The following is a 57,671-nucleotide window of genomic DNA, read 5'->3' as shown; positions in this document are numbered from 1 at the left end:
AGAGCGGCCTGATCGGCGAAGACCCGCGCGGCGTGCCGAACAACCTGATGCCCTATGTCGCGCAAGTGGCCGTGGGCCGCCGCGCCGAGTTGCAGGTGCATGGCAGCGACTACGACACGGTCGACGGCACCGGCGTGCGCGACTACATCCACGTGATGGACCTCGCCGAGGGCCACGTGGCGGCGCTGCGTCACCTGTTCGATGGCGCCGGCTCGCTCACCGCCAACCTCGGCACCGGCCGCGGCCACTCGGTGCTCGAGGTGCTGCGCGCCTACGAGCGCGCCAGCGGTCGCCGCATCGCCCATCACGTCGGCCCGCGCCGCCCCGGCGACGTGGCCGCCTGCTACGCCGATGCCGAACTCGCGCGCCAGCGGCTCGGCTGGCAGGCCCGGCGTGACCTCGACGCGATGTGCGCGGACAGCTGGCGCTGGCAGTCGATGAACCCTCAAGGATTTGAAACCACGCAGCAGGCAGAGGCCGTTCGATGAAGTCAGATGGAATGAAGATCGATGTACTGCCGGTCGTGATGGCCGGCGGCTCCGGCACCCGCCTGTGGCCGTTGTCGCGCCTGGGCTACCCGAAGCAGTTTCTGGCGTTGTCCGGCACGACCAGCCTGTTCCAGCAGGCCGTGCAACGCATGCAGGCGCTGCCCGACGCCACGCTGCAGACGCGCGCGCCGTGCATCGTCGGCAACGAGCAGCACCGCTTCCTGCTGCTCGATCAACTGCGTGAGATCAAGTGCGAGCCGTCGGTGGTTCTGCTCGAGCCCTCGGCCCGCAACACCGCGCCCGCCGTCACGCTGGCGGCGCTGCAGGCCGGCGCCGATGGCGGCGACCCGGTGCTCGTGATCACCCCGGCCGACCAGACCGTGACCGACGCCGATGCCTTCGTTGCCGCGCTGCGCCGTGCGGTGCAGCGCGCTGCGGACGGCGGCATCGTCATCCTCGGCATCACGCCGACCCGACCCGAGACCGGATACGGCTACATCCAGGCCGGCGCCACGCCGGCCGACGCGGACGCTGCGGCCGCCGTCGCCCGCTTCGTCGAGAAGCCAGATGCCGCCACTGCCGCGCGCTACCTGGCCGAGGGCGGCTACTTCTGGAACGGCGGCATCTTCGTGCTGCGTGCCTCGACCTGGCTGCAGGCATTGCAGGCCTTTCGCCCCGACATCCTCGATGCCACGCGCGCGGCCTGGTCCGCGAGCAAGGTCGACCAGCAGTTCCTGCGTCCGGACGGCGCTGCCTTTGCGGCGGTGCCCTCCGAATCGGTCGACTACGCGGTGCTCGAGCGCTGCCCCGGCAGCGCAGTGCCGCTGCAGATGGTGCCGCTCGACGCCGGCTGGAACGACCTCGGCGCCTGGGATGCGGTGTGGCAGGTCGCCGCGCGCGACGCGAACGGCAACGCCAGCGTCGGCGATGCGTTGCTGCACGACAGCCGCAACACGCTGGTGCACGCCACCAGCCGGCTGGTCAGCGTGATCGGACTCGACGACGTGATCGTGGTCGAGACGCCCGACGCGGTGCTGGTCACGCGACGCGATCGAAGCCAGGAGGTCAAGCAGATCGTCGGCCGGCTCGAGCGCGACGGCCGTAGCGAGCACAGCTGGCACCGCAAGGTGCACCGGCCTTGGGGCTGGTACGACAGCATCGATGCCGGCGGCCGCTTCCAGGTCAAGCGGATCATGGTCAAGCCGGGCGGCACGCTGAGCCTGCAGATGCATCATCACCGCGCCGAGCACTGGATCGTCGTGCGCGGCACGGCCGAGGTGACCTGCGGCGAGAAGAAGCTGCTGCTGACCGAGAACCAGAGCACCTACATCCCGCTCGGCGAGACGCATCGCCTGGCCAACCCCGGCAAGGTGGCGCTCGAGATCATCGAGGTGCAGTCGGGGTCCTACCTCGGCGAAGACGACATCGTCCGCTTCGAGGACACCTACGGACGCACGAGTGGCGGTTGACGCAGGCGAGCGCCGCAAGATCCTCTTCGTCAGCCACACGCCGGCGGGCGGGCCCTTCGTGGTGGGCTCGCACCACCTGGCACGCGGCTTCGCCCACCTCGGCCATCAGGTCGTCCACCTGAGCCCGCCGGTCACGCCGGCGCACCTGCTCATCCTCGGCCGGCCTTTCGAGCGTGAGCGGGTGATGCGGTGGTGGCGCGGCGGCCGACGCATCGACGGCGTTGACGATCTCGTGCCGGCAGGTGCTTGGCCCTGGGCCGCGGTACGTCGAGGCCCGGACGCCGCGCGTCGATTCGGACTGGGTTACGCCGCGTCGGCACGGCGGCTGCTGGCGGCCCACGCGATGCTGGAGCCGGATCTGGTCCTGATCGACGAGCCGCGCCTGGCGCACGTGCTCGATCTCGTCGCGGCGCGCCACCTCGTCTATCGCCCGACCGACCTCTATGCCGAGATGCGCGGCGACCCCTCGATCGCCGGGATCGAGGCCGACCTGGTCGCCCGCGCCGACACGCTGATCGCGACGGCCGAGCCGGTCGCGGCTCACCTGCGGGCCCTGGGTGGGCACTCGGTACGGGTACTGGAGAACGGCGTCGACCTGGACCACTTTAGGCCCGGTGCCAGCGGAGCCTGTCCGCCACTGCCGCCCGGACTCCGCGCGGTCTACACCGGCGCACTCGACGAGCGCTTCGGCCTGGAATCGCTGCGAATGGCCGCCGAGCGATTGCCCGAGGTTGCTTTCGTGCTGGCCGGCCCGCCCGGCGCCGGCATCAGGGCCGTGGCGGCGACGCTGCCGAACATCCACCTGCTGGGTCAGGTGCCCTACGCCACGCTGCCGGCGCTGCTGGCGCATTGCCACGTGGCCCTGCTGCCGATGTCGGCCCATCCAGCCAATGACGGCCGCAGCCCGATGAAGCTGTACGAGTACGCGGCAAGCGGGTTGTCGGTGGTCGCGACCGCGACGAGCGAGTTGCACCGGCGCGCGCCCGATTTCGTGCGTCTCGCAGTGGGCGACGAGGCCTTCGCGAACCATGTTCGTGCGGCGATCGCCGAGCCCCGCGGCAGCCACGGGGACCCGTTGGCCTCGGCCCGTATCCAGGGCTGGGAAGCCAAATGTCAGCAGGTGCTCACTTGGTCATCAAGAGATAGGGCCGCTTCGGCCTGACCAAGCGCTCCGAGCCGCCGGCGATACAGCCGCTGACGCGATGTATCGACCGAAGGGGGCAGGCGACAGCCTCGCCGGTCATACCCGGTAACAAACCCGACAGTCGCGGTCGGCCTGCCTCACAGCCGTTTACAGAGCCGCCGCCAAGCGCAGTGGCAGGCGTGATGACCGCCACAGGCACGCCCCCTAAACGCCCGGCACACCCCCTGCATGGAGGGGGTCATGCTCGACCGACCACTTGTAACCGAAGCGGACCTCCGAAATCGCCGGCGGTCGGCCGAGCTGTTGCAGCGCCTTGTTACCGTTGCCCCGGCAGGCTTACCAAGCCTCACGGACCTGGCCAAAAACAGCAATAACAATAAGGACTTGCCGCTGGACACCCTGTTCACGGGGTTCCAACCGTTGGGTTCCGGCAACAGCGCCGTCGTGCGGGTAATCCCTGCCTTTGCGCGCAGCCTCCCTCCCGCCTTTTCGCCCACTCCCGTTTCCGAGTCTGCCGCTGTCCATGCGACGGCGGCCCCCGGAATGCCTCTTTGGCCTCTCTGAGTACCCGACCTTTACCATGGCTTTCCGCTCCCAGCTTCACGTCAAGCCCTCCACCCTGCTGCTCTGCCTCCTGGCCGTCTCCGGTGCCCTCACCGCGTGCGGTGGCGGTGGCGAGGTCGATGACACCGTGGTCGCCGAGTCGTCCACCAGCACGCCGGCCGCCTCGACCGAGGACAGCGCCGAAGCGCTGATCAGCACCAGCACCCCCTCGACCGACACCGAAGTCGCCGATGGCAGCGCCTCGAATGCCGACATGGCACCGAACCTGCCGGAAGAAACGATCCTGCCGCCCGAAGCCCAGGACACCGAGACGATGGCGACGGCGCAGGCCAACAGCACCGCCAACTGCAGCATCATCCCGGCGATCCCGGCCGTTCCGTCCGGTGCCAAGCTGGTCACCGCCTTCGGCGCCAAGCCCAACGACACCACCGACGACACCGCCGCGATCCAGAAGGCGCTCGACGGCATGAAGTCCGGCGAGTGGCTGGTCTTCCCCTCGGGCAAGTACCTGATCAACAAGAGCATCAAGCTCAAGGTCGCCAACACCACGATGTACGGTGCCGGCGCGACCATCCACGCGACGAACCCGACCGACCAGGCGATCTGGATCCAGGCCGACGGCGTGCGCGTCTACTCGTTCACCAAGACCGCCGTCACGACCACCCGCCAGACCACGCCGTGGTCGGCCGGCATGACGATCTATGCCAGCAACGCCGATGGCTCGCGCAAGGCGGTCAACAACGTCGTCATCCAGGGCAACAAGATCATCAATGCCGGTACCCCTGGCACGAACCTGGCCAACAGCGCCGGCAGCGCCGGCATCATCATCCTGAAGGGCTATCGTTTCCTGGTCGCCAACAACACGGTGCAGCGCTCGCTGGCCGATGCGATCCACATCACCTCGGGCTCGCGCGATGGCCGCGTGATCGGCAACACGGTGCGCGAGAACGGCGATGACATGGTTGCCGTGGTCTCATACGCCGCCGGCGGCAGCGGTGCGCTCGGCTCGGGCAGCAAGACCTACTCCGACTGGAGCAACAAGCAGTCCAGCGGCATCAACAAGAACATGTACATCGCCAACAACGACCTGGCGGGGCAGTACTGGGGTCGCGGCATCACGATGATCGGCGCCGATGGCGTGACGGTGCGCAACAACAAGGTCCACAACTCGCCGATGGGCGCCGGCATCCTGCTGGCCCGTGAGGCCTCGTACCAGACCTTCGGCACCCGCAACATCCTGATCGATGGCAACACCATCGACCAGACCCAGACGATGAACCCGCCCTACAACCCGGGCAACAAGTTCACGACCAGCAAGATCACGGGCCACGGCGCCATCGAGATCCACAGCGTGATCTTCAAGGACGAAGCGGCGATTGCGCAGCTGTCCACCGATCTGTCCGTGCGCAACGTGGCCATGATCAACAACAAGATCACCGAAGTCGATGCTCCGGGCATGCGCATCGGCCAGGCCTCCGGCTCGAGCGTCAGCGCGGTCGACCCGGCCACCGGCAAGACCGTGACGCGTACCACGCAGGCCGGCCGGATCGAGAACCTGGGTCTCGAGAAGACGGCGATGAGTGGCGTGCACCACAGCGTGCCGATGTCCATCAGCACGACCAACGTGCAGACCACCTCGACCTGGTGCAGCGGCAACACCAACAGCGGCAGCGGCATCACTTCGGGTGCCTGCAAGATGACGGCCAAGCCGGCCGTCACCGGTGCCACCCTGAGCTGCACCTCGACCGGCCAGACCGGCTGATCGACGCCGACTCCTCCTGTCGTGCGACGGGCCACCTGCGGGTGGCCCGTCTTCGTTTCGGGGGCCTGTTGTCGCGACGCTTGCCCGTACACTGAGCCCGGCCTCGAGGCGAGGCGGCACGATCTCCAGGCGCGCTTGACTCCACCCACGTCCTTCCTGATCAACGGTCGCTTCCTGACCCGGCGCGCCACCGGTGTCGATCGCTTCGCGCGCGAACTTGTCCAGGCCCTGGACGAGCTGATCCGCGCCGGGGACCCGCTCACCGCCGGCACAGCATGGACCCTGGTCGTTCCGACGACCGCAAGCGATCTGCCGGCGCTGCACTCGATCGCGATCGAGCGCAGCGGCGAGGCCGGCGGCATCGGCTGGGAGCAACTGCATCTGCCACGCGTGGTCGGCGATCGCGTGCTGGTCAACCTTTGCAATGTGGCTCCGCTGCGCCTGCGCAAGCAGGCTGTCGTGGTGCACGACATCGCGCCGGTGCGGGTCCCGCAGTCCTACTCGCGCGGCTTTCGCGCCTGGTACCGGCTCGCCATTCCCTGGCTGTGCCGGCGTAGCCAGGGGCTGTTCACGGTGTCGTCCTTCTCAGCCAGCGAGATCCTCGAACACTGCCGCCCCCCCCGGCCGCCGGTGGTGGTCACCGAGGGCTGCGAGCACATGACGCGCATCGAGGCCGACCAGCGCATCCACACCCGGCTCGGAACCAGCACCAGGCCCTACGTGCTGGCGGTCGGCAGCCTGGCGCCCCACAAGAACTTCGATCTGCTGGTCGAGGCCATGCGCCGCCTCGACCAGCCGAACTTCGATGTCGTGATTGCCGGCAGCATCGACCCGCGCGTCTTCGGCACCGACGCCAGCACGCTGCCGGCCGTCGTCAAGCGTGCCGGTTTCGTCGACGACGGCGAACTGAAGGCGCTCTACCAGGGCGCGGCCTGCTTCGTCTTTCCTTCGCTCTACGAGGGCTTCGGCCTGCCACCGGTCGAGGCGATGGCCTGCGGCTGCCCGGTGCTGGCCTCCGACATCGCGGTGCTGCGTGAAACCTGCGGTGGCGCCGCGCTGCACTTCGATCCGCACGACCCTGCCGCACTGGCTCGGCTCATCGAGCGCGTGCTAGGCGACGCCACGCTGCAGGCCGAGCTGCGGCGTCGCTCGCTGGAGCGCGCCGCCGAACTGCGCTGGGACGTCGCGGCACGTGCCTTGCTGGAAGGCCTGAGGCAGCGCTTCATGAGCGCGACCATCGACTGAAGCGAAGGGGTACGCGTTGCGAGTTGCGATCGTCCACGAATGGCTGGTCACGCGGGCCGGCTCGGAACGCGTCGTCGAGCAGTTGCTACAGGTCTGGCCGCAGGCCGACTTGTTTGCGCTGATCGACTTCTACAGCGAGGCCGATCGAGCCCACATCGGCGGTCGGCACGCACGCACCACGTTCCTGCAGAACTTCCCGGGCGCACGCACGCGCTACCGCTCTCTGTTGCCATTGATGCCGCTGGCCGTCGAGCAACTCGACCTCAGCAGCTACGACCTCGTGATCTCGAGCTCGCACGCGGTCGCCAAGGGCGTGCTGACCGGTCCTGACCAGGTGCACGTGAGCTACGTGCACTCGCCGATCCGCTACGCCTGGGACCTGCAGCACCAGTACCTTCGTGAATCGGGTCTGCTCGGTGGACCCAAGGCCTGGCTGGCGCGCTGGCTGCTGCACCGGATTCGCATCTGGGACTACCGCACCGCAGCCGGCGTCGACCAGTTCGTAGCCAACTCCGAGTTCATCGCGCGGCGCATCCGCAAGGTCTACGGACGCGACAGCGTGGTGGTCCACCCGCCGGTCGAGATCGATGCCTTCCCGCTGCAGGAGCAGAAGCAGGACTACTACCTTTGCGCTTCACGGATGGTTCCGTACAAGCAGATGCCGTTGATCGTCGAGGCCTTCGCCGGCATGCCCGGGCGCCGGCTTGTCGTGATCGGCGAGGGGCCCGAGTTGCAGCGCGTGCGCGCGCTGGCCGCGCCCAACATCGAGGTGCTGGGCTACCAGCCGCATGCCGAGTTGCGTCGCCACATGCAGGCAGCGAAAGCCTTCGTGTTCGCGGCCGAGGAGGACTTCGGCATCATGCCGGTCGAGGTGCAGGCCTGCGGCACGCCGGTCATCGCCTACGGCCGTGGCGGTGCGCGCGATACGGTCCTGCCGCCCGAAAGCTCATCGCATCCGACCGGGATGTTCTTCGAGGCGCAGACCGTCGACGCGATACGTGCCGCGGTCGATCGCTTCGAAGCCCTGGCGCCGCGCTTCAGCCCTCAGGCCTGCCGGGAGCACGCGCTGCAGTTCGACGAAGCGGTGTTCCGGCGGCGCATCGCCGAGGTGGTCGACGAAGCCTGCCGGCGTCATCCCCGCTTCAGTCGGCAGACAGCCACGGCGCAAGAATGATCCCGTAGAGCGGCGCGTTCCCCGGCGCGAGCCACACGAGCCTGACATCGGAGGATCCGGTGGACTTGAAGTACTCGAGGCGCACCGAGTAGCGCTGTCCGGCCTCGAGGTTGATCTCGGGGCCGGTATCGGTGGTCTGGCTGCGCACCACCCACTTGTCGATCATCAGCTGGCCGTTCACCCACAGCCGCACACCATCGTCGGCCCGGGTCTGGAAGCGGTAGGTGCCGGTGGCCGGCGCCTGCACGCTACCGGTCCAGCGCACCGAGTAGTTGTCGACCGGCACCCCGGTGCCCGGCGATGCCGTGCCCCAGGTGAAGGCGACCTGCTCGGTGCGCGTGAGCACCGGGCTGCCGCTGAGCGTGGTGTTGGCGAAGTACTCGCCCTTGAGCCCGGTGCCGGCCCCCACCGCCTGCGGCGCGGCCGAGTCCTCCGAGCCGATCTCGCCCAGGTACACCGCCAGGTTGCTCAGTTCGGTGCTGGTGAGGCTCACGTTGGCGTGCGCGCTGACGGCCGCCTGCAGCGTCGGCGCCGAGCCGTCGTGCAGGTAGGGCGCGCTGGCCCACAGATCGCGCAGCGTGGGCACGTCGATGGCCGTCAGTGCCCCGCCCAGACGCTGGCCGCTGGTGGCCTTGATGGTGCCGATGCTGGCCGGCGTGAAGTTGCCCGAGCCGGTGAAGGCACTGCCGGCGTGGCACGAGGCGCAGTTCTTGGCCTGGAACACCGCACGCCCGGCCACGCCGGCGCTGGAGTTGGCGCCGGCGGCGCTGCGGTTGGGGTTCTTGCTGAGCGTCGTCAGCGAGCCCAGGTAGGCCGCCAGTGCATCCAGGTCCGAGCTCAGCCCGGCCTTGCGGGTGCCCAGCGGCTGGCTGCGCGTGCCGGCGTTGAAGTCGGCATCGCTCATCAACCCGCTGCCGCCGGCCAGCGCCCGGATCTGGCCTTCGAAGTCCTGGCTTTCGTCGAAGTTGGCCGACCAGTGCCGGAAGCCCTGCCCGGCGCCCTTGCTGCGCAGGCCGATGGTGTTGCGCAGCCCCTCGCCCAGCGAGCTCATGTCCCACACCCGCCCGTCTTGCCCGCCATCCTCGTGGCAGCTGGCGCAGCTGAGGTAGCGGTCGCGCGCCAGCCGGGTGTCGCGTGCGTCGTAGAACAGTTGCTTGCCGCGCAGCACGCTGGGGCTGAGCTTCTCGGTGCCGACCGCACCCCAGGTGCCCACCGCGCTGATCTGCTCGAGCCCCTGGCTGAGCAGCGGGCTCAGGTCGAAGGCGCTGATGCTGCGCCCCATGAAGTTGTGGACGTAGAGCTTCAGGCCGTCGGGCGACAGCGCCAGCGCCTGCGGCGCCAGGCCGACGTCCAGGCGGAACAGTTCGCGCCTGGAATGCGCGTCGAGCACCGCCACTTCGCGGCTGGTCTCCAGCGCCACGAACAGGTAGACGCCCTTGGCGTCGAACACCGCGGCGCTGGCCACGCTGGCGTTGTCGTGGTCGATGCGCGCAGTGAGGTCTTCGTCACCGGTGGCCACCACGATGCGCGAGCTGATCGCGCGCACGCTGTTCTGGAAGTTCAGCGGGTTGCCATCGCGCAGGCTGCCGCGCTTGATGTTGTCCTGCTTGGAGGGCACCCAGATCTGGCTGTCGTCGGGCGAGATGGCGGCCGCTCCGAGGTAGTTGGGAATGCCCGCGCCCTGGTTCTCGGCATCGATGCGGTCGCTGTGGCGCAGCACGATGGTCTTGGTCACGCTCATGCCGGCCGCGCTGACCAGCACGACTTCGCCTCCGGTGGCCGCCGTCGGGCTGACCGTGGCGGTGCTCTCGCCCGGCAGCGGTGGCGTGATGAAGCGCGTGACGTACACGCGCGCACCATCGGCCGAGACCGACACGTGGCGCGCGTTGAGCCCGACCGTGGCGATGCCGGTCTGGCTGTAGCTGCTGGTCGAGTATCTCAGCAGCTTGCCGGTGGCTTCCAGCGCGATGAAGGCTTCGGCTCCGCTCGGTGACATCGCGATGCCGTGCGGCTGCGAGGCCCGCGGCAGCGCCAGGGTCTGCACCACGCTCAGGCTGCTCGGGTCGATGACGCTGACCGTGGCGTCGAGCTTGTTGCTGACCCACAGCTTGCCGTCGGCCGCCGCCGCGATGCTGCGCGGCCCCGCCCCCACCGTGATCTCGGCCAGCCGCACGCCGCTGCCCGCTTCGAAGGCGCTCACCGTGTTGTTGTCGGGGTTGACCGCCCACACCCGCGCAAAGCCCGCCGGCGAGGTGTTGCTCAGCACCGCGCTCGAGGCCCTCGGCTTCTGCGCCGTCAGCGGCAGGTGCACCGTCTGCAGGAAGGTCTTCGTGCGCAGCGCTCCATAACTGTCGCTCACGCTCAGCGTCACGTAGTACACCCCCGCCGACGTGTACGCGTGGCTCGCCACACCGCTCGTCGACCATCCCGTCTCCGCCGTCCCGTCACCAAAATTCCACTTGTACCTGACCCCCACCCCACTCGCGCTCGCACTGAAGGTGGCTGTACCGGAAACCACTGCGTCGGCAGGTGGAGTGATCGTGCCGATCTCGACGGCGGAGGCTGGATTGACCACCCAGACCCGCGCAGCCGTCGCACCGGTACTGCCGTCCGAGGCGCTGAACACCACGTTGAAGGTGCCGGTGGTGGTCGGCTGGCCGCTGATACGACCGGTGAGCGCATCGAGCACCAAGCCCGGTGGCAAGCCGGTGGCGCCATAGCTCAGGGAATCGCCTTCGGGATCATTGCCCTGAAGCTGGAGGTTGATCGTCTGGCCGACCGTCACGATCTGGTCAGGCGGTGCACTGAGCAAAGGCACGAGCGTAGCGAACAACCGGTCCTTGGCGATGACGGCATAGACCGGGGCAAGGCCCGCGGCCTGCCACACGAGCCTGACATCGGAGGATCCGGTGGACTTGAAGTACTCGAGGCGCACCGAGTAGCGCTGTCCGGCCTCGAGGTTGATCTCGGGGCCGGTATCGGTGGTCTGGCTGCGCACCACCCACTTGTCGATCATCAGCTGGCCGTTCACCCACAGCCGCACACCATCGTCGGCCCGGGTCTGGAAGCGGTAGGTGCCGGTGGCCGGCGCCTGCACGCTACCGGTCCAGCGCACCGAGTAGTTGTCGACCGGCACCCCGGTGCCCGGCGATGCCGTGCCCCAGGTGAAGGCGACCTGCTCGGTGCGCGTGAGCACCGGGCTGCCGCTGAGCGTGGTGTTGGCGAAGTACTCGCCCTTGAGCCCGGTGCCGGCCCCCACCGCCTGCGGCGCGGCCGAGTCCTCCGAGCCGATCTCGCCCAGGTACACCGCCAGGTTGCTCAGTTCGGTGCTGGTGAGGCTCACGTTGGCGTGCGCGCTGACGGCCGCCTGCAGCGTCGGCGCCGAGCCGTCGTGCAGGTAGGGCGCGCTGGCCCACAGATCGCGCAGCGTGGGCACGTCGATGGCCGTCAGTGCCCCGCCCAGACGCTGGCCGCTGGTGGCCTTGATGGTGCCGATGCTGGCCGGCGTGAAGTTGCCCGAGCCGGTGAAGGCACTGCCGGCGTGGCACGAGGCGCAGTTCTTGGCCTGGAACACCGCACGCCCGGCCACGCCGGCGCTGGAGTTGGCGCCGGCGGCGCTGCGGTTGGGGTTCTTGCTGAGCGTCGTCAGCGAGCCCAGGTAGGCCGCCAGTGCATCCAGGTCCGAGCTCAGCCCGGCCTTGCGGGTGCCCAGCGGCTGGCTGCGCGTGCCGGCGTTGAAGTCGGCATCGCTCATCAACCCGCTGCCGCCGGCCAGCGCCCGGATCTGGCCTTCGAAGTCCTGGCTTTCGTCGAAGTTGGCCGACCAGTGCCGGAAGCCCTGCCCGGCGCCCTTGCTGCGCAGGCCGATGGTGTTGCGCAGCCCCTCGCCCAGCGAGCTCATGTCCCACACCCGCCCGTCTTGCCCGCCATCCTCGTGGCAGCTGGCGCAGCTGAGGTAGCGGTCGCGCGCCAGCCGGGTGTCGCGTGCGTCGTAGAACAGTTGCTTGCCGCGCAGCACGCTGGGGCTGAGCTTCTCGGTGCCGACCGCACCCCAGGTGCCCACCGCGCTGATCTGCTCGAGCCCCTGGCTGAGCAGCGGGCTCAGGTCGAAGGCGCTGATGCTGCGCCCCATGAAGTTGTGGACGTAGAGCTTCAGGCCGTCGGGCGACAGCGCCAGCGCCTGCGGCGCCAGGCCGACGTCCAGGCGGAACAGTTCGCGCCTGGAATGCGCGTCGAGCACCGCCACTTCGCGGCTGGTCTCCAGCGCCACGAACAGGTAGACGCCCTTGGCGTCGAACACCGCGGCGCTGGCCACGCTGGCGTTGTCGTGGTCGATGCGCGCAGTGAGGTCTTCGTCACCGGTGGCCACCACGATGCGCGAGCTGATCGCGCGCACGCTGTTCTGGAAGTTCAGCGGGTTGCCATCGCGCAGGCTGCCGCGCTTGATGTTGTCCTGCTTGGAGGGCACCCAGATCTGGCTGTCGTCGGGCGAGATGGCGGCCGCTCCGAGGTAGTTGGGAATGCCCGCGCCCTGGTTCTCGGCATCGATGCGGTCGCTGTGGCGCAGCACGATGGTCTTGGTCACGCTCATGCCGGCCGCGCTGACCAGCACGACTTCGCCTCCGGTGGCCGCCGTCGGGCTGACCGTGGCGGTGCTCTCGCCCGGCAGCGGTGGCGTGATGAAGCGCGTGACGTACACGCGCGCACCATCGGCCGAGACCGACACGTGGCGCGCGTTGAGCCCGACCGTGGCGATGCCGGTCTGGCTGTAGCTGCTGGTCGAGTATCTCAGCAGCTTGCCGGTGGCTTCCAGCGCGATGAAGGCTTCGGCTCCGCTCGGTGACATCGCGATGCCGTGCGGCTGCGAGGCCCGCGGCAGCGCCAGGGTCTGCACCACGCTCAGGCTGCTCGGGTCGATGACGCTGACCGTGGCGTCGAGCTTGTTGCTGACCCACAGCTTGCCGTCGGCCGCCGCCGCGATGCTGCGCGGCCCCGCCCCCACCGTGATCTCGGCCAGCCGCACGCCGCTGCCCGCTTCGAAGGCGCTCACCGTGTTGTTGTCGGGGTTGACCGCCCACACCCGCGCAAAGCCCGCCGGCGAGGTGTTGCTCAGCACCGCGCTCGAGGCCCTCGGCTTCTGCGCCGTCAGCGGCAGGTGCACCGTCTGCAGGAAGGTCTTCGTGCGCAGCGCTCCATAACTGTCGCTCACGCTCAGCGTCACGTAGTACACCCCCGCCGACGTGTACGCGTGGCTCGCCACACCGCTCGTCGACCATCCCGTCTCCGCCGTCCCGTCACCAAAATTCCACTTGTACCTGACCCCCACCCCACTCGCGCTCGCACTGAAGGTGGCTGTACCGCCAACCAGCACCGCCGGTGCCGGAGACAGCGGATTGATCTGCGGCGGCACCTGGCTGTTGACGGTCCAGGTTCGGCTGACCGAAGCGGTGTTGACGCCGTCCGACACACTGAGCACGACCGCGTAGGTACCGACCGACGACGGCACACCGCTGATCAGCCCGCTCGCGGCATTGACCTGCACACCGGGTGGGAGCCCGGTCGCGCCATAGCTGAGCGTGTCACCGTTCGGATCGCTACCCTGCAGCTGCAGACTCAGCGCCTGGCCGATCACCAGGTCCTGGTCGGGCGGCGCGACCAGCGTGGGCGCCGTTGCCACGTCGGGACCGGCCGCGACCGGCACGAACACGAACCTGGCCGTCGACGGCACGCCCGCCTGATTGAGAACGAACACCATGTAGTAGCCGGGAGTCGCATCGGTGCCGCGCGACGGCGCCTGTACGCGCAGGCGATTGCCGCTGCGCGTGAACCCGAGCTCCATGAAGCGTGCGCTCTGGTCGAAACTGTGCGTGATCGCTCCCGTCTTGATCATCACGACGCGACCGATCTGCGAGGCATCGGCAATGTCGAGATCGAAGACCTTGCCGGGCGTCACCGTACCCGGTGCGCTCGTGATTGCGGGCCGGGGCGCCAGCCCACCGGCGGCCGTGAAAAGGTAGGGCGGGTAGTAGATCTCGACGTTGGTGTTGACCAGCGCGCCGGGCGCACCACCACCGCCGACCAGCACCGAGGCATCCGGTAGCAACAGCGCGATCGAGTGATACATGCGCGCCCTGTTGCCGACGGCACCCTGGGTCCAGCCGCCTGTCTGCGGATCCCAGATCTCCGCCGTGTTGTTGGCGTCGGCAACCAGCCCGAGGTTGTTGCGCTCGCCACCGGTGGCCAGCACACGGCCGTTGGGCAGCACCGTCGAACTGACCCAATAGCGCGGCGAGGACAGCGGTGCCGTGGACGTGATGACCGGCGACACGCCGCTGATGTCGATGACCGAGGCGCCGCCCGAGGCGCCGCCCATCTGCAGCAGCCGCCCGGGCCTGAACATCACGACGCTGCTGCCGATGCCGGTCGGATGGGCACCATCGGTCAGCGAGCTGCCCGTGCGAGTCAGCGTGCCGGCGCCGACGTCGATGTAATACATCGTGCCGTTGACGTCGAAGCCGAAGATGCGACCGTCGGGCGCGACGAAGTTGCGCGGGTAGTACCAGCTGAGGATGCTGGTGTCGGCCGGGAAAAGGCGGAAGCTGCCGTCGGTGGCGCGCACCTCCGCGCGATCGGCGCCATCGAGCCCACCCTGCACGAAGATCTCGCCGTTGGGCATGACGGTCGAGGTGGCGTACCAGCGGCCGCGGCTCATCGAGGCCGTGCGCGTCAGCGTGTTGGCCGAGCCGTTGAACTGCACGGTGTTCGGGTTGCCGCGGTTCGTGGTCTTGGTGCCGGTCCAGTTGTCACCGCCGGCGATGAAGACATTGACATCCGATTGCGGCAACAGCACCTGCGAGCTGCAGAACAGGTCGCTGCCGGTACCGTTGGGCAAGGTCAGGTGACCGAGGTTCGGATCGACCGACGAGTCCCAGGCGTCGTAGATGAAGTTGCCGGTCTGCTTGCCCGTACCGTCGGTTCCGTAGCTGAGGACGCGACCATCCGGCATGAGCACCGCATGAATCGGGATCAGGGGCCAGGAGTAGACCTGTGACCACATGCCCTTGGTCCCGGCATCGGCAGGGATCGTGCTGCCTGCTCCGAGCGCCAGCGCATGCGCAGGCCCCGAGGCTGCCGAGCTCTGCGCACCGTCGGGCTCCACATCGCCACCACCGCAGGAGCCGAGGAGCACGGCGAGTGCGCATGCCGCTGTCCGACCAGCAATGCCTCCCCACCTCGACTCGAGACCCACAAGCCCGTGCATCAGCGCCCCTCTCGGCCCGCGCCCGGACTCCGGCGACGCGCACCCTTCCCTGAACCGGTATTCACCAAAGACCTGAAGATGGTCGATGGTCATTGCCCCGTCAACGCCGAGCCCGGGGGTTCGAGCAGCTCGATTCGACGAGCCCCTCCGCTGCGCGGCTCCGCCAAGGAGCGAACAACGCACAACGTTCAGGTCAACGCGTGCCGCGGGTTCTTCGCGCCCAGCAACTGGCGCAGCGACTGGATCTGGCGATCGTTCCATGCACGGGCAAAGCTCAAGCCCGCCTCGGCCAGGCCTCGCGCACGCTCGGGCGACGCCAGCAGCATCAGGATTGCCTCGGCCATGGCCGCCGGATCGTCGTCGGGCACGCACAGGAACGCGTGATCGCGCTGCGCTTCGAGCCCCCGACTGCCGCTATGGCTGCTGATGCAGGGCATCGCGCAGGCCAGGCCATCCATCATCTTGACGGTAAGCCCGGTGCCCATGCGGACCGGGTTCAGCGCCAGCGCGGCGCGCGAGAACGCATCGCGCACATGCCCCACCCGTCCCATCGCGACCACGCCGGGCGTTCCGGCGGCCGCGACCTGGCTCACGTCGCCAGCGAGAATCAGGTTGAACTCCGGCAACTGCTGACGCACCAGCGGCAGCACGCGATCGATCAGGTAGCGCCCGGCCTCGAGATTGATGTCATTGGCCGACGCCAGGAAGACCGCGCTCGGCGAGGTGGCCGGTACTACCGGATCGATGTCGAGCAGGTGGCCGACCACCTCGACAGGCCGCGTGCCGCCGATCTGCTGGCTGAACATCACGGCCTCGGTCGGCTGAATTGCCAGCACGTGGTCGGCTCGCATCAGTCCACGCGCCTCCTCCGATGGCAGGGTCGAGAACCAGCGCGGCTGCTGGCCGTTCGCCAGAAACATCAGGTGCCGATTGGCGAAGCGATCGTGCGTGTCGATCACCTTGAGGACGTCGTCGCCGAAGGCTTCGAGTGCACGCGACCAGAACACGTACTCGACGATCACGGCTTCGTAGCCGTGACGCTGCTGAAGCTCACCGAGCTGGCGCAGGATCGCCGCATCGAAGTAGTCGTCGAGCCCCCAGAGATAGGCATCCGGATCGCGCAACAGCTGCAACCCGCGCCGCCGCAGGCGCGCCGGCCAGCGCGGCGATGCATGGGGCGTCCTGCCCATCAGGAGATGAAGGCGCTCACCGAAGGCGGCACGCATCGCCTGCGCGTCTGCATCGGGGGTCAGCAACTGCGCCACATGCAGCTCGTGACCAAGCTGTTCGATGCCGCGCGCCAGCGCCAGCACGCGCGCGCGGTTGCCGGCCGTGGTGGGGTGAGTCGGCGTCGGAGAGACGATCAGCAGTTTCATCGGTCCGCGCCGCCTACGGCGCCAGCGCACGTGCCTGCTTGCTGACCGGCGATGCCACAGCGACTCGGGCGAACTGCACCCGCTGTGCACACGGCCGCGCTCGAGACGGCGGGCAAGCTCCCGGCCCCCGCTAGGAACGCCGCGGCCGGCTGCCGAGCGTCAGCTGGAACAGCTCGATGCACTGCGCGCTGGCCAGCACGGCGCTCAGGCCACACAGCCGCAGACGCACGCCGACGGGAAGCGAACGCCGGGCCAGGATCGTCCGCGACTCCACCAGCACCTGGACCCCAATCCCCAGCACGTACTTCAACCGATGTTTCGGAGTCAGCTGCTGCCCCCACTGGCCACCGGTCGTCCGACGGCGCTTGGACAGCAGCGCGCCAACGCGCCCGCGACAGGGATGGCGCACCACTGCCTGCGGGCAATAGACGAGTCGTCGGCCCGCGGCGCGAACCCGCCGCGCCAGCTCGAAGTCGCCACCAGACTTCAGTGAAGGATCAAATCCGCCAAGTGCCTCGATCAACGCCTTCGGACTGACCCAGTTGGCCGACGCGCAGTGCCCGCGCCGGATGTACTTCTGCTGATCGAAGCCGAGGATGTTCTCGTACTGAACGCACAGCTCGCTGTCACCTTCGAGCCCGAACAGTTCGATCCGGCCGCCGACGATGCCGACGTCCGGCGCGGCGCGGGCGGCGTCGACGGCACGCGCCAGCCAGTCCGGCGCGGGCATGCAGTCGGCATCGGTGAATGCGATGTACTCGCCACGCGCCTCGGTGATGCCGCGGTTGCGCGCGCTGTAGGAGCCGGGCGAGGGCTCGTGCAGCAGCATCACGCCCGGATACTCCGCAACGATGCGGGCGGTGGCATCGGACGAGCCGTTGTCGACGACGATCACCTGGATCAACTCGCGCGGATAGGTCTGCGCCTCGACGGCATCGAGGCAGGCCCGCACCGTTGCCTCGCCGTTCCACACCGGCATGACCAGGCTGACGCGGGGCAGTTCGTTGACCGGCTCGGCAATCGATTGTGCGGGGTGAAGCTCTGCAACGCCGGCCTGCGCGGCGTTGGCATCTGCGGCGCGCTGGTCGAACGCCTCCACGACGGCGGGAGCACTGCCATCGGCCAGCCAACCCAGCGACGATCCGGCCGCGCCGACCTCGAAGCTCACCGCCGGGAGTTCGGGAACGGCCTGATCCTGCGCGGTTGGTGACCTGAGGTCGGTCCGGGCCGCAGCCGCGGGTGCGCGTTCTTCTGTGGCGGTGCCACGGAACAACGCCCAGACCTCGCGCAAGCGCGGGCGCATGAACAGCACCATCGTCGATGCCACGACCGCAAAGAAGAGCAGCATCAGCAGAGGCAAGGTCAACACCGTCGAGCCGACCAGCTCCGCCAACGCCGGTCGGGCGAACTCGACGGCAGCAAAGGCCAGCGCACTGCACAGCAGCGGCGGCCAGACGCGTGCCAGGACGGCCCAGCGTTGAACACCCAGGGTTCGCATCGTGATGACATGCGAAAGTGGCGCGACCACCAGTTGCGCCACGGCGAAGGCGATCGTCATCTCGACCGCGTTCTGCCCCGGGAACAGCCGAAGTGCCGCAAGCACGATGACCAGCCTGACCACGTTCATCAGCAGCGTCAGCCGCGGATGCCCGAGCGCGTTCAGGCAGGTGCTGTTGAAGAGCTGCGGGATCTGCAGCGCAGCCATCAGCATCAGCACGCGCATGATCTGCTCCGCGCCGGCCCAGCTGGCGCCGAACAGCACGCGCACGACCTCCGGCGCGAGCGCCGCACCGGCGACGAACGCCGGCACGGCCAGATAGGCGCTCAGCTCCACCGCCTGCAGGTAGGCGCGTCGCATCCGGCTCAGATCGCCTGCGAGCCTGGACATCGCGCTCATTGCCACGTCCACCACCGACGTGCCAAGCGACTGCAGCGCGACCTGGTAGACCTTGGCTCCAACCGCGTACAGGCCGAGCGCGGCCACGCCGTGCGCACTGACGATCAGGAACTCGATGGCGCGCGCCGAGACGAAATCGAGCAACTGGATCGCCGCCACGCTCGTGCCGTAGCGAGACAGGGGCCAGAACGACTCCAGCCTGATCGTGGTGCCGGGCCGCCACAAGGGCTTGACCCACAGCCACACCGTGCCCACCACCGTGCTGACCAGCATCTGCACGATCAGCGCGGTCGTGCCCCAGCCCGCCACCGCGGCGGCGATACCGATCGGGCCACCGATGCCGGCGGCGACCAGGAAGCGCAGCGTCAGCGGACGGTACTCGAGCCGGCGGCGCCAGAAGGCGACCTGGAACGCTGCGGCCATCGCCAGGACAGGAACCGGAGACGCCATCAGGAGCAGCGGCTCGATGCCCGGCTTGCCCATCCAGCCCGCCAGCAGCGGGCCCGCTGCGACGAGCGCCACGCCGGTCAGCACGCCCAGCGCCATCGACACGAAGAACGGGAGATTGACGTCCGCATCATTGAGTTGCGGCCGCTGGATGATCGCCTCGACGAAGCCGCAGGCGCACAGGATCTGAATCAGCGCCAGCAGCGCGACGATTGCCGCCGCGACGCCGAACTCCTCAGGTCCGAGCAGGCGCGCCATGGCCATGAAGATGAGCAGGGTCAGCGCACGCCCGCCCCAACTCTGGAGCGAGGTCCAGGCCAGGCCGTGCAGGACGCGCCGTCGCAGCTTGGTCTCAGGCACGGCCACGCTCCTCCGCCTCGGCATGGATCGGCGTGCCGCCGAGCAGGCCGCGATAGGCCCGCACGCAGGCCGACCAGCCGAACTGGGCCCGCGCGACAGCAGCGCGTGGATCGGCATCAGCGGGCATCCAGCCTTGGCGGATGGCTACCAGCAGTGCCGCCAGATCCTGCGGTAGCTCGTAGACGTGGACGTTCGAATGCTGCTCAGCCATCAGGCGCATGAACGGGGAACCGCGGGCGACGATCAACGGAACCCGTCCGAAGGCCTCGAAGAAGGCGCCGCTCACCAGCATCGAACCGGGGGCATGTGGCAGCAGAAGCACGTCGGTCTGGTCCAAGAAGGCCGAGAAGGCCTCGTCATCGACGAACCCGCAGTCGAGTCGCACCGAAGGCTCCAGTCCGCGGCGCGCGATGATGGCCCGCAGTTGCAGTTCGTCGTCCGGTGCACATCGTCCCGCGACCAGCAGCGGCATGTCCTGTGGCCAGTGCTCGAGCAGTTCATCGATGCGCTTGTAGGGCCTGATCCGCCCCAGCACGGTCACACGCAGATGCCCAGGCTCCGAACTGCGCCGCACCGGCGGGCGGGCATCCGGCGCGTCCCAGTACAGCGGATGCGGCAGATAGCTCGCCGCGTAGGCGTCGCAGGCGCTCGGATCATGGACGACCCGCACGCGCGCGACTCGCGCCAGCAGCGCGATGACGCCGACCGACAGCCGCTTCCAGACGCCCGTCGCATCGTGCACCGAGTGGTTGTGAATGAAGTAGGCAGTGCGCGCCGGCATGATCAACATTAGCAGGACGTAGCAGGCGACGGTCGGCACGCCGGTGAGCGACAACCCACGGCCGGTGCTGCGAAAGGGGCGCCCCTCCAGCCAGTGGATCGTCACCAGCGTGCGCCGGCTCAACAGCTGCGTCCAGCCGCCGCAGAGCAATTCCCAAAGACTCAGTGCGCGCGGCTCGTAGCCGATCTCGCGCAACAGCATCTTGTGCAGTTCGATGTAGCGATTGCTGGGGGCATTGAAAGGCCAGACCAGCGCCACGGCTGGTGAGTTCATCGGCGCAGGCGGGCCGGTTCGGGCCAGGCCGTGCCGGCGTTGAACGACTTGTTTGCGGCGACGGCGACACGGCGCCGCCTGTAGCGCTCACCGGTGCGTCGCCATACGAGCACGCATGCCACGGCGATCAGCCCGGCCAGCAACTGGGAGAAGGCACGCGGCTGGCCGAGGTACGGATAGCGGAAGATCTCGACTAGGCTCATGTAGAACGCGGGGTACAGCACGATACCAAGCACATCCCCGCGCTCGTAGCGGCGCATGAGGACCGCAGCGACCAGGGCCACGATCGCGAAGTACGACAGCGCGCCGGCCAGTCCGATGTCCGAGACGACCAGGAACAGGCCCGAAGGGTTGTTGAACTCGATGTCCCCGTACTTCGTCAGGAACGGGCCGACCTGGGACTTGAAGCCGGTAAGTTCCTGGAACGCAGCGCCCACGCCGAGCGGAAACCTGTGCAGCCACAGCAAGACACTGTCGAGGGCCAACGTTGGCTTGTCAGTGGTCGACAGGATGCCGGCACCATTGTTCAGCGCCGTGTAGTAGTAGCTCGCGAAGCGCCCGGCCGCGAACTTGACGAAACTGGTCTTGCCAAAGTAGGCCTCCGCCTGCCAGGAGCGCGTGTACTCGGTGATGCCGAAGTACGCAATGAGCAGTGGCAGCGCGGCGTACGGTCCGAAGCGCCGAAACAGGCGCCAGATGCCTTGCAGTCTGGAGGGCGGTGGCGCCAGCACCCACGCGAGCACAACCGGCAGGGCAATCTCGATCAAGGCCAGCCGCTCGGACCACAGGTACACGCGGTACAGGGTCAACAGCGTCAACGCGACGAGCAGGGCGCGCAGCGTGGTGTCAAGCCGGGTGCGGCAGACCAGGGCCGCGTAGGCCACCAGCGAAAAGAACACCGGCGTGAAGTTCAGCAGCGATTCCAGCCCGCCGGCTCCGCCGATCTCGAATCGTTCGGGTCGCAGCTGACCGGTGAGCACCAGGAACACGGTGTACGGATTGAACAGGTAGCCACGCAGCCAGGCACAGTAGGCGAACAAGGCGATGAAGCCGACGACCTTGGCAGCGCGAGCCAGGTCGCTGCCACGTTCGGGTTCCTGGCGGCGCGGCACGATCTGCTGCCCAATCCAGCCCGCCAGCGCCGACGCGACCAGCAAGACCGCCGCCAGCAGCAGGTAGGGTGTGGTGAGAAATTCGAGGCCCCGCACCGTGATCGAACGGTGGCTGATGGTGCCGGCATATGCCACCAGCGCCAGCACCGGCAGCAGGAAACCCAGACAGATCCCGGTCGGCGCTGCCCACCACGGCATCTTCAGAACCAGCGGCACCACCTCCTCGGCCTCCACGGCCGGCGCCACTTTGCTCCGGCGGCGCGCGGCCGAGCTCCTGGACAGTGAACCGCTAACCACGACTTTGCTCCCTATCGCACGAGCAATTGCACCGAGGCAGGCGGCGCCGCGCGGACCAGATCGCCCAGAAACTGCTCCAGCGCCGGCCACGCCTGCCGCGCCTCGGCCGCACTGCTCACGGGCCGCGAGGCACGCACCAGGATGCCATCCGGAACCCGTCCGGCCATGCCCTCGCGCAGCAGGTAGCCGCGGGTCTCCCAGGCACTCTCGGAGTAGAGGTCGCCGATGCGGATCCAGTAGCTCACCGCCTCCATGCCACCCCGGCCCCCGGCAAGCATGCGCTTGCCGTCGACTGGCGCCGCCGCGTGCGCGACGCCGTCAAAGCGCAGCGGCTCCAGCGCAAGGATCTTGAAGCCCTGTGCCACATAGCAGAGATCGGGCCGGTGGACCTTGACCTCCTGGCGCTGCTGGCGGCCGTAGGCCAGCGCCAGTTGCACCACCTCGCCGCGTGTGTTGCGATAGGTCCGCATCACGGTCTCGTCATAGGGCTGATCGGTGCTGGACTCGCCCTCGCGTCGGGTCGCGAGATCGACCTGGACCAGCGACGAGGACACTTCCTTCCAGTCACCGAACTGCCGAGGGATCGTGCTGTCGAGGCTGGGGGCGCTCTCGACGACGCTGAGGCGCGGTGTCAGAGCAACGGCGGCAGCCGCGCCGGCGAGCATGACGGTGGCTATCGCCAGAGCGGAGCTCAATCTGATGTCGGGCAACCTCATGCGTTGACTCCAGCATGACCGGCCTGCGCACCGGGCGCAGAGGAGACGCCAAATCGCAGCACCGAATCGAGCCCGATGATCAGCATCAGCGCCGACAGGAACAGCACCATGCCCGAGAAATCGTGCAGAAAGCCCTGACCCGCGGCATCGCCGAAGTGGTAGGTCACAAGCGCCAGCACGACGACGCGGATCACGTTGGCGGCAAAGGAGATCGGCACGATCAGCAATGCCAGCACCACGTTGCGCACCACCGACGAGTGGCGCATCACGTTCATGTAGAGCAGGCCGAGAGCCTCGAGCGTGAACAGCGAGTTGAGGCCGGCGCAGGCGTCGGCCACCAGCAGTTGGTACTGACCGACATTCAGCACCACGCCCGAGCGCGCAACCGGATAGCCCGCGGTGTGCAGCACCCATTCGGCGCCGATCGAAACCAGCATCTTCATCGGCGCGGTGACAGTGTCGACCACCGAACCCGGCAGCGGCACCATGAACAACATGAAGAAGAACGCGAACCACAGCCGCCTGGCCACCGTCGAGCCGAACAGCAGCAACACGCTACCCAGCATTACCGGCACCAGCGAACCGACTTCGAGCGAGATCAGTGCCTGGGAGCGTCCCACGGCATAGCACAGGGCGCCGAACAGCAGCACGAGCCAGCCCGCCAGCGGACTCGGCCGCAGCAGCAGCGTCGGATCGGTTGCAAGCTGACGCGACTTGTGGATAAGGAACCACATCGACACCACGAGCACGATCGGACCATGGGCATTGGCATCGGTGCTCCACGGACCTTGGAAAAGGTCGCGCAGCGTCGGCACGTAGAGCACGGCCAGCGCGGCGAACAGCACCGCCCACGCAAGCCAGTGCTGACGCGCTGCCTGCGCCAGCGGCGCTGACATCGGCGCGGGGCTCAGTGCAGCCATCGCCGCTCCCGCACCGGCGCCGGCACGGCAGTCAGCGGCGTGGCACGCGGCGACTCATCGGGCTGGCGGATCAACTGCTTCTTCACCGCTTTGGACTCGCGCTCAGCCCTGGAACTCGTTGAGCACCACGCCGGCGAGCTTGACCGGCGTCTGCGACAGCTGGTGGGTCAACTCGTCGAGGGCATCGAGGCGGTTGCTGTGCTTGCGAGTGACCACCAGGGCCGAACCACAGCGGACCGCCAGCACCGCGTAGTCGCTGCCAAAGCACGCGGCGGGTGTGTCGACGATCACATGATCGAACTTGCTGAGCAGCTCGCGCACCAGCAGGCCGAATGCGGGCCGCTCGACCAGTTCGAGCGGATTGGGCGGCGTTGCGCCGACCGGCAGCACGTAGAGGCTCGGCACGCCCGCCACGCTGCGGATCACGTTGTCCGAGTTGCGACCCGACAGCAGGCCCGAAAGTCCGCTCGAATTGTCGACTCCGAAGACCTGATGCTGACGCGGGTTGCGCATGTCGGCATCGACCAGCAAGGTGCGACCACCCAGTTGGCTGAAGGCCACCGCGAGGTTGGCGGCGAAGAAGGTCTTGCCGTCGCCGCTGTCGGGGCTGACGATCGCCAGCGCCCGCCTGACTTCGACCTCGGTGCCGACGGGCGCCATTCGCAGCAGGATCTGGCTGCGCAGCGCGCGCAGGGCCTCGGCCTGTCGACCAAAGGGCTGAACCGCAAGCACCAGTTCAGAACTGAGCGTGCTGCCATGCTCACTCGAAAGGTGGTAATGGAACTGCTGGCTCAGGGCCCACAGCACATCCTCGTTGCGGGCCAGGCCGAGCGCGATGGCAGCCTCGCCGAAGCGCGTTCCGTGTTCGCGCTGGTAGGCAAGGATGTGCTCTATCTGCTCCTGGCTGAGGCCACGCGCCTCGGCGATCAGATCGCCGATCGCACGGTCGTGCAATTGGGAAACCGTGGCATCACCCGTGCCTTCGGCCTCCGCGAGGTTGCCTGTAGCGGCGTTGCGAAATTTGGCCATGGTCGGATGCCGGTTCGTTGAAGAAACTCAAGCGGTGCGCGTCGCGGCTGGCAGGCCAAGTACCCGCTGCTGCATGCTGATCCTCGCGGTATCGGGCTGACGACCGAAGCGCGGGCGCTTGGCCGGCCCCGGCATCACGCACAGCACCGGAAGTTGCAGTTGCTCGGCGATGTCCTCGATGGTGCGCACGCGACGGTCGAAGAACTCGCGCACCAACACGGCCGCCACCGCCAGCAGCGCGCCAAGCACGACTGCAACGCCGAGATTGAGGAACAGCTTGGGGGACGAGGCAAACGGCGGCTCGGTCGCCGAGCTCAGCAGACCGACATTGGTGAGCGTGTTCTGGCTGTCCAGCTTCGTGAGATTGAGACGGCCGAGCACCGCGTCATAGGCCTTCTGCGCGGTCTCCACATCCTTGAGCAGGATCAAGGCGTCATCGCGTTGTGCCTTCAGCTGGAACAGCTTGATGCGCTGCTGATCGAGTGCGGCACGCACCTGGGCCTCGCGACCGATGTTGATGCTGTTGTTGACGCCGACGCTACCCGAGACGCGCCGCGTCTCGATCGCGATGCGCGAGCGCAACTCGGCGATGCTGGCCTTGAGCTCGATGACCTGCGGATGAGCGTCGCCAAGCCGCGCGCTGAGCTGCTGCAGCTGGGCCTGCTGACGCCCCGCCTCGGCGCGCAGGCCGGTGACGATCGGATCGGTCATCACGTCGCGCAACTCGTCGGCCGAATTTCTCACCTGCGCCTGGCGACTGCTCGACTCGGCCGACAGCGCCTGCATGGCCACCAACTGCGAAGACAACTCGGCCAGGCGCGCGTTCTCGATGTCGAGCCGCTCGTCGGTGGCCAGCAGCCCCTTCTCCCTCTGGTAGGCCGACAGGCGCGACTGCGCCTTCTCCAGCTCCTCGCGATAGGTCTTGGCTCGCTCGTCGAAGAAACCGCTGTACTGGCGCGCCGGCTCGACCCGCAGATCGAGCGTGGTATCGGTGTAGGCCTGCACGAAGGCATTGGCCAGCAGCGCGGCGAATTTGGCGTCGACGCCGCTGAAGTTGATCTTGATGACGTTGGACGACTTCGACGGCAGAACCTCGAGGTTGTTCTGCAACAGGTTGGCGAGCCAGGCGTCGAACTCGCCGCGGCCGCCCGTGTCCTGCAGCCACTGCTCGCGGATCTCGGCGTTCTCGGTCAGCTTCAGCATCGCCACCACGCGACGCGCCACGCGATCGCTGGTGATGATGTCGGCCTGGGTCGCCATGTAGGTGGTGCTCATCAAGCCGGGCACGTAGCCACCGGCCACCGGGTCGACCGACTTGACGTCGAGCACGATCGCCGTGCTCGCGGTGTACCGCTTGGGCAGCACCAGGCTCGCAACGGCAGTCGCCAGGACGACGAAGAGGAAGACATACAGGGCAAGCTTCCAGCGTGCCTGCATGACGGCCAAGAACTGAGTGATTGACACGATCGCGCTCCTTGCCCGGATCAGATCAGAAGATGCTCTCGCGGACGTAGAGCACGTCGCCGCTTTGCACCAGGTCGTCCATGGCCGGCTGCAGCACGACAATCTTGCCGTCGGCGCCGCGCCGGTGCACCCGCAGTCCCTTTTCGGTACCGCGCGCGGTCAGGCCGCCGCCGGTGGCCAAGGCTTGCATCACGCTCATGCCGCGTTCGAGCCGGATCACCCCCGGGCGCTGCACCTCGCCATAGATGTACACCATCGGCATCCGGTCGACATACAGCACGTCGCCGTTCTGAAGCACCGGATCTTCCGTTCCCCCCTGGATGAACAGGGTCGTGACGGCGACCTCCTTGCGCAGCGGCTTGCCCTGGCGCTGGCCGGTGAGGACCACGACGTCGCTGCCGCCGACGGCAATGCCACCGGCCTGGGCCAGCACGTCGGTCAGCTTGGTGCCCTCGGCCTCGAGCGGATAGCGCCCGGGCTTGCCGACCATGCCGAGCACCGAGACCTGGTTGCCGCGGACCTGCATCACGAGCACCGACACCTGCGGCTGGCGCACGAAGTTGCCGCTGCGCAGGCCATCGGCCAGCGTCTTCTCGGCCGTCGCGACCGACTGCCCACCCAGCTTGACCTGACCTAGCAGCGGGTAGGAGATGAAGCCGGTCTCCGATATCCGCGTCTCCAGCGACAGGTCGGGATTCTGAAAGACCGTGACCCTCACCACGTCGCCCGGACCGAGCACGTAGTCGCGCTTGACTTCGCTACCGGGCGCCGCCTGCGAGTGCGCGGCTGGGCCGATCATCAGAAATGCCGCCACCCAGAGCAGGCTCAGCAACTTGGACAGATATGCCACGGTGCGCTCCTTCGACTACTTGGTTTTCTTGAGGCCCTTGAGCCCCTCGGTAAGGTCGTGCGGCTGACTGGCCGCCGATGCGGCCGCCGCGGGTGCGGCCGCCGGTGCCGAGGCTGCATCGGCGAACTTGCCGAGGTACTCGACCGTGGCCGCCGCCCGCAACTCCTTCATGTCCCTGCCGACCAGATCACGCTTGCGTTCGTTGAGCAGGAACTGCTCGATCGCCGGCTTGGCGCGCGCTTCGTCGACCGGTTGCGGGCGCGACCCGGCGAGCACCACGACCGTTGCACCGTTGGCGTTCGGGTTGAGCAGCGACTGCCCATCCTTGAGTTGCGACAGCGCCGTCAGGCTGGCCAGCGGCAACTGCTCGGCCGCCCGCACCGCCTGCGACCCGGCAAACTTGAAGTCGTTGGCCTTGAGGTAGTCGGCGAACTCGCCGATGTTCTTGGCACCCTGCAGCTTCTCGCGCAGCAGCGGCAGTTGATCGGGCTGGGCCTCGATCTGGAGTTCCTGCAGGCTGTAGATGCGGCGCCCGCTGAACAGCGCCGGGTTGGCGTCGTAGTAGGCCTTGATCTCTTCGGCGGTCGGCTTGGCCGCCGCCTCGCCGACCCGTTCGGCGTAGGCCCGCGCCAGGATCTCCCTGCGTGCGGCCTCGACCGTTTGCACCACGCGCGGGTCGCGGTCGAGCTTGAGATCCTCGGCGCGCTGCACCGCGATCTGCTGGTCGATCAGGCGCTCGAGCACCTGCTTGGCGGCGCCATCGGCCTGGCCAGGCTGCAGGTTGCGCTGCTGCTGCAGCACGAAATTGATCTGGTGGACGGTCACTTCGTCCTTGTTGACACGCGCCGCGGTCTGGGTTGCGCCGCCCTTCTTGCCGCCACAGCCGGCGAGCACGCCAAGCACGACCAGCCCCAACAGCAAGCCGCGCGCGATGCGCGGGGTGATGCGACTACCGGGCGGACTGTGCCTCCACTGCATAACCATGGACTCCCGAACGATCCGTGTGCACGGGGTCTGTCTCGGTGATCCGCCAAGGAGTAGCGGCTCTTGCAGACCTGCCAAACCAGTGTATCGAGGGCATTCCCTCGGACCGAGGCCCTATCTTGGGGGGCTGCGGCCGCAGAACATCGTCGAGGTAACGATTTGTTCCGGTTGCACGAACTGCCGCTGGCACGGGCGCACCGGGCATTCGGCCCGGGCGGCCTGCACGCTAGGCCTTGAGGCCCCAGTGCAGCGCCACCACGCCGGCACTCAGGTTGTGCACGTCCACGTGGGCAAAGCCGGCCGCCTTCATCATCGCCTTCAACTCGGCCTGACCGGGATGCATGCGGATCGACTCGGCCAGGTAGCGGTAACTCTCGCCATCACGCGCGATCAGTTGCCCAAGCCGCGGCAGGATGTTGAAGGAGTACCAGTCGTAGGCCTTCTCGAGCGGCTTGGCGACCTTGGAGAACTCGAGCACCAGCAGCCGGCCGGCCGGCTTGAGCACGCGCTGCATCTCGGCCAGCGCCTTGTCCTTGTGCGTCATGTTGCGCAGACCGAAGGCCACGCTGACGACGTCGAAACTGTTGCTTGCAAAAGGCAGCGCCTCGGCGTCGCACAGCGTGGTCGGCAGCGCGAGCCCCTCGTCGAGCAGGCGATCGCGGCCGGTGCGCAGCATGGCCTCGTTGATGTCGGTGTGGACCACGGTGCCGCTGGCGCCAACCTTGCGCGCAAAGGCGCGCGCAAGGTCACCGGTGCCACCGGCAATGTCGAGCACCGCGTCGCCCTCGCGCACCCGCGAGGCGGCGATCGTGTAGGCCTTCCAGACCCGGTGCAGGCCCATCGACATGACGTCGTTCATCAGGTCGTAGTTCGAGGCCACCGAGTCGAACACGCCGCGGACGCGGCCCTGCTTCTCCTTCTCGTCGACGGTCTGGAAGCCGAAGTGGGTCTGGGTCATGGCGGGCGTCTGGCGCGTTCAGTGACTGCCGCAGGCATGGCCGCCACCAGCGGCGGCGGCGGGCGCCATCGGCGCATCGCGGTCGAGGCCGGCTTCGGCCAGCCGGTCTAGGTATTGCTGCAGCAGCCGGTCCTGGTTCTGGCCGAGCTGGTACAGGTAGTCCCACGAGAACAGGCCGCTGAAGTGACCGTCGCTGAAGGTGGGCTGGATCGCGTAGTTGCCGACCTGAGTGACCTCGGTGATGCCGATCTCGCGCTTGCCGGTCTGCAGCGTCTCCTGGCCGGGGCCGTGGCCCTGCACCTCGGCCGAGGGCGAGTAGACACGCAGCAGCTCGAAGGGCAGCCTGAAATGCGCACCATCGGAGAACTCGATCTCGAGGATGCGCGAGCTCTGGTGAACCGTCAGGGCGGTGGGCGTCGGGGAATCGGGCGTGAGTCCGGCCATGGGCTTCTCGTTGTTGACAGCCAGCAGTCTATTCGGCGCCGAAAGGCACCAGCGCGTGCGCGACCGCGGCGTCCAGTTCAGCCAGCGGCAGCGCGAGCCTCTGCACCGCCGGCACCGACGGTTCGCGCTGTTCGGCGCCCCAGACCGGGTTCGGAAAATGACTGTCCCAGCCGAAGCGGGCAATCACGTGCCAGTGCAGGTGCGGCACCACATTGCCGAGCGTCGCGAGGTTGATCTTGGTCGGCGCCAGCGTTTCGCGCAGCACCGTCTCGATCGCGCTCACCGCGTCGATGCATTCGTGGCGTTCGGCCGCCGGAAGATCGCTGAACTCGGCGACATGCTCGCGCCAGACCAGCCGGTAGAAGGCCGGAAATGCGGCGTCCTCGGCGCGAATAACGCGCCAGCGCCCCGCACTTGCCACCGGCACGCCGCCGGCCTCGCCGCACAGCGGGCAGCCGGCGACCGGCCGCGCAGCCAAGATACTCACACCAGCACCCGTTCGATCCCGCCGTCGTTGGCCGCCTTCACGTAAGTCGGCATCCACTCCTCGCCGAGGATCTTGCGCGCCATCTCGACCACGATGTAGTCTGCCTCGAGCAAGCCGTTCTGCAGGTCGCCTTCGTAGCGGGAGAGGCCCTGCAGGCAGCTCGGGCACGAGGTCAGGATCTTGACGTTGGCCTGCGCCGCGGCCGAGGGCGCCAGCGCCTTCAGCGCCACGGCATCCTGCTGCAGTTGCTCTTCCTTGCGGAAGCGCACCTGCGTGGCAATGTCCGGCCGCGTCACGCCCAGCGTACCGCTCTCGCCGCAGCAGCGCTCGCTCTTGAGCACCGCATCGCCCATCAGCGCCTTCACCGTCTTCATCGGCTCCTGCAGCTTCAGCGGGCTGTGGCAGGGATCGTGGTACAGGTAGGCACCACCGGCCTCGAGCTTGATGCCCTTCTCGAGCAGGAACTCGTGGATGTCGATGATCCGGCAGCCGGGGAAGATCTTCTCGAACTGGTAGCCCTGCAACTGGTCGTAGCAGGTGCCGCAGCTCACCACCACGGTCTTGATGTCGAGGTAGTTCAGCGTGTTGGCGACGCGGTGGAACAGAACCCGGTTGTCGGTGATGATCTTCTCGGCCTTGTCGAACTGGCCCGAGCCGCGCTGCGGATAGCCGCAGCACAGGTAACCCGGCGGCAGCACGGTCTGCACGCCGGCATGCCACAGCATCGCCTGCGTCGCGAGGCCGACCTGGCTGAACAGCCGCTCCGAGCCGCAGCCGGGGAAATAGAACACCGCCTCCGTCTCCGCGCTGGTCGCCTGCGGGTTGCGGATGATCGGGACGTAGTTCTTGTCCTCGATGTCCAGCAAGGCGCGCGCCGTCTTCTTGGGCAGCCCACCGGGCAGCTTCTTGTTGATGAAGTGGATCACCTGCTCCTTCACCGGTGCGCTGCCCACCGTCGCCGGGGGCGCCGCGGTCTGCGCGCGCGCGGCCAGGCGCAGCATGCGGTTGGCAAAGCGCTGCACCTTGAAGCCGACGTCGACCATCGCCGTGCGCACCAGCTTGATGGTGGTCGGGTCGGTCGCGTTGAGCATCAGCATCGCCGCCGCATTGCCGGGTCTGAAGCTCTTCTGCCCCATCTTGCGCAGCAGGTTGCGCATGTTCATCGACACGTCGCCGAAGTCGATCTTCACCGGGCACGGGCTCAGGCACTTGTGGCAGACCGTGCAGTGGTCGGCCACGTCCTCGAACTCCTGCCAGTGCTTGATGCTGACGCCGCGCCGGGTCTGCTCTTCGTAGAGGAAGGCCTCGACCAGCAACGAGGTCGCCAGGATCTTGTTGCGCGGGCTGTAGAGCAGGTTGGCACGCGGCACGTGCGTCGCGCAGACCGGCTTGCACTTGCCGCAACGCAGGCAGTCCTTGACCGAATCGGCGATCGCGCCGATGTCGCTCTGCTGCATGATGATCGACTCATGCCCCATCAGGCCGAAGCTCGGCGTGTAGGCATGGCTCAGGTCGCCGGCCAGCACCGGCGCGGCGAGCTGGTCGCCGTCAGCGTTGGCGGTGGTGCGCCAGGCGTCGCCGCCCAGGCCACGCCGCAGCAGCTTGCCGCGGTTGAAGCGCCCTTCCGGGTCGACGCGCTGCTTGTAGTCGGCAAAGGGCTTGAGCTCGGCGTCGCTGAGGAACTCGAGCTTGGTGATGCCGATGCCATGCTCGCCCGAGATCACGCCATCGAGCCGCCGCGCCAGCGCCATGATGCGGCCGACCGCCTCGTGCGCGGTCTGCAGCATCTCGTAGTTGTCGGAGTTGACCGGGATGTTGGTGTGCACATTGCCGTCGCCGGCATGCATGTGCAGCGCCACCCAGACGCGGCCCTTGAGCACTTCCTTGTGAATGGCCTTGGCGCGCTCGATGATCGGCGCGAAGGCATCGCCGGCAAAGATCTGCTGCAAGGGCTTGAGCAACTGCACCTTCCACGAGGCGCGCAGCGTGTGGTCCTGCAGCAGCGCAAAGAAGCTGCGGCCGCTGTCGGCATCGATCACATCCAGGCTCTGCAGCCAGCCCTGCCAGAGCGCGCGTGTTTCGCGCACCAGCGCCAGCGCCTGCGCGACGCGGTCTTCCAGCAGCTCGGCCGAGGCGATCTCGCCCGCGTCGTCGCTCTTGCCCAGCGGCAGCGAACCGGCGGCGAACAGCGCCTCCAGCCGGTCGGCCAGCGCCAGCTTGTTGCGCAGGCTCAGCTCGATGTTGATGCGCTCGATGCCCTCGGTGTACTCGCCCATCCGCGGCAGCGGGATCACCACGTCCTCGTTGATCTTGAAGGCGTTGGTGTGCTTGGCGATCGCGGCGGTGCGCTTGCGGTCGAGCCAGAACTTCTTGCGCGCCTCGGCGCTGACCGCGATGAAGCCCTCGCCGCTGCGCGAGTTGGCGATGCGCACCACCTCGCTGGTGGCGCGCGCCACCGCGGCCTCGTCGTCGCCGACGATGTCGCCGACCAGCACCATCTTCGGCAGGCCGGAGCCACCGAGCGCCGCGCCGCGCTTGCTCTTGGTGGTGTAACCCACCGCCTTGAGATAGCGGTCGTCCAGGTGCTCCAGACCGGCCAGGATCGCGCCACCGGGCTTCTGCGCCTCGGCGAACATGAAGTCCTTGATCTCGACGATCGAGGGCACGCAGTCCTTCGGATTGCCGAAGAACTCCAGGCACACCGTGCGCACATGGCCCGGCATGCGGTGCACCACCCAGCGCGCGCTGGTGATCAGGCCGTCGCAGCCTTCCTTCTGGATGCCGGGCAGGCCGGCCAGGAACTTGTCGGTGACGTCCTTGCCGAGCCCCTCCTTGCGGAAGGTCGAGCCCGGGATCACCAGCGTCTCGGTGCGCTCCAGGTGCTTGCCCGAGGCGTCGAAGTAGCGCAGCTCGAAGGTGGCTTGCGGAGCGTCATGGATCTTGCCGAGGTTGTGATCCATGCGGTGCACCTCGAGCCACTTGGCCTCGGGCGTCACCATCTTCCAGCTCGCCAGGTTGTCGAGCGCGGTGCCCCACAGCACGGCCTTCTTGCCGCCGGCGTTCATCGCGATGTTGCCGCCGATGCAGCTGGCCTCGGCCGAGGTCGGGTCCACCGCAAACACCTGGCCGGCGCGCTCGGCGGCGTCGGCCACGCGTTGCGTCACCACGCCGGCCTCGCTCCAGACGGTGGCCACCGGCCGGCTCATGCCGGGCAGCGTGACCAGCTCGACCTCGCTCATCGCCTCCAGCTTCTCGGTGTTGATCACCGCGCTGGTCCAGGTCAGCGGGATCGCGCCGCCGGTGTAGCCGGTGCCGCCGCCACGCGGAATGATCGTCAGCCCCAGTTCGACGCAGGCCGCCACCAGCCCCGCCATCTCGGCCTCGGTGTCGGGCGTCAGCACCACGAAGGGGTACTCGACGCGCCAGTCGGTGGCGTCGGTCACGTGCGAGACCCGCGAGAGGCCGTCGAACTTGATGTTGTCCTTGGCCGTGTGCCGGCCCAGCGTCTTGCGTGCCGCCTTGCGCAGCGCGGCCACCTTCTCGAAGCTGCGCGCGAAGGCGCCGACCGCCTTGCTGGCGGCCTCGAGCAACTCGCCGACCATCGCGTCGCGCTGCTCCACCGTGAAGGTGCCGGGGTCGGTCGCCGGCAGCAGCGCGGTGCCGGGCTGGCGCCGCTTCTGGATCTCGCCGAGCCGGTGATGCAGAGCCTGCACCAGCAGCGCGCGGCGCTTGGGGTTGTCGAGCAGGTCGTCCTGCAGGTACGGGTTGCGCTGAACCACCCAGATGTCGCCCAGCACCTCGTAGAGCATGCGCGCCGAGCGGCCGGTGCGGCGCTCCTCGCGCAGCTTGTTGAGCAGCTCCCAGGCCCGCGCGCCGAGCAGGCGCACCACGATCTCGCGGTCCGAGAACGAGGTGTAGTTGTACGGAATCTCGCGCAGGCGGGCCGGCGCTTCGAGGCCGTTGGCGCCGGCGGCGGCTTGCACGCTGTGGAGGGGGAGCGGAGCGTTCATGAGGGCTGGAGCACCCGGCAAACGCCGGAAACGAATGCTATCGCAGCGCAACAAGCCTTCGCGTCGCAGGGCCGGCGCCCGACAGAGAGTGCAAGCACATGTCGCAACGGCGCTCGCAAGGCGGCTTTCCTGAATACGATGCGCCGGATGGAAGCGCTGCCGCCCTGGCCCTACCCGCTGTGGATCGCCCACCGCGGCGCCGGCAAGCTGGCGCCCGAGAACACCCTGGCCGCGTTCCGCGTCGGCCTGGCGCTGGGCTACCAGATGGCCGAGTGCGACGTGACGCTCTCCGGCGACGGCGTGCCCTTCCTGCTGCACGACGCGCGCCTTGAGCGCACCACCAACGGCTTCGGCCTCGCCCGCCTGCAACCCTGGAGCGCGATGGCGCAACTCAACGCCGGCCGCTGGCATGGCACCGAGTTCGCGACCGAGCCGCTGCCCACGCTGGCCGCGCTGGCCGGCCTGGCGCGCGAGACCGGCCTGATGCTCAACCTCGAACTCAAGCCCGGCCCCGAGGACGACGCCCGCTGCGGGCGCATCGCCGCGACCGAGGCCCAGCGCCTGTGGGCCAGCATCGAGACACCACCGCCGCTGCTGAGCTCGTTCTCGATCGAAGCCCTGGCGGCGGCGCGCGATCACGCCCCCGCGCTGCCACGCGCGCTGCTGCTCGAGCGCGTTTCGGACGGCTGGCGCGACGCGGCGCGCGAACTGGGCGCGGTGGCGGTGGTCATCGAGCACCGCGCCGTCGATGCCGAGGTGGTGCTGCAGGCGCTGGAGTCAGGCCTGCGCGTGCTTTGCTACACCGTCAACGGCGAGGCCGAGGCGCGCCGGCTCGAAGACGCCGGCGTCGACGGGCTGATCACCGACGCCATCGATCGCCTGGGGCCGCAGGCGCTGCCGTGAGCGGCCGGCCCGGCGCGGGCGAGGCCCGCGCCGCGAGCGCGATCAGGACGCCGACTGCGGCGGCGTCGTGTCGACTTGCCCGTCCTTGACCGGCAGCGTGGCGCCGGGGCGGAACGAGGTACGCACCTCGCCGGTCTGGCTGCCGATGCGGTAGCTGACGTCGTAGCCGACCAGCTTCTTCGACTTCTCCTGCACCGTCTTGCAGCGCTGCTCCGTCTTCGTCTCGACGTCCTTCTCCTGCATGTTCTTCTGCACCTGGTTGCCGGCGTAGCCGCCAGCCGCGGCGCCGGCCACGGTGGCGATCTTCTTGCCGCTGCCGCCGCCGACCTGGTGGCCCAGCACGCCGCCGATCACCGCGCCGCCAACGCTGCCGAGCAGGCGGTTCTCGTCCTTGACCGGCGCCTGGCGCTGCACCTGCACGTTCTCGCAGTGCTCGCGCGGCGTCGTCGTGGTCTCCATGACCTCCTTGACGGCGACCACCTCGGCCACCTTGGGCTGCGACATCTTCTGGTAGCCCGTGACGGCGCCCGCGCCCAGCATCACCATCGCGACGCCGCCCACCGCCATACCCTTGATCATCGACTTGTCCATGGCTTGCCTCCTGTGTGTTTTGCCAGCCGCGATTGTCCCGAAGGCCGGGCGGTGCGCGTGACAGGAGGTTTCGGCCGCCGGCGCCTGCCTGCGACCAGGCGGAGTTCGCTTCGGCAAACCTAGCTACGTCAGCTGCCCGCGGGGCCTTGGTCGATCACGACGTTGACTCGCCACCACTCGGTTCCCGATCTCGGGATCCACAGGCGTTCCATCACGTAACGCTTCGATCCGCTGGCCTTCAGCAGTGTCCAGTCGCGCTGACGCACCATCGGGTTGCCCTGGATCTGCGTCAGGTTGCCCACTGCGTCGATCGACCAGGTGCCGGGCTGGGCAAAGGAGCTCCCGTCCGGATACAGGGTGATCATCGCGTTCGTGCCGTCCGCGTTCAGGTCGAACACGAGTTGCCCGGTCACGATCGAGTCCACGGCAAAGCCGCTCAACCATCGACGCTGCAGCGCTGATCCGTTGTCGAAACGCGCACCGGCCTCGGGCCTGACGACCACGATCTCGTTGGCGGCGATCATGGCGCCATTGACGAAGTCGGCCGCGATCCAGTGTTCCTCGACACCGCCGACGTCCTGGCTCAGGCGCAGATAGCGCCGATCACCATACGGGCCTTCGAGCCTGAGCCAACCGTTGACCACCGAACCGTTGATGGCCGCGTTCGTGCGCTCGAGTACAGCCGCCCCCGAGCCAGCAAACCGGACCGCGTCGGCCTCGGAATATGACGCCTCCCCACCGACCGAGGTACCGGCCAGCACGCCGGCCCAGCGATTGCCCGCCGCCATGTCGGCATCGCCAAACGCCGTGGCAGTTGACAGATCGAGCGACTTGCGCAGATATCCGAATGAAGTGTCGATGGGCGTCACCCGCCCGGCCAACGGGCCGTCGAGCGTCCTGGTTTCGCCCAGCGGCACGACGATCACGGAACCCGCACCGGCAGTTCCGCGCACCAGGCGCAGCTCGTAGCCCGTGGTGTCGTGTGAAACGGTCTGCCAGCCGAAGATCGGATCCTCTTCTCCGAGCGCGATCACTGAATAGGGCTGCGACAGCGACAGCCTGATGGCGTCGGTGGTAGCCGTCCACGTGGCGGCTCGCGCGCCCTTGGGACCAACCACGCTCGCCGTACCGTCCGGACGATAGGTCACCACCAGCCCGTCGGTCTGCGAGCCATAGGACAGCACGTAGGCGATGCTGCGCTCGGCCGACCCGAACGAGTCGGCTGCGCCCGAAGGTCCTGAACTGGACAGAACCTGCTTGCGGGCAACCATGAAGGCGTCGGAACTCCCGTGCGCCGACAGAAAAGCGGCCAGCGTCGTGGAAGTGGAAGGATCCTCGACCAGCAATGCTGTGTCCGTTGCAGTCGGAGGCAGCGCTGCACTTCCGTTGGCAACCATGCGGATCGCGGTCGCAAGGTCGGCCACTCGATGCAGCGGCATGAGCAGCGCGATCGCGTCCAGTTGCTGCTGCGTCGCAGGCGCCTGACGGCCGCCGGCCTCGCGTGCCAAGGCTGCGAACGCCGTGGAAATCGGCGTGATGTTGAGGGCCGGCACCTTGTTCGCCGTGACTTCACCATCCGATGTCGCCACGCGCAGCAGCGAGGCCACGTCGCCGACCAGGCTACCGAACTTGACGGAGGCTTGCGCCCCGTTGCCCGAGCTCGCCAGTTGCACCATGTCGGTCGCGCGCGCGGCCTCCACGGTGAGCGTGAACTGCCCGGCGGCATCGGTCGTCGTCTGAAAGGACTTCGTCCCCACCGTCCCCACGACCACGGCGTTCGGCAAGGCAGGATCACCACTCAGGCCCCTGAGGCGGATCTGCGCGTTCACGGTGACGCTGACCCTGGCGCTGCTGGTGGCCCCGCCCTGCACGGCTCGGACCGTGTAAGTCAGCGCGTCGGCGCCAAAGTAGCCCGGCGCCGGTGTGTAGATCAGCCTGCCGCCGCTGATCTGCGCGCTGCCATGCGCCGGCGCCGAGACCGACACAAGCTCCAGCGTCCCGGCGCTGGCCACGTCATTGGCCAGCACATTGATGGGCGTCGACACAGTCCAGGCCACGGCAGCCTCGTCGTCCGCAGCGCTGAGGCTGGCCACTGGAGTCGTCGGCGCGTCTTCACCACCACCACCGCCACAAGCGGCCAGCAGCACTGAAAGGACAACGGCGAGCGCGGCACATCGCGTGCCGCGGTATAGGCATTGCATTGGCATTCCCCTGGTGTTTAAGGCCGCACTGCGGCGGCTCGGCGCGATGCTAGTTCACGAGTCCGGCATCCCTCGTCAGGAATTGCCCCTTGTGTCGCCCGTGTTCGTCGCTCTTCGCCAATCGCTCAGCGGCCGTCGTTTCGATGCCACCGCCCAAAGGGAAGACGGACAGGACATAGCTCGCTTTGGCCCCTAGATCTCGGCGGTGCCGCTCTGACCATTGCTGCGCATCACCAGCGTCCAGGGCAGGTCACCCCGGTGGCGGCATTGACCATCAGGCTGACCGCACCCGGTACCTGCCTCGGTCCGCGGGAGCGCTCAGAACGATGGCGGGTGGCTGTGGCAAGACCGGGTTCCGTTGCTGCAGTTCCGTGAACGTGTTGTTGGCGTTGATCGTCAACAGCACATCGGTCTCGTTGTTGCTCTTGTCGCTCTCGAACAGCACGCCTTCGGGACCCACGATGGGCCGCAAGCGTGACAGGCGGGATCGGTCGCGGCTGTGGCTCAAGCCCTGGCGCGCAGGATCTGCTCCTCGACATCCGCCAGCCGCTCCTTGCCGAAGTAGATCTCGTCGCCGACAAAGAAGGTCGGCGCGCCGAAGGCGCCGCGCTCGTAGGCCGACTGCGTGCTCGCGGCGAGCCGTGCCTTGAGCTCGGGCTCCTGTGACTTGGCCACCAGCGCCGCGGCATCGAGCCCGGCCGCGCCCAGCACGGCGGCGATCTCGGCCTCGTCGTCCATGTTGCGGCCCTGCTCCCACATCGCGGCGAACACCGCGTCCACCAGCGCCGGCGCGCAGCCCAGCGCCTGCGCCGCCACCGCCAGCCGCATGATCTTGAGCGTGTTGACCGGAAAGAAGGGGTTGAGGCGGAACCGGTCGATTCGGTGGCGGGCGATGAAACGCCGCATCTCCAGATGCTCGTAGGCCAGCTTGTTCGGGATCTCGGCGTAGGCCACCACCGGCGAGCGGTTGTTAGCGAGCTTGAACAACCCGCCGAGCAGGATCGGCACGTACTCGAAGCGCACGCCGGTGCGCGCCTCGATGCCCGGCAGCACCTGGTGGCTCAGGTAGGCGTTGGGGCTGCCGAAGTCGAACAGGAACTGCACGCGCGGAGTAGCAGCATTCATGGCGCTCACCAGCTTTCCATCCAGGGCCGCAGCTCGGTCTCGTGGGTCCAGGCATCGCGCGGCTGGCGGTGGATCTGCCAGTAGGCCTCGGCGATCGAGTCCGGGCTGACGATGCCCTGCTGCTCCTTGAGCGCATAGCGCTCGGGGAAATTGCTGCGAATGAACTCGGTGTCGATCGCGCCGTCGATCACCGGGTGCGCCACATGGATGCCCTTGGGCCCGAGCTCGCGCGCCATGCTCTGCGCCAGCGCGCGCAGCGCATGCTTGGCGCCGGCAAAGGCGGCGTAACCCTCGCGCCCGCGCAGGCTGGCGGTGGCGCCGGTGAAGATGATGGTGCCGTGCCCGCGCGGCAGCATCGACTTGGCCACCTCGCGCCCCATCAGGAAGCCGCCGAAGCAGGCCATCTCCCACACCTTGAAGTAGACCCGCGCGGTGGTCTCGGTGATGCCGAAGCGCACGTTGGCGCCGATGTTGAACACCGCCACCTCGATCGGCGCGATCTCGCGCTCGATGCGCTCCACCAGCGCGACCATCTCCTCCTCCTTTCGCGCATCGCTGCCAAAGCCATGCGCCTCGCTGCCCTCGGCGCGGATCTGCGCCAGCAGCGGCTCGAGCTTGTCGGCCGAGCGCCGCGTGACGCAGGCCACAAAGCCCTCGCGCGCAAAGCGGCGCGCGATGGCGCCGCCGGTGGCGTCGCCGGCGCCGATCACGAGTACGGCCTTGCGGCCGCTGTTGGGAGGTGCTTCCACAGTGGGTGCCCCGATAAGATAATGATCGTCAGCCTATGATCGTCGCCAGGGCCTGTCAAGCCAAACCGAGCCGAGCCGAGTACCCGCACCGATGCGCTACCCCAAGCACCACAAGGACGCCGCCCGCCAGCGGCTGGTCGAGCAGACCGGCAGCCATGCCAAGCAGCACGGCTTTGCCGAGAGCGGCGTGGCGGCGCTGGCGGCGGCGGCCGGCCTGACCACCGGCGCGCTCTACAAGCACTTCGACGGCAAGGCCGAGCTGTTTGCGGCACTGGTGCAGGCCGAGCTGGCGCGCACCGCGCAGATGCTCGCCGCCATCGACAGCGACGAAGGCACCGCCCGCATGCTGGCCGGCTACCTGAGCCCGGCGCATGTGCGACACCCCGAGCGCGGCTGCGCGCTGCCGGCGCTGACGCCGGAGATCGCCCGTGCCGACGACGCGGCGCGCCAGGCCTACCAGGCCGGGCTGCTCGAGGTGCACGCCGAGCTGCAGCGCCTGAGCGGCGGCGATGCCGACAGCGCCTGGGTGCTGCTGGCGCAACTGGTGGGTGCCGTGATGCTGGCGCGCGCGCTGCCCGAGCCCGCGCTGCAGAAGAAGGTGCTTGACGCCGCGCGGGGGAGCTGCGCTTCATAGCGATGCGCCAGCCCTCGACGGCGTGACGGAGACGCCCTGCCAACCCGGGTACGAAGGCGAGGCCATTCGAGACTTTTGCCGCAGGCAGGTTGCTGGCCCCGCCCTCCCCGCAACGCAGAATGTTTGCGGGGAGGAATGACAAGATGAGTAGCAATAGACGAAGGCGCAAGACAAGCGCCTTTGAAGACTTGGTCGCGCTCGTGGCACTGCTGCCATGGTGGGTTGGCGTGATGTTGGCGGTCGTGAGCTACGTGGTTCTTTCGACCATCGCCAAGCGGCCGGTTCCGGCGGCGCAACCGGGCCAGATGGCAGCGCTCGTGACTGGCACGCTCACAGCCACGTTTGCCAGCATCGGCCAGTACCTTTTGCCTTTGATCTGCCTGCTCGGTGCAGGTGTGTCGGCCTGGAAGCGCCGCGAGCGCACCGCGCTGGCCGAGCAAGCCAGTGGACCGCGCGCGGCGCAAGCCATCGACGGCATGAGCTGGCGCGAGTTCGAGCGGCTGGTGGGCGAGGCCTACCGGCTGCGCGGCTACCGCGTGCAGGAGACCGGAGGTGGCGGCGCCGATGGCGGCGTGGACCTCGTGCTCGTCAAGGGCAGCGAGACCTGGCTGGTGCAGTGCAAGCAGTGGCGCGCGCAGATGGTGGGCGTCGACATCGTGCGCCAGCTCTACGGCGTGATGGCAGCGCGCGGCGCGACCGGCGGCTTCGTCGTCACGTCTGGCCACTTCAGCGATGACGCGGCGGCGTTCGCCAAGGGCCGCAACGTCGAGTTGGTCGACGGGCCGGCCTTGCAGCGAATGCTGGCCCAGGCCAAGGTTGGCGCGCAGCGTTCTCAGGTTGCTGCAACGCCGGTACCCGCCAAGGCACCGGCGGCGCAGGCGGCTCATGCGTGCCCGCAATGCGCCGGGCCGATGATCCAGCGCACCGCCGCGCGCGGCGCCAACGCCGGCAAGGCCTTCTGGGGTTGCGCGACGTATCCCAAGTGCCGCGGCACACGCGCTACAGCGTAGTGCTCAACGGCAGCAAGAGGTGCATCACATTCAATTCGGTTACGTACTCACGCCCGCTCAGTTCCCAGTGTTCGGATCACTGGCGATGCGAGGCGCCGGCGATGTGCAAGTGAAATGCCACATCAGCTAGCGTCCCACATCGACCGCTATTCTCACGACCTGCGCACTGCTCAATTCATCCCATCGTCATTCGGGTGCAAACATATCCCGATTGACCGTTCGCTGCCGCACAATGTCAGAAAGACCGAGTCACTGGAGTCGAGCAACATGAGTTCTGGCAAGTACTACATCGCTGACGGGTACATCTATGGCCCGAAAGATTCGGGGCGATTCTATATTCAGGACGGCTACATTTACGGCCCTAGGAACAGTGGCAAGTACTACATCTCTGACGGCTACATCTACGGACCGAAGAAGAGTGGCAAGTTCTACATCTCCGAGGGGTACATCTACGGACCGAACGAAGAGCTTCCTTGGCTTGAGGAGTAAAACTTCCCATGTTGCTGACTAAGCGGCCCAATTTGACGGGATTCTTTGCCAGCACTACTTGGTTATTCACCCGCAGCGTTGCCGCGCGGGAAGTGGTCCTACTCCGGCAGCCTACCGACTAATAGTTCATTCAAACCAAATTGCTCCGTGGGTCGGCCCAAGTCAGGCCTCCAGCCTGATTTGGCGTCAACATTGAGAAGCCGCTAACAAGGCTTACTCAAGTAAACTCACCTCAATTCACCTTAGCTTGAATGAATATGCGTTCTCGTCAGTCAATTCTCAGTAGCGCCACATTCGGCAGTCGCATTGCCGAGGATGAGCTTGATCGTCTCCAACTCTACTTCGTAGAGACCGAGCAGTGGCGGCGCGTCCTTTCAGGGGACGCCGACATCATCTTCGGCGCGAAGGGTTCAGGGAAGAGCGCCCTGTACTCCTTGCTGGTCGCCCAAAAGGAAGACCTCCGACTGGGTCGACGCACGATCTTCCTAGCCGCAGAAAATCCTCGCGGAACACCTGCTTTCCGCGATCTCACCACTCAACCACCACTAAGCGAGGAGCATTTTCGAGGATTGTGGAAGCTGTACTTCCTCTCGATTCTTGCCAACTACATCCGACATCATCTCGACACCACTCGTACAGATAACCCCGTTTGCGCTGAAGTCGTTCACTTCTTGGTTACGAACGGACTACTGGCCCCCAATGTCACTTTGCTCAGCCGCTTGAAGGCTGCCGCAGACTACTTACGCAAGTGGTTTCCCGCGCTCGAGGCTGGTGTTACGGACCCCAACACGGGCCTTGAAATTACCGGGAAGATCACCATCGGTGAGCCCACTCCCGAGCAGCGGGGTCTGGGCTACCGATCGCTGGATGAGTTGCTGAGTCGCTTAAACACCGGGTTCGCGCAGCAGAATATTGCCGCTTGGTTAGTACTCGATCGGCTTGATGTAGCTTTCACTGACAGCGACGAGCTTGAGGGGAATGCGCTTCGCTCTCTCTTCCGAAGCTACCTTGACATGCGCGACCTGTCGCAGTTCCAGATGAAGATCTTTCTGCGAGACGACATCTGGCGGAAGATTGTGAGCGTTGGATTTCGCGAGGCGAGTCATGTTACTAGGACGCTGACACTGTCATGGGATCGGCAGTCGCTACTGAATCTCATAGTTAGTCGCCTCGTGTCAAACGACCTCATCTGCGATCACTACGGAGTGACTCCTGAAGAGGTCCTCGCAAGTGCCGAGAAGCAGGAACAACTCTTCTACAGCGTCTTCCCCCCGCAGATTGATCGTGGCCCCAGCAAGTCCAAGACCCTCGACTGGATGATTACTCGCGTCGCTGATGGCACAAAGAGAACTGCGCCTCGGGAAGTGGTTCACTTGCTTCTCGAAGCACGCGATGAGCAGTTGCGCCACTTCCAACTTGGCACTGGCGACCCACCCGACGAGCACCTTATCGACAAGTCAGCGCTTCGCGCCGCGCTGCCGCGGGTTTCCAAGGCTAGGTATGAACAGACACTCTGTGCAGAGCACCCCTCTCTCAAGCCTTACCTCGACAGGCTTGAACGCGAAAAGGCAGAGCAGGATCCGGACTCGCTGTCATCGCTCTGGGGGATCTCTCGTGAGAAGACGGTGGCACTGTGCGAAAGGCTAATCGAAGTGGGCTTCCTTGAGCGTCGCGGCACCAAGGGTGAACCGATCTACTGGGTCCCATTCCTCTATCGCGACGCGCTTGACCTCGTCCAAGGCTCAGCCGCCAGAAAGGCGAAGAAGGCCAAGGTCAGACAGTGAGGTCAGCCACTCCCGCCGAAGTCGACAAGGGTTGCATCCGACTAGGTGCGATCGTGCGCAGAGGGTCGAATGCACGGAATCGCTCGCGGTGACCTGCCCCCACCGAACCCCGCCTCACGCCCCAAACATCAAATACTCCGCCTCATACGGCACCCGCGCCGTGACACCGAGCGAGCCGCCATCGCAGCCGCCACTCGGCGCCACGCCGCCACTGGTGTTCACCCGCTGCACCCGCGTCACCGCCGCGTAGCGCCCGGCGCCGCCGGCCGAGCGCGCCGACAGCAGCAGCCACGGGATCGCGTCGTCCTGTGGCGCGTCGGCGCGTGCCAGGGCCCGGCCGACGATGCGGCTGCCGTCGGTGGCTATACCCAGTGCGGGCCGGCATCCTGGCGGCCGCTGGGCCGGCCCTGGGCGTCGAAGCCGAACCCGACCGGGCGTGGCGTTCCTTCCGCGTGAGATCTACTTCGAGGCCGGCTTCGCCGCGGGCTTGGCACCAGCTGCCGGTTGCACGCCGACGGCCACGGACTGCGTGACGACCGCCACCACCTGGTCGCCCGCCTTGACTTCCTCAAGCACCTTCGGATCTTGAATCGCCACATCCAGGATCTTGCCTCCAGGTCCCTTGAGCTTCGCGACCTTCGCCTTCTTGTCGACGCTCTCCACATTGGCTACGATCGTCGTGCGCTTCGCGGCCATTGCGCCAGCCTTGTCGGGTTCGACGGAGGACTCGACCTTGGCACGGATGCCGTCGCCACCCTTCTGCAGGGCAAGTGCCACGCCCACCTTGTAGTCCACGGTCACACGGTCACCGACCTTGAGCTTTTCGAGATTCTTCACGGCCGGGTCGACCTCGAAGACGGCGACGTAGCCCTTCTCTCCCTTGATCTCCACGGTACGGGCGGCCGCATCCACGGCAGTGACGTCCCCGGTGATTCGGACCGTGGTCTCCGCGGACTTGGTCATCGTTGCAGGTTTCTCCGCCGTGGCCTGCGCGCTTGCGCCAGCGGTGAATGCCAGGCCTGCGATCAGCGCCGCAAGCAGCGCCGCCAGCCGGTTTGAGGTATTTGCCATCATCTTCCCTCCCGCAAACAGCGGCTGCCGGAATGGCTGCCTCGCTGCGCAGGCCATCCTAGGACTCGCTCCCGGCGCCGCATAGATCCCCCCCTAGCTCAAATTCGAGGCTGCTTTTGAAGCGAGCGTCGAACGTGCTCGGGTCGGTAGCACGCGTTCGTGCGCGAAGCGGCGATGGCTCCCATCGCCGCCCGCTGCGTCGCTCACGCCCCGAACATCAAATAGTCCGCCTCATACGGCACCCGCGCAGTGACGCCGACCGAGCCACCATCGCAGCCGCCGCTCGGCGCCACGCCGCCACTGGTGTTCACCCGCTGCACCCGCGTCACCGCCGCGTAGCGCCCGGCGCCGCCGGCCGAGCGGGCCGACAGCAGCAGCCAGGGGATCGCGTCGTCCTGCGGCGCGTCAGCGCGGGCCAGGGCCTGGCCGACGATGCGGCTGCCGTCGGCGGCTTCCCAATGCGGGCCGGCGTAGTGGCGGCCGCTGGGCCGGCCCTGGGCGTCGAAGAGTTCGGCCTCGGGCGCGACGAAGACCCACCCCGCGCCACCGCCCTGCGCCGCCGGCGCGGCGCGGCACTCGTAGATCTGCACGCCGCGCGCGCTCACCTGATCCAGCAGCTTTGCTGGTTGTGGCTCGCCGCCGGCGCGTGGTGCGCCCGTCTGCTGTTGCTGCTTGAGGCTCAGCGCCGCCAGCGCGCCAACCTGCCGGCCCATCGCGCTGCCCACCTCTGTCGCGTAGCGGAAGTGCACGCCCTCGTAGACGCGCGCGTCGCTCACCTCCTGCACGAAGTCGCCGAGCCGGCTCCAGCGCCGCGTCGCGCCCTTGGCGGTGGGGCTGCTGCTCGCCAGCTCCGGCATCGGCGCACCACTGCCGACGTCGGCCTGGAGAACGGTGGCCACGGTGGCGGCCAGGATGCTGTGCGCGCTCGGGTACTCGGGGTGCATCGGCGTATCGATCATCGGCTGCCAGCCGGGCTCGGGCTGGGTCGCGGGATTGCCGTCGGCATCGCCGTTGCGGATGGCGGTGACGGGGCGCCAGAAGTTGTAGTGGTACTTGGCGTCGAACACGGCGATCAGCGCGTCGTCCATGGCCTGCGCCACGGTGGCAAACAGGCGCGCGTTGCGCAGCTCGTCGCGGCCCGGTGCGAGTGCTACCGAGCGCACCACGGCGTAGTAGATCGGCGGCATCGAGTACTCCCAGAAGCGCGCGATCTCGGTCTGCTCGGCGCTGCGGCGCGTGCTGCTGCGGCCGCCAAGCGCGCGGATCTCCTCGTAGTCGCGCGCCCAGCGCTCGCTGTCCAGCGCCGGCGGCGGGCCGGGGCGGAACTGCGCCGCGCTCGCCAGCAGCCAGGGCTGGCGCTGCGGCCATTGCGTCGCCGCCACGGCCGCGGTCGGCACGTAGGCGCCGGCGCTGGCGTGCGGGCGGTAGCGGTCGGGTGCGGGGGCCAGGTCGGCCGCGCGCGCGGCCAGCACCGTGGCCGCCGCATGCTCGCCGGCCGCGATGCCGGCGGTCTTGGCCTTGCCTTCGGGCACGGCCGCCAGCGCCGCCTGGTAGGCCGCGTCGATGGCGGCCTGCTGGGCCGGCAGCAGCTTGGCCAGCGTCGCGCGGTTGGCCGCCGCCACCGCGCTGGCGATGGCGGCCGGCTCGTTGGCGGGTGCGGCCTGCACCGCCCCGAGCACCGCGGTCTGCACGATCGCCATCACCCGGTTGGCGGGCGGCGTGCCCATCTTCGACTCGACGACGAGTTCGCCGGCCTTGAGGTTCCAGTCGGTCACGGCGTCGGCGCGAGCGCTCGTTGTGGTCAGCGCGGCCAGCGCCACGACCGTCAGGCCGGCGAGGCCGATTTCAGTTGCGTTCTTCATGGTGGGCTCCTGCGCGCTCTTCAGCGCGGCGTGTTCTGGGTGGTGGTGATGACGATCTCGAGGTACTCGCTGGGCAGCACCACGGTGCCGTCCTCGGCGCGGTTGAAGCGGCCGATCAGCGCCAGCAGCTCTTCGCTCAGCGTCGCCTGCGCGGCCGGCTCGAGCGCGCCAAAGGCCTTGAGCACCGGGCCGTAGTAGTTGCGGAAGACATCGACCATCTCCTGCGGCGAGCGGTAGCGGAAGTTGAAGCGCCGCGACTCGCAACGGATGGCCGCGGCCCGCGTGCCGAACAGTTCTTCGATGCGCTTGCGCGTGCCCCACAGCGCCGGCGACTCGATGCCGGCCGGCGGCCGCACGTGACGACCGATGGTCTTGAAGAGCTGGCCGACGAAGCTCTCGGGCGTCCAGTTCGCCATGCCGATGCGGCCGCCGGGCGCGCAGACGCGCAGCATCTCGGCCGCGGTGCGACGCGGGTTGGGCGCAAACATCGCGCCGAAGGTGGAGAGCACGGCGTCGAAGGCGTCGTCGTCGAAGGGCAGCGCCTCGACGTCGGCCTCGCGGAACTCGATGTCGAGCCGCTCGGCCGCGGCGCGCTCGCGGCCACGCGTGAGCAGCGCGGGCACGTAGTCGGTCGAGACCACGTTGCAGCCACGCCGCGCGGCCGCCAGCGAGGCGTTGCCGTTGCCGGCGGCCACGTCGAGCACGTTGGCGCCGGCGCGCAGGTCGAGCGCCTCGCACAGCGTCTCGCCGACGATCTGCAGCGTGGTGCCGACCACGGCGTAGTCGCCCGATGACCAGGCGGCGCGCTGGCGGGTTTTCACCGCGGCGAAGTCGGGCTCGACGGCGGCGGCTTGGGGCTGGGCCTGGCGGGAGATGGTGTCGGACAATGCGTTCATGGGAAAAGCTCCGGTGTTGGCTGGGGTGGTAGCAAGGGTCGGCACGGGCCGACGGCGCCAATGTGGGCGCCGCCCATGGAAGCCAGCGTGGTAGCCGGCGTGGAATCGGGCGTGGAATTCGAGGTCGGCACCGACGCCAACGCCGCCGCGCTGCAGCTGCGGCTGCTGGGGCCGATGGCGATCCACCGCGCCGGCGTGGCGCAGGCGCTGCCGCCCTCGCGCAAGGTGCGCGGGCTGGTGGCCTACCTGGCGCTGGCCCAGCGCGCGCCGGCCCGCGGCTCGCTCTGCGAACTGCTCTGGGACCTGCCGAACGACCCGCGCGGCGAACTGCGGTGGACGCTGAGCAAGGCCCGCGCGCTGCTCGACGAGCCCGGCCGCGCACGCCTGCTGACCGAGGGCGACACGATCCGTATCGACCTGTCGGATGCCGCCGTCGACGCGCTCGCGGTGGAGCGCGCGCTGCGGCCCGGCGTGGCGACGCTGGCACCCGAGCGGCTGCGCGCGCTGGCCTCACTCTTTGGCGGCGACTTTTTGCAGGGGCTGGAGATCGAGCGCAGCGCGCCCTTCAGCGCCTGGCTGATCGCGCAGCGGCGCCGTTTCCGGGCGCTGCACGCGGCGATCCTGGAGCAGCTCGCGCAGCGCCTGCCGCCCGAGGCCGAGGAGCTGATTCCCTGCGTCGAAGCTTGGCTGCGGCTGGCGCCCTTCGACCGCCGCGCGCATGCGCTGCTGCTCGACGCGCTGGCGCGGCGCGGTCTGCTGCGCGAGGGCGAGGAACACCTGGCCGCCACCGCGCGCCTGTTCGAGGCCGAGGCGCAGGACTGGGCGCCGATCGGCCATGCCTGGCGCGCCGCGCGCTCAGGTCTTGCGGCGGCGGTCGAGCCAGTGGCGCCTGGCGCGAGCCCGCTCGTCTTACTGGAGGCCGGCGCGCCCACCGCGGCCACGCGCCGAGCCTCGATCGCGGTGATGCCCTTTGCCGACCACACGCGCAACGTCGCCATGCGCGGCGGCCTGGCCGACGGCTTGGCGCACGACGTGACGACGCGCCTGGCCAAGCTGCGCAGCCTGTTCGTGATCGCGCAGGGCACGGTGTTCGCGCTCGACGAACGCAGCATCGGCGCCGAGGAGGCCGGCCGCACGCTGGGCGTGGACTACGTGGCCGGCGGCTCGCTGCGGCGTGGTGCCGACGGCAAGGTCAGCGTCAGCGTGCAGCTCAGCGAGACGCGCAGCGCGCGCATCGTCTGGGCCGAGAGCTTCACGGCGCCGCTCGGCGACGCGCTCGCGGTGCTCGACGAGATCGGCAACCGCATCGTCAGCGCGATCGCCAATCAGATCGAAGTGGCCGAGCGCAACCGCGCGATCCTGAAAGCGCCCAACTCGCTCGACGCCTGGGAGGCGCACCACCGCGGGCTGTGGCACATGGTGCGCTTCGACCGCGAAGACAACGAATCGGCGCGCCATTTCTTCGAGACCGCGGTGCGGCTGGACCCGGGCTTCTCGCGGCCCTACGCGGGCCTGTCGTTCACCCATTTCCAGAACGCCTTCCTCGGCTGGGGCGAGCGCGATGCGCACATCGAGCTGGCCTGGCGCGCCGCCGCGCAGGGCCTGATGGCCGACGACCGCGACCCCGCCGCGCACTGGGCGATGGGCCGCGCGCTGTGGCTGCGCGGCCAGGAGGCCGACGCGCTGGCCGAGCTGGACTGCGCGGTCGACCTGAGCCCGAACTTCGCGCTCGGTCACTACACGCGCGCCTTCGTGCACGGGCAGTCGGGCGACGCGCGGATCGCGATCGAGGCCTCGGACTACTCGCGCGAGCTGAGCCCCTTCGACCCGATGCTGTTTGCGATGATGGCCACGCGCTCGATCGCGCTGCTGCGGCTGGAGCGCTACGACGAGGCCGCCGACTGGGCCCTCAAGGCCAGCGCGCGGCCCAACGCCCACGTCCACGCCCTCGCCATCGCGGTGTCATGCCTGGTGCTGGCCGAACGCGTGGATGAGGCACGCGCCATCGCCGCGACGATCCAGCGCCGCGTGCCCGGCTACCGCATCGACGACCTGATGAAGGTCGGTCGTTTCGCGCCCGAGGCGGCGGCGCGCATGCGGCGCGCGGCGCAGCGGGTCGGCATGGGCTAGGGCTCGACCCGGCGACCCGCCACCAGCACCTGCGCGAAGGCCGGTGATGCCCCGGGCGCGAACACCAGCGTGTCGAGCGGGTCGCCGCTGATGCCCTCGACTAGCGGCGCCGTTGGCGCTGGCAGCACCAGCAGGTCCGCCCTCGCGCCCGCTTCCAGGCCCCAACGCCTTAGTCCCGCCGCCGCGGCGCCACCGGCCAGCACGCGCTTGAACAGGCGCGCCGCGGTCGAGGGTTCGCCGAGCTCGGGCGCGGCGCAGACGTTGCGCCTGCGCTGCGTGAGACGTTGGCCGTACTCCAGCAGCCGCAGTTCGGCCGGCCAGTCGCGCTCCACGTGGCTGTCGGAGCCCAGCGTCAGCGGGGTGCTCGATGCCAGCCAGCGCGCCAGGTCGGGCAGGCCGTCGCCGAGGTTGGCTTCGGTGCTGGGACACAGCACGACGCCGGCGCCGCTGGCGGCCACCGCGTCGATCTCGGCCGGCGTCGTGTGGGTGGCGTGCACCAGTTGCCAGCGCGCGTCGAGCAGGCCCTCGTGCGCAAGCCATTCGATCGGGCGGCGACCGGTGGCGGCCAGGCAATCGTCGACCTCGGCGGTCTGCTCGGCGACGTGGATGTGGATCGGGCCCTCGTCGCCATCGCAGCCCTTCATCAGCGCACGGATCGACTCGGGCGCCGCCGCGCGCAGCGAGTGGATCGCGACGCCGGCGTTGACGTTGGGCCGCTTCGCCGCGCGGATGCCGTCGCGCATGCGCAGCACGCACCGGGCATCGGTGGCAAAGCGGCGCTGGTCGGGGCGTAGTTCCGGCTGCATGAAACCGGCGCGCTCGTAGAGCACCGGCAGCAAGGTCAGGCCGATGCCGGCATCGGCGGCGCCGTCGGCGACGGCCCAGGCCATCTCCAGCTCGTGGTCGTAGGCCCGGCCGTCGGGTTGGTGATGCAGGTAGTGAAACTCGCAGAGCTGCGTGTAGCCGCCCTGCAGCAGCTCGGTGCAGAGCTGGCGCGCGACGGCGCGCAGTTCCGATGGCGTGATGCGCAGCGCCACGCCGTACATGCGGTCGCGCCAGCTCCAGAAGTCGTCGTGCTCGCCGCTGCGCGTCTCGGCCAGTCCGGCAAAGGCGCGCTGGAAGGCGTGGCTGTGGGCGTCGACCAGGCCCGGCAGCGCCGGCCCTTGCAGGCGGATCGCCTCAGGTGCGGGGGCCACGCCGCAGTTGACTTCGCGCCAGTGGCCGGTGGCGTCGATGGCGAGTTGGACGCCGTCGTGCCAGCGGCCGGCGACCCAGGCGCGCGGGGCCCAGAGAACGTGGCCGCGAAGATCTTGGGGGTCAGCGTCCATCAGGCTTCCACTCAACCATCGTCCGCAGCAACTGCTTCAGCAGCGGCTGCACCTGCTCCGCGCGCGCCTCGTCGTAGGCAAAGGGTGAAGCCTCGTCGGCCATGTAGGTGCTCCAGCACATCTCGAGCTGCACCGCGTGCACGCCCTGCCCCGGCGATCCGTAGTGACGCGTGATGTGGCCGCCCTTGAAGCGGCCGTCGACCACCTGCGTGTAGCGGCTCTGCGCTGCCAGCACCGCGGCCAGGCGCTCGCGCAACGCCGGCGCGCAGCTCGCGCCGTTGGCGGTGCCGAGGTTCAGCTCGGGCAGGCGGCCCTCGAAGAGCCAGGGCAGTTCGCTCTTGATGCTGTGGCCGTCCCACAGCAGCGCGTGGCCATGCACGGTGCGCAGCCGGTCGAGCTCGGCGCGCAGCGCGTCGTGGTACGGGCGCCAGAACTCCTGCACGCGGTAGGTCACCTCGGCCTCGTCGGGTGCATAGCCGGCGCGGTAGATCGGCTCGCCGGTGAAGGCGCGCGTGGGGCACAGCTCGGTGTTGTTGACGCCCGGGTACATCGGCAAGTTCTCGGGCGGGCGGTTGAGGTCGACCACGTAGCGCGAGTAGCGCGGCACGATCAGCGAGGCGTCGAGCTCGTCGCGCACGAAGGCATAGAGGCGGTCGAGATGCCAGTCGGTGTCGGGCACCTCCAGCGCGGCGGGCAGGTAGCGCTCGCGGGCGAACTCGGGGATGCGCGTGCCCACGTGCGGCAGGCTCACCAGCAGCGGCGTGCGGCCATGGTGAAGGGTGAAGACTTCGCCAGCGTTCATGAGTGCAACTCCATATCGACCCCGCCGCTGACGACACGACGGCAGGGGTTGGCGCCGCCGAAGCGGTAGGCCAGGTCGCGCGGATGATCCACCGCCCACAGCGCCAGGTCGGCACGCTTGCCGGGCTCGAGCGTGCCATGCGTGGCCTGCAGGCCGAGCGCGCGCGCCGCGTTGACCGTGAGCCCGCGCAGCGCCTCGGCCGGCGTCAGGCGAAACAGCGTGCACGCCATGTTGAGCATCAGCAGCGGTGACAGCGTCGGCGAGGAGCCGGGGTTGTGGTCGGTGGCGATCGCGATCGGCACGCCGGCCTCGCGCAGCGCATCGATCGGCGGCAGCTTGGTCTCGCGCAAAAAGTAGAACGCGCCGGGCAGCAGCACCGCCACGGTGCCGGCGGCGGCCATCGCGGCAACGCCCTCGGCGCTGAGGTACTCGAGGTGGTCGCAACTGAGCGCGTCGAAGCTCGCCGCGAGTGCGGCGCCGCCCTGGTCGCTGAGCTGCTCGGCATGCAGCTTGACCGGCAGGCCGAGCCCGCGCGCGGCCTCGAACACGCGCCGCGTCTGCGCCGGCGTGAAGGCGATGCGCTCGCAGAAGGCATCGACCGCATCGACCAGGCCTTGCGCCTGCAGCTGCGGCAGCCACTCGACGACGGCGGCGATGTAGTCGTCGGCGCGGCCCTCGAACTCGGGCGGCAGCGCGTGCGCGGCCAAGCAGGTGGTGCGCACCGTGATGCCGAGCGCCTCGCCGACGCGGCGCGCCACGCGCAGGCAGCAGGCCTCGTCGGTCAGGCTCAGGCCGTAGCCCGACTTGATCTCGATGCTCGTCACGCCCTCGGCCATCAGTGCGCGGGCACGCGGCAGCGTCAGCGCGAACAGGGTCTCGTCGTCGGCCGCGCGGGTGGCGGCCACCGTCGAGCGGATGCCGCCGCCGGCGCGCGCGATGGCCTCGTAGCTCGCGCCCTGCAGCCGCAGCTCGAACTCGTGCGCGCGGCTGCCGGCGTAGACCAGGTGCGTGTGGCAGTCGATCAGGCCGGGCGTGAGGCAGGCGCCGCCGAGGTCGTGCTCCTCGGCAACGTCGATGTCACGCGGGAGCTCGCCCTCGGGCCCGACCCAGGCGATGTGCTCGCCGCGCGCGAGCAAGGCGCCGCGCTCGATCAGCGCGCCCCACGGCGAGGCGGCCGGATCGCCGGCCAGCGTGGCGATGTGCGCGTTGCGCCAGAGCCGCAGAGGGGCTTCGTTCATTTCTTCTTCTCGACTTCGGGTTCGTAGGCCACCGACCAGGCGCGCGCGCCGGGCGCGGCTTCGATCGTCCAGAGTTCACCGGCCGCCGCGTCGCTCCAGGCCAGGCTGCCGGCCACGAGCGGCTGCGGCGCCGCGCCGGCGCGATGCAACACCGCAGCGTCGGCCACGTAGACCGCCTTGAGGGGCGCGCGCAGCAACAACGGCTCACTCGGCTGCAGGCGCTGCAGGCCACCGCGGCCGCGCGCGAGCATCAGGTTCAAGTCCTGCGTCGGCCCGTCGAGCAGGCGGCAGGCGGGCGCGATGCCGCCGTCGAACTGCAGCACCTCGTCGCCGCGACGCACGCTGCGGATGCGGTCGGCGCTGCCGAAGCGCAGCTCGACGCCAGCGCCGTCGATCACCGCGAACCAGCGATCGATGCCGTGAAAGGAGGAGAACGGTCCGTCGCGCTCGATCTCGGCCACGCTCAGGCGCAGCGCCCAGCGCTCGGCGTTGGGCCAGGCCAGCAGCTCGCGCGTGGAGCCGCCGCCGTTGCGCCAGGGGGTGGGCGCCACGTCGGCGAGCCGGACAAACTGCACCGCCGTCATGGCTTGAACGCCCCTTCGAGCAGATAGCGCGTGCCTGGATGCACCAGCCGCGCGATCGTCACCGGCACGCCGCGGCTGACGGTGCGGCGGGTCACGACCAGGCAGGCCTCGCTGCGCGGCACGCCGAGCAGCTTGGCTTCCTGCGCGGTGGGCGCGGCGGCCTCGATCTGGTACTGCGCCTCCCACAGCGGCGCCACCTCGAGCAGGTAGTGGGTCGGCGTGGTCTGGGTGAAGTCGACCTGCAGATAGTCGGGCGCGCAGGCCGGGTTGACGTAGCGGTCCTCGCACTGCAGCGGCTGGCCGTTCTCGTGGTGGACGATGAGCGTGTGGAACACGCGCTCTCCCTCGGCCAGGCCGAGCCGTTGCGCCAGCGCGGCGCCGGCCACCTCCTCGGCGGCCAGATGCACCGTCGCACTGTGGCGATGGCCGCGGGCGGCGATCTCCTCGTGGATGTCGCGGATGGTCAGCGTGGACGAGACGCGATGCAGTTGCGCCGCGAAGGTGCCCACGCCCTGCAGCCGCTCGACCAGCCCTTCGTCCTGCAACTCGCGCAGCGCGCGCGTGACGGTCATGCGGCTGACGCCGAAGCGCGCCACCAGCTCGGCCTCGGAGGGCATCAGCGCGCCGGGGGCGTAGCGGCCGCGCGCGAGCTCGGCCTTGAGGTGCTGCTTGACCTGCGCGTAGGGCGCGAGGCCGGTCCTTGGTTTCACGCGTGCATCCATGCTGGCATCGATCCTACTTGCCTAAGCTTGTCTAGACAAGTAGAGTTGCACCCATCGATTGCACCAGCCTGGAGCCCACGTCATGAGCAACCTCTCTGCCGTCCCCGTCAACGCCCAGCCGCGCCCGGTGAAGGCGCCCACCGGCACCACCCTGCATTGCAAGAACTGGCTGATCGAGGCCGCCTATCGCATGCTGCAGAACAATCTCGATCCGGCGGTGGCCGAGAACCCGGACGCGCTGGTGGTCTACGGTGGCATCGGCAAGGCGGCGCGCGACTGGAGCTGCTTCGAGGCGATCCTGGCCTCGCTGCGCACGCTGGGCGAGGACGAATCGCTGCTGGTGCAGTCGGGCAAGCCGGTCGGCGTGTTCCGCACGCATGCGGATGCTCCGCGCGTGCTGATCGCCAATTCCAACCTGGTGCCGAAGTGGTCGACCTGGGAACACTTCAACGAGCTCGACCGCAAGGGCCTGATGATGTACGGCCAGATGACTGCCGGCTCGTGGATCTACATCGGCACCCAGGGCATCGTGCAGGGCACCTACGAGACCTTCGTCGAGGCCGGCCGCCAGCACTATCCTGTCGGCCCCTCGCCCGCCGAGTACGACGGTCGGTCCCCCGAGGGGACCGCGCCCGGCTTGGGGCGGCCCGGCGCTCGGGCACGAGGCGGCGAATGGGAGGGCCGCTGGATCCTCACCGCCGGCCTGGGCGGCATGGGCGGCGCGCAACCGCTGGCGGCCAGCTTTGCCGGCGCCTGCTCGCTCAACATCGAGTGCCAGCAGAGCCGCATCGACTTTCGCCTCAAGACGCGCTACCTCGACGAGCAGGCCAAGGATCTCGACGACGCGCTGGACCGCATCGCCCGCTACACCGCCCAGAAGAAGGCGGTCTCGATCGGCCTGCTCGGCAACGCGGCCGAGTTGCTGCCGGAACTGGTCAAGCGCGCCAAGGCGGGCGGCATCCGCCCCGACCTGGTGACCGACCAGACCTCGGCCCACGACCTGATCAACGGCTACCTGCCGGCCGGCTGGAGCCTGGCGCGCTGGCAGGCCGCGCGCGCCGACGCCGGTGCCCATGCGGTGCTGCGCGACGCCGCCGCCAAGAGCTGCGCGGTGCATGTGCAGGCCATGCTCGACTTCCAGGCGATGGGCGTGCCGACCGTGGACTACGGCAACAATATCCGCCAGGTCGCCTTCGACGAGGGCGTCGAGAAGGCCTTCGACTTCCCGGGCTTCGTGCCGGCCTACATCCGGCCGCTGTTCTGCCGCGGCACCGGGCCGTTCCGCTGGGTCGCGCTGAGTGGCGACCCGGAGGACATCCGCAAGACCGACGCCAAGATGAAGGAGCTGTTCCCCGACAACAAGCACCTGCACCGCTGGCTCGACATGGCCGGCGAGCGCATCGCCTTCCAGGGCCTGCCGGCGCGCATCTGCTGGATCGGCCTCGGCGATCGCCATCGCGCGGGCCTGGCCTTCAACGAGATGGTGAAGAACGGCGAGCTGAAGGCACCGATCGTGATCGGCCGCGACCATCTCGACAGCGGCTCGGTGGCGAGCCCGAACCGTGAGACCGAGGCGATGAAGGACGGCTCCGACGCGGTGTCGGACTGGCCGCTGCTGAATGCCCTGCTCAACACGGCGGGCGGTGCCACCTGGGTGTCGCTGCACCATGGCGGCGGAGTCGGCATGGGCTACTCGCAGCACGCCGGCGTGGTGATCGTGGCCGATGGCACCGATGCGGCGGCGAAGCGGCTGGAGCGGGTGCTGTGGAACGACCCGGGCACCGGGGTGATGCGGCATGCGGATGCCGGGTACGAGATCGCCATTGCCTGTGCGCGGGAGCAGGGATTGAAGATGCCGATGCTGGGGGTGTGATTCGGCTGCCGCCGGGGCGCTGATTGCCCTTGCGAGGACGCGCCGGGTCCCGGCCCGGCGGCCGGGTAACTTTCTTTGCGGGGCCAAAGAAAGTCACCAAAGAAAGGCCCCGAACACGATCTTGCTCGATCGCTGTTTGGGCCAGCCAAGCAACGCTTTACCGTACCTTCTCTGCCCAGCACGCGAGAGCAGAGGTTCGCCTGGGAACACGCAGGTGCTCTTGTTCCTGCTACAGCCAAATCGTGTTAGGCCCTCTTCTTTGGTGACTTTCTTCTGGGCCCGCAGAAGAAAGTTACTCGCCCGCCGGGGCGAACTCCCGGCGCGCCGTTGCACTGCGAACGAGCATCACCGCCGGCAGGCACTCACCGCATCAGCGCCAGTCCGAACTTTCAGCGCCGTCACTCGAACTGAAGACACATCATGACCAAGCAACTGCAAATCACCCCCGGCAAACTCAGCCTCGACGAGCTGCAAGCCATCCACGCTGGCGGCGTGCAGATCAGCCTCGATCCGGGCTGCCGCGCCAGCATCCTCGCCAGCGCCGCCGTCGTGCAACGCGCCGCCGCCGGCAAGGAACCGGTCTACGGCGTCAACACCGGCTTCGGCAAGCTGGCCTCGACCCGCATCGACGAGGCCGCGCTCGATCAACTCCAGCTCAACCTGATCCGCTCGCACAGCGTCGGCGTCGGCGCGCCGCTGCAGCCGCCGGTGGTGCGGTTGATGCTGGCGATGAAGGCAGCCAGCCTGGCGCGTGGCCATTCGGGCGTGCGCGAGGTGGTAATCGATTCGCTGCTGGCCGTACTCAACGCGGGCCTGATCCCCTACGTGCCGGCCCAGGGCTCGGTCGGTGCCTCGGGCGATCTGGCGCCGCTGTCGCACATGACGCTGGCGCTGCTCGGCGAGGGGGAGTTTTTGGTCGACGGTGAACGCCGCGCCGCCGCCGCCGTGCTGCAGGAGGCCGGCATCGCGCCGCTGCGGCTGGCGGCCAAGGAGGGGTTGGCGTTGATCAACGGCACCCAGACCTCGACCGCGCTCGCGCTGCATGCGCTGCTCGCCTTCGAGCCGGTGCTCGAGTCGGCGCTGGTGGTGGGCGCGCTGACGGTGGACGCCGCGCGCGGCAGCGACGGCCCCTTCGACCCGCGCATCCACGAGTTGCGCGGCCAGCCGGGCCAGATCGATGTGGCGCGGTACTACCGCGCGCTGCTGGCCGGCAGTGCGATCCGCCTCTCGCATCTCGAGGGCGACGATCGGGTGCAGGACCCGTACAGCCTGCGCTGCCAGCCGCAGGTGGTGGGTGCCTGCCTCGACCAGTTGCGCCATGCCTCGCTGGTGCTGCTGCGTGAAGCCAACGCGGTGACCGACAACCCGCTGGTCTTCGCCGATGGCAACGAGCTGGTCTCGGGCGGCAACTTCCACGCCGAGCCGGTGGCCCTCGCGGCCGACGCGATGGCGGTGGCGATCGCCGAAGTCGGCGCGATTGCCGAGCGCCGCATCGCGATGCTGATCGACGCCGGTGTCTCGCGGCTGCCGCCCTTCCTCACCGCCGACGCCGGGCTCAACTCCGGCTTCATGATCGCCCATGTCACCGCGGCGGCGCTGGCCTCGGAGAACAAGTCGCTGGCCCACCCGGCCAGCGTGGACTCGCTGCCGACCTCTGCCAATCAGGAAGATCACGTGTCCATGGCCACCTTCGCCGCGCGTAGGCTGCAGGCCATGATCGACAACACCGCCCACATCCTCGGCATCGAGCTGCTGGCGGCGGCGCAGGGCATCGAGTTCCTGCGTCCGCTCAAGAGCTCGCCGGCGCTCGAGGACGCCCATGCCCTGCTGCGCGCGGCCTGCCCCTCGGTGGCCGTCGACCGCTACCTCGCGCCCGACATCGAGCGCGCCAGCGCGCTGGTGCGCGACGGCTCGCTGTCGCACGTGTTCCGCAGCCTCGGCGGCGAGCTGCCGGCGCTGTGGACACCGGCATGAGCCGAGGGGCGCCGCGTTCGCGGCTGCTGCAGGGCGGCGAGTGGCTGGCTTACGCGGCCAGTTGCACCCTGGCCGGCCTGCTGGCCTGGTACCTGAGCGGCTGGGCGCTGCTGGCGACCGACGGCGGCTCGCTGTCGCTGTTCGTCTCGGCGGTGGCGCTGCGCGCGATCGCCGCTGCCGCGGTCGGCGGCGC

The 57,671-nt window shown here is 68.6% G+C and carries 42 protein-coding genes and 1 pseudogene (2 of these 43 cut by a window edge); 15 read left to right on the top strand and 28 right to left on the bottom strand.

Going from position 1 to position 57,671, the window contains the following annotated elements; genetic code table 11:
- The 6 genes and pseudogenes from galE to EV670_RS01485 form a co-directional block, all read left to right on the top strand.
- Nucleotides 1–488: the end of a UDP-glucose 4-epimerase GalE gene (galE, locus tag EV670_RS01510; RefSeq protein WP_130430047.1), read on the top strand. 553 nt of this gene lie to the left of the window's left edge; only the last 488 of its 1,041 coding nucleotides appear in the window; its start codon lies off the left edge, out of view; it ends in the stop codon at nt 486–488.
- A gap of 11 nt (nt 489–499) precedes the next feature.
- Nucleotides 500–1,957, top strand: coding sequence for a mannose-1-phosphate guanylyltransferase/mannose-6-phosphate isomerase (locus EV670_RS01505; protein ID WP_130430046.1), 1,458 nt, complete (start codon nt 500–502; stop codon nt 1,955–1,957).
- Entirely contained in the window at nt 1,947–3,119 is a 1,173-nt protein-coding gene (locus EV670_RS01500; protein ID WP_130430045.1) for a glycosyltransferase, read from the top strand. Before EV670_RS01505 ends, EV670_RS01500 begins: the two co-directional genes overlap by 11 nt.
- 562 nt (nt 3,120–3,681) lie before the next feature.
- A complete protein-coding gene (locus EV670_RS01495; RefSeq protein WP_165393201.1) occupies nt 3,682–5,427 on the top strand; it encodes a glycosyl hydrolase family 28-related protein in 1,746 nt (581 codons plus the stop codon).
- A gap of 135 nt (nt 5,428–5,562) precedes the next feature.
- Entirely contained in the window at nt 5,563–6,672 is a 1,110-nt protein-coding gene (locus EV670_RS01490; protein ID WP_130430043.1) for a glycosyltransferase family 4 protein, read from the top strand.
- A gap of 13 nt (nt 6,673–6,685) precedes the next feature.
- Nucleotides 6,686–7,837, top strand: a pseudogene (locus tag EV670_RS01485) (glycosyltransferase family 4 protein); the annotation flags it as partial.
- On the opposite strand, the gene EV670_RS01480 reads toward EV670_RS01485, so the two are convergent.
- The 15 genes from EV670_RS01480 to EV670_RS01415 form a co-directional block, all read right to left on the bottom strand.
- Complete coding sequence (locus tag EV670_RS01480) at nt 7,815–13,970, bottom strand: PA14 domain-containing protein (protein WP_423213565.1); 6,156 nt, start codon at nt 13,968–13,970, stop codon at nt 7,815–7,817. The pseudogene EV670_RS01485 and the gene EV670_RS01480 sit on opposite strands and share 23 nt — an antisense overlap.
- Before the next feature lie 1,325 nt (nt 13,971–15,295).
- The gene (locus EV670_RS01475) at nt 15,296–16,483 is read right to left on the bottom strand and encodes a glycosyltransferase (protein ID WP_130430040.1); all 1,188 of its coding nucleotides are present in this window, start codon (nt 16,481–16,483) and stop codon (nt 15,296–15,298) included.
- Nucleotides 16,484–16,613: 130 nt separating this feature from the next.
- Nucleotides 16,614–19,187, bottom strand: coding sequence for an oligosaccharide flippase family protein (locus tag EV670_RS01470; RefSeq protein ID WP_165393199.1), 2,574 nt, complete (start codon nt 19,185–19,187; stop codon nt 16,614–16,616).
- Nucleotides 19,180–20,226, bottom strand: a complete 1,047-nt coding sequence (locus EV670_RS18630; protein WP_165393198.1) for a glycosyltransferase family protein — start codon at nt 20,224–20,226, stop codon at nt 19,180–19,182. The genes EV670_RS01470 and EV670_RS18630 overlap by 8 nt, the downstream gene beginning before the upstream one ends.
- Nucleotides 20,227–20,237: 11 nt before the next feature.
- Nucleotides 20,238–21,587: a hypothetical protein gene (locus EV670_RS01465; protein WP_130430038.1), complete on the bottom strand. Its 1,350-nt coding sequence runs from the start codon at nt 21,585–21,587 to the stop codon at nt 20,238–20,240.
- 74 nt (nt 21,588–21,661) lie between these two features.
- On the bottom strand, nt 21,662–22,366 hold the full coding sequence (locus EV670_RS01460) for an exosortase C-terminal domain/associated protein EpsI (RefSeq protein WP_130430037.1): 705 nt from the start codon (nt 22,364–22,366) through the stop codon (nt 21,662–21,664).
- A complete protein-coding gene (gene xrtB / locus EV670_RS01455) occupies nt 22,363–23,262 on the bottom strand; it encodes an exosortase B (protein ID WP_130430882.1) in 900 nt (299 codons plus the stop codon). Before xrtB ends, EV670_RS01460 begins: the two co-directional genes overlap by 4 nt.
- Nucleotides 23,263–23,388: 126 nt before the next feature.
- A complete protein-coding gene (locus EV670_RS01450) occupies nt 23,389–24,315 on the bottom strand; it encodes a polysaccharide biosynthesis tyrosine autokinase (RefSeq protein WP_130430036.1) in 927 nt (308 codons plus the stop codon).
- Nucleotides 24,316–24,342: 27 nt separating this feature from the next.
- Nucleotides 24,343–25,779, bottom strand: coding sequence for a chain length determinant protein EpsF (gene epsF, locus EV670_RS01445; protein ID WP_130430035.1), 1,437 nt, complete (start codon nt 25,777–25,779; stop codon nt 24,343–24,345).
- Nucleotides 25,780–25,804: 25 nt separating this feature from the next.
- On the bottom strand, nt 25,805–26,611 hold the full coding sequence (gene epsE / locus EV670_RS01440; protein WP_242616799.1) for a polysaccharide export protein EpsE: 807 nt from the start codon (nt 26,609–26,611) through the stop codon (nt 25,805–25,807).
- 33 nt (nt 26,612–26,644) lie between these two features.
- Nucleotides 26,645–27,607: an EpsD family peptidyl-prolyl cis-trans isomerase gene (locus EV670_RS01435; protein ID WP_130430034.1), complete on the bottom strand. Its 963-nt coding sequence runs from the start codon at nt 27,605–27,607 to the stop codon at nt 26,645–26,647.
- A 232-nt stretch (nt 27,608–27,839) separates the two neighbouring features.
- The gene (gene ubiE / locus EV670_RS01430; protein ID WP_130430033.1) at nt 27,840–28,571 is read right to left on the bottom strand and encodes a bifunctional demethylmenaquinone methyltransferase/2-methoxy-6-polyprenyl-1,4-benzoquinol methylase UbiE; all 732 of its coding nucleotides are present in this window, start codon (nt 28,569–28,571) and stop codon (nt 27,840–27,842) included.
- Between the two features lie 18 nt (nt 28,572–28,589).
- Entirely contained in the window at nt 28,590–29,015 is a 426-nt protein-coding gene (locus EV670_RS01425) for a gamma-butyrobetaine hydroxylase family protein (RefSeq protein WP_130430032.1), read from the bottom strand.
- A gap of 28 nt (nt 29,016–29,043) precedes the next feature.
- Nucleotides 29,044–29,502: an HIT family protein gene (locus EV670_RS01420; protein WP_242616798.1), complete on the bottom strand. Its 459-nt coding sequence runs from the start codon at nt 29,500–29,502 to the stop codon at nt 29,044–29,046.
- The gene (locus tag EV670_RS01415; RefSeq protein ID WP_130430031.1) at nt 29,499–33,512 is read right to left on the bottom strand and encodes a DUF3683 domain-containing protein; all 4,014 of its coding nucleotides are present in this window, start codon (nt 33,510–33,512) and stop codon (nt 29,499–29,501) included. Before EV670_RS01415 ends, EV670_RS01420 begins: the two co-directional genes overlap by 4 nt.
- A 147-nt stretch (nt 33,513–33,659) precedes the next feature.
- Between EV670_RS01415 and ugpQ the strand changes: the two genes are divergently transcribed.
- Nucleotides 33,660–34,415 carry a glycerophosphodiester phosphodiesterase gene (gene ugpQ / locus EV670_RS01410; protein ID WP_130430030.1) on the top strand — a complete coding sequence of 252 codons (756 nt, stop codon included), beginning with the start codon at nt 33,660–33,662 and terminating at the stop codon, nt 34,413–34,415.
- Between the two features lie 42 nt (nt 34,416–34,457).
- Here ugpQ and EV670_RS01405 read toward each other — a convergent pair whose 3' ends face one another.
- The 4 genes from EV670_RS01405 to EV670_RS01390 form a co-directional block, all read right to left on the bottom strand.
- Entirely contained in the window at nt 34,458–35,006 is a 549-nt protein-coding gene (locus EV670_RS01405) for a glycine zipper 2TM domain-containing protein (protein ID WP_130430029.1), read from the bottom strand.
- A 128-nt stretch (nt 35,007–35,134) separates the two neighbouring features.
- Nucleotides 35,135–37,153: an Ig-like domain-containing protein gene (locus tag EV670_RS01400; RefSeq protein ID WP_130430028.1), complete on the bottom strand. Its 2,019-nt coding sequence runs from the start codon at nt 37,151–37,153 to the stop codon at nt 35,135–35,137.
- A 558-nt stretch (nt 37,154–37,711) separates the two neighbouring features.
- A complete protein-coding gene (locus tag EV670_RS01395) occupies nt 37,712–38,332 on the bottom strand; it encodes a 2-hydroxychromene-2-carboxylate isomerase (protein WP_130430027.1) in 621 nt (206 codons plus the stop codon).
- A 5-nt stretch (nt 38,333–38,337) separates the two neighbouring features.
- Complete coding sequence (locus EV670_RS01390) at nt 38,338–39,081, bottom strand: SDR family oxidoreductase (RefSeq protein ID WP_130430026.1); 744 nt, start codon at nt 39,079–39,081, stop codon at nt 38,338–38,340.
- A gap of 91 nt (nt 39,082–39,172) precedes the next feature.
- On the opposite strand from EV670_RS01390, the gene EV670_RS01385 reads away from it, so the two are divergent.
- The 4 genes from EV670_RS01385 to EV670_RS01370 all read left to right on the top strand — a co-directional run bounded on the left by EV670_RS01385 (nt 39,173) and on the right by EV670_RS01370 (nt 42,998).
- Nucleotides 39,173–39,715, top strand: coding sequence for a TetR family transcriptional regulator (locus EV670_RS01385; protein ID WP_130430025.1), 543 nt, complete (start codon nt 39,173–39,175; stop codon nt 39,713–39,715).
- Nucleotides 39,716–39,858: 143 nt separating this feature from the next.
- Nucleotides 39,859–40,725, top strand: coding sequence for a restriction endonuclease (locus tag EV670_RS01380; protein ID WP_130430024.1), 867 nt, complete (start codon nt 39,859–39,861; stop codon nt 40,723–40,725).
- A gap of 267 nt (nt 40,726–40,992) precedes the next feature.
- Nucleotides 40,993–41,214, top strand: a complete 222-nt coding sequence (locus EV670_RS01375; RefSeq protein ID WP_130430023.1) for a hypothetical protein — start codon at nt 40,993–40,995, stop codon at nt 41,212–41,214.
- A 251-nt stretch (nt 41,215–41,465) separates the two neighbouring features.
- On the top strand, nt 41,466–42,998 hold the full coding sequence (locus tag EV670_RS01370) for a P-loop ATPase, Sll1717 family (RefSeq protein ID WP_130430022.1): 1,533 nt from the start codon (nt 41,466–41,468) through the stop codon (nt 42,996–42,998).
- Nucleotides 42,999–43,112: 114 nt separating this feature from the next.
- On the opposite strand, the gene EV670_RS18980 is transcribed toward EV670_RS01370, so the two are convergent.
- From EV670_RS18980 to EV670_RS01350, 4 genes are all read right to left on the bottom strand, one after another.
- Nucleotides 43,113–43,364, bottom strand: coding sequence for a DUF3455 domain-containing protein (locus EV670_RS18980; protein WP_423213564.1), 252 nt, complete (start codon nt 43,362–43,364; stop codon nt 43,113–43,115).
- 93 nt (nt 43,365–43,457) lie between these two features.
- Entirely contained in the window at nt 43,458–44,072 is a 615-nt protein-coding gene (locus EV670_RS01360) for a hypothetical protein (RefSeq protein WP_130430021.1), read from the bottom strand.
- A gap of 200 nt (nt 44,073–44,272) precedes the next feature.
- On the bottom strand, nt 44,273–45,931 hold the full coding sequence (locus tag EV670_RS01355; RefSeq protein WP_165393196.1) for a DUF3455 domain-containing protein: 1,659 nt from the start codon (nt 45,929–45,931) through the stop codon (nt 44,273–44,275).
- Nucleotides 45,932–45,951: 20 nt separating this feature from the next.
- Nucleotides 45,952–46,827, bottom strand: a complete 876-nt coding sequence (locus EV670_RS01350) for a class I SAM-dependent methyltransferase (RefSeq protein ID WP_130430020.1) — start codon at nt 46,825–46,827, stop codon at nt 45,952–45,954.
- A 75-nt stretch (nt 46,828–46,902) separates the two neighbouring features.
- On the opposite strand from EV670_RS01350, the gene EV670_RS01345 reads away from it, so the two are divergent.
- On the top strand, nt 46,903–48,957 hold the full coding sequence (locus EV670_RS01345; protein WP_130430019.1) for a transcriptional regulator: 2,055 nt from the start codon (nt 46,903–46,905) through the stop codon (nt 48,955–48,957).
- Here EV670_RS01345 and hutF read toward each other — a convergent pair.
- From hutF to hutC, 5 genes are read right to left on the bottom strand one after another with little or no spacing between them, the layout of a single operon-like run.
- Nucleotides 48,954–50,285: a formimidoylglutamate deiminase gene (gene hutF, locus EV670_RS01340; RefSeq protein WP_130430018.1), complete on the bottom strand. Its 1,332-nt coding sequence runs from the start codon at nt 50,283–50,285 to the stop codon at nt 48,954–48,956. The genes EV670_RS01345 and hutF overlap by 4 nt on opposite strands.
- On the bottom strand, nt 50,275–51,087 hold the full coding sequence (gene hutG, locus EV670_RS01335) for an N-formylglutamate deformylase (protein ID WP_130430017.1): 813 nt from the start codon (nt 51,085–51,087) through the stop codon (nt 50,275–50,277). Before hutG ends, hutF begins: the two co-directional genes overlap by 11 nt.
- Nucleotides 51,084–52,325, bottom strand: coding sequence for an imidazolonepropionase (gene hutI / locus EV670_RS01330; protein WP_130430016.1), 1,242 nt, complete (start codon nt 52,323–52,325; stop codon nt 51,084–51,086). The genes hutG and hutI overlap by 4 nt, the downstream gene beginning before the upstream one ends.
- Complete coding sequence (locus tag EV670_RS01325) at nt 52,322–52,909, bottom strand: HutD/Ves family protein (protein ID WP_130430015.1); 588 nt, start codon at nt 52,907–52,909, stop codon at nt 52,322–52,324. The genes hutI and EV670_RS01325 overlap by 4 nt, the downstream gene beginning before the upstream one ends.
- Nucleotides 52,906–53,631: a histidine utilization repressor gene (hutC, locus tag EV670_RS01320; RefSeq protein ID WP_130430014.1), complete on the bottom strand. Its 726-nt coding sequence runs from the start codon at nt 53,629–53,631 to the stop codon at nt 52,906–52,908. Before hutC ends, EV670_RS01325 begins: the two co-directional genes overlap by 4 nt.
- A gap of 82 nt (nt 53,632–53,713) precedes the next feature.
- Here hutC and hutU point away from each other — a divergent pair, with 82 nt between their 5' ends.
- The 3 genes from hutU to EV670_RS01305 all read left to right on the top strand — a co-directional run.
- Nucleotides 53,714–55,504: a urocanate hydratase gene (hutU, locus tag EV670_RS01315; RefSeq protein ID WP_130430013.1), complete on the top strand. Its 1,791-nt coding sequence runs from the start codon at nt 53,714–53,716 to the stop codon at nt 55,502–55,504.
- 420 nt (nt 55,505–55,924) lie between these two features.
- A complete protein-coding gene (gene hutH, locus EV670_RS01310; protein ID WP_130430012.1) occupies nt 55,925–57,478 on the top strand; it encodes a histidine ammonia-lyase in 1,554 nt (517 codons plus the stop codon).
- A protein-coding gene (locus tag EV670_RS01305; protein ID WP_130430011.1) for a hypothetical protein crosses the window boundary here: on the top strand, nt 57,475–57,671 show its 5' portion. The gene runs 172 nt beyond the window's last position; the window shows 197 of its 369 coding nt (coding positions 1–197); it begins with the start codon at nt 57,475–57,477; its stop codon lies off the right edge, out of view. The genes hutH and EV670_RS01305 overlap by 4 nt, the downstream gene beginning before the upstream one ends.

The sequence above is a fragment of the Rivibacter subsaxonicus genome (assembly GCF_004217215.1).
Taxonomy (GTDB): domain Bacteria; phylum Pseudomonadota; class Gammaproteobacteria; order Burkholderiales; family Burkholderiaceae_C; genus Rivibacter; species Rivibacter subsaxonicus.
This window is presented reverse-complemented; position numbering and strand designations above follow the sequence as displayed.

Coding starts and splice junctions, on each gene's coding strand:
- EV670_RS01405 (WP_130430029.1), bottom strand. CDS start 35,006: ATGGACAAGTCGATGATCAAGGGTATGGCGGTGGGCGGCGTCGCGATG.
- EV670_RS01505 (WP_130430046.1), top strand. CDS start 500: ATGAAGATCGATGTACTGCCGGTCGTGATGGCCGGCGGCTCCGGCACC.
- hutU (WP_130430013.1), top strand. CDS start 53,714: ATGAGCAACCTCTCTGCCGTCCCCGTCAACGCCCAGCCGCGCCCGGTG.
- EV670_RS01480 (WP_423213565.1), bottom strand. CDS start 13,970: ATGTATCACTCGATCGCGCTGTTGCTACCGGATGCCTCGGTGCTGGTC.
- EV670_RS01375 (WP_130430023.1), top strand. CDS start 40,993: ATGAGTTCTGGCAAGTACTACATCGCTGACGGGTACATCTATGGCCCG.
- EV670_RS01345 (WP_130430019.1), top strand. CDS start 46,903: ATGGAAGCCAGCGTGGTAGCCGGCGTGGAATCGGGCGTGGAATTCGAG.
- hutH (WP_130430012.1), top strand. CDS start 55,925: ATGACCAAGCAACTGCAAATCACCCCCGGCAAACTCAGCCTCGACGAG.
- EV670_RS01495 (WP_165393201.1), top strand. CDS start 3,682: ATGGCTTTCCGCTCCCAGCTTCACGTCAAGCCCTCCACCCTGCTGCTC.
- EV670_RS01385 (WP_130430025.1), top strand. CDS start 39,173: ATGCGCTACCCCAAGCACCACAAGGACGCCGCCCGCCAGCGGCTGGTC.
- EV670_RS01475 (WP_130430040.1), bottom strand. CDS start 16,483: ATGAAACTGCTGATCGTCTCTCCGACGCCGACTCACCCCACCACGGCC.
- EV670_RS01325 (WP_130430015.1), bottom strand. CDS start 52,909: ATGACGGCGGTGCAGTTTGTCCGGCTCGCCGACGTGGCGCCCACCCCC.
- hutF (WP_130430018.1), bottom strand. CDS start 50,285: ATGGACGCTGACCCCCAAGATCTTCGCGGCCACGTTCTCTGGGCCCCG.
- EV670_RS01460 (WP_130430037.1), bottom strand. CDS start 22,366: ATGAGGTTGCCCGACATCAGATTGAGCTCCGCTCTGGCGATAGCCACC.
- hutG (WP_130430017.1), bottom strand. CDS start 51,087: ATGAACGCTGGCGAAGTCTTCACCCTTCACCATGGCCGCACGCCGCTG.
- ubiE (WP_130430033.1), bottom strand. CDS start 28,571: ATGACCCAGACCCACTTCGGCTTCCAGACCGTCGACGAGAAGGAGAAG.
- xrtB (WP_130430882.1), bottom strand. CDS start 23,262: ATGTCAGCGCCGCTGGCGCAGGCAGCGCGTCAGCACTGGCTTGCGTGG.
- EV670_RS01435 (WP_130430034.1), bottom strand. CDS start 27,607: ATGCAGTGGAGGCACAGTCCGCCCGGTAGTCGCATCACCCCGCGCATC.
- EV670_RS01360 (WP_130430021.1), bottom strand. CDS start 44,072: ATGATGGCAAATACCTCAAACCGGCTGGCGGCGCTGCTTGCGGCGCTG.
- hutI (WP_130430016.1), bottom strand. CDS start 52,325: ATGAACGAAGCCCCTCTGCGGCTCTGGCGCAACGCGCACATCGCCACG.
- EV670_RS01395 (WP_130430027.1), bottom strand. CDS start 38,332: ATGAATGCTGCTACTCCGCGCGTGCAGTTCCTGTTCGACTTCGGCAGC.
- EV670_RS01355 (WP_165393196.1), bottom strand. CDS start 45,931: ATGAAGAACGCAACTGAAATCGGCCTCGCCGGCCTGACGGTCGTGGCG.
- EV670_RS01425 (WP_130430032.1), bottom strand. CDS start 29,015: ATGGCCGGACTCACGCCCGATTCCCCGACGCCCACCGCCCTGACGGTT.
- EV670_RS01380 (WP_130430024.1), top strand. CDS start 39,859: ATGAGTAGCAATAGACGAAGGCGCAAGACAAGCGCCTTTGAAGACTTG.
- EV670_RS01415 (WP_130430031.1), bottom strand. CDS start 33,512: ATGAACGCTCCGCTCCCCCTCCACAGCGTGCAAGCCGCCGCCGGCGCC.
- EV670_RS01350 (WP_130430020.1), bottom strand. CDS start 46,827: ATGAACGCATTGTCCGACACCATCTCCCGCCAGGCCCAGCCCCAAGCC.
- ugpQ (WP_130430030.1), top strand. CDS start 33,660: ATGGAAGCGCTGCCGCCCTGGCCCTACCCGCTGTGGATCGCCCACCGC.
- hutC (WP_130430014.1), bottom strand. CDS start 53,631: ATGGATGCACGCGTGAAACCAAGGACCGGCCTCGCGCCCTACGCGCAG.
- EV670_RS01370 (WP_130430022.1), top strand. CDS start 41,466: ATGAATATGCGTTCTCGTCAGTCAATTCTCAGTAGCGCCACATTCGGC.
- EV670_RS01450 (WP_130430036.1), bottom strand. CDS start 24,315: ATGGCCAAATTTCGCAACGCCGCTACAGGCAACCTCGCGGAGGCCGAA.